The sequence below is a fragment of the Streptomyces sp. NPDC058525 genome (assembly GCF_042719495.1).
Classification (GTDB): Bacteria; Actinomycetota; Actinomycetes; order Streptomycetales; family Streptomycetaceae; genus Streptomyces.
The window spans coordinates 1-44,288 of sequence record NZ_JBHXNP010000079.1 but is presented as its reverse complement, the minus strand read 5'-3'; the positions used below and the strand labels follow the sequence as shown (position 1 = coordinate 44,288).

General features: G+C 67.2%; 44 protein-coding genes and 1 tRNA gene. 15 read left to right on the top strand and 30 right to left on the bottom strand.

Annotated elements, in window-relative coordinates; genetic code table 11:
- Positions 1 to 249 precede the first annotated feature (249 nt).
- The 10 genes from ACFWP3_RS30075 to ACFWP3_RS30030 all read right to left on the bottom strand — a co-directional run bounded on the left by ACFWP3_RS30075 (position 250) and on the right by ACFWP3_RS30030 (position 8,418).
- On the bottom strand, positions 250 to 1,500 hold the full coding sequence (locus tag ACFWP3_RS30075; RefSeq protein ID WP_384227219.1) for an MFS transporter: 1,251 nt from the start codon (positions 1,498 to 1,500) through the stop codon (positions 250 to 252).
- A 979-nt stretch (positions 1,501 to 2,479) separates the two neighbouring features.
- Positions 2,480 to 2,782, bottom strand: coding sequence for a hypothetical protein (locus ACFWP3_RS30070; protein WP_384227218.1), 303 nt, complete (start codon positions 2,780 to 2,782; stop codon positions 2,480 to 2,482).
- Positions 2,783 to 3,879: 1,097 nt separating this feature from the next.
- The gene (locus tag ACFWP3_RS30065; protein ID WP_384227216.1) at positions 3,880 to 4,374 is read right to left on the bottom strand and encodes a single-stranded DNA-binding protein; all 495 of its coding nucleotides are present in this window, start codon (positions 4,372 to 4,374) and stop codon (positions 3,880 to 3,882) included.
- A gap of 464 nt (positions 4,375 to 4,838) precedes the next feature.
- The gene (locus ACFWP3_RS30060) at positions 4,839 to 5,207 is read right to left on the bottom strand and encodes a hypothetical protein (RefSeq protein ID WP_384227213.1); all 369 of its coding nucleotides are present in this window, start codon (positions 5,205 to 5,207) and stop codon (positions 4,839 to 4,841) included.
- A 95-nt stretch (positions 5,208 to 5,302) separates the two neighbouring features.
- Positions 5,303 to 5,647, bottom strand: coding sequence for a hypothetical protein (locus ACFWP3_RS30055; RefSeq protein WP_384227211.1), 345 nt, complete (start codon positions 5,645 to 5,647; stop codon positions 5,303 to 5,305).
- Between the two features lie 86 nt (positions 5,648 to 5,733).
- Complete coding sequence (locus tag ACFWP3_RS30050; protein WP_384227209.1) at positions 5,734 to 6,183, bottom strand: hypothetical protein; 450 nt, start codon at positions 6,181 to 6,183, stop codon at positions 5,734 to 5,736.
- A gap of 69 nt (positions 6,184 to 6,252) precedes the next feature.
- Positions 6,253 to 6,855 (bottom strand): hypothetical protein, encoded by a 603-nt coding sequence (locus ACFWP3_RS30045; protein ID WP_384227207.1) that lies wholly within the window; start codon positions 6,853 to 6,855, stop codon positions 6,253 to 6,255.
- A gap of 131 nt (positions 6,856 to 6,986) precedes the next feature.
- On the bottom strand, positions 6,987 to 7,166 hold the full coding sequence (locus tag ACFWP3_RS30040; protein ID WP_384227204.1) for a hypothetical protein: 180 nt from the start codon (positions 7,164 to 7,166) through the stop codon (positions 6,987 to 6,989).
- Between the two features lie 78 nt (positions 7,167 to 7,244).
- Positions 7,245 to 7,454 carry a hypothetical protein gene (locus ACFWP3_RS30035; protein WP_384227202.1) on the bottom strand — a complete coding sequence of 70 codons (210 nt, stop codon included), beginning with the start codon at positions 7,452 to 7,454 and terminating at the stop codon, positions 7,245 to 7,247.
- Between the two features lie 259 nt (positions 7,455 to 7,713).
- Positions 7,714 to 8,418 carry a SpoIIE family protein phosphatase gene (locus ACFWP3_RS30030; RefSeq protein ID WP_384227199.1) on the bottom strand — a complete coding sequence of 235 codons (705 nt, stop codon included), beginning with the start codon at positions 8,416 to 8,418 and terminating at the stop codon, positions 7,714 to 7,716.
- Positions 8,419 to 8,587: 169 nt separating this feature from the next.
- Between ACFWP3_RS30030 and ACFWP3_RS30025 the strand changes: the two genes are divergently transcribed.
- Positions 8,588 to 8,664, top strand: a tRNA-Met gene (locus ACFWP3_RS30025).
- Between the two features lie 488 nt (positions 8,665 to 9,152).
- Positions 9,153 to 12,878, top strand: coding sequence for a hypothetical protein (locus ACFWP3_RS30020; protein ID WP_384227197.1), 3,726 nt, complete (start codon positions 9,153 to 9,155; stop codon positions 12,876 to 12,878).
- 255 nt (positions 12,879 to 13,133) lie between these two features.
- Here the strand turns inward: ACFWP3_RS30020 and ACFWP3_RS30015 are convergent, their stop codons facing one another.
- The 9 genes from ACFWP3_RS30015 to ACFWP3_RS29975 all read right to left on the bottom strand — a co-directional run bounded on the left by ACFWP3_RS30015 (position 13,134) and on the right by ACFWP3_RS29975 (position 17,948).
- Positions 13,134 to 13,805 (bottom strand): hypothetical protein, encoded by a 672-nt coding sequence (locus tag ACFWP3_RS30015; RefSeq protein WP_384227195.1) that lies wholly within the window; start codon positions 13,803 to 13,805, stop codon positions 13,134 to 13,136.
- Positions 13,802 to 13,972: a hypothetical protein gene (locus tag ACFWP3_RS30010; protein WP_384227192.1), complete on the bottom strand. Its 171-nt coding sequence runs from the start codon at positions 13,970 to 13,972 to the stop codon at positions 13,802 to 13,804. The genes ACFWP3_RS30015 and ACFWP3_RS30010 overlap by 4 nt, the downstream gene beginning before the upstream one ends.
- Before the next feature lie 118 nt (positions 13,973 to 14,090).
- Positions 14,091 to 14,690, bottom strand: coding sequence for a hypothetical protein (locus ACFWP3_RS30005; RefSeq protein WP_384227190.1), 600 nt, complete (start codon positions 14,688 to 14,690; stop codon positions 14,091 to 14,093).
- On the bottom strand, positions 14,690 to 15,121 hold the full coding sequence (locus ACFWP3_RS30000) for a hypothetical protein (protein WP_384227188.1): 432 nt from the start codon (positions 15,119 to 15,121) through the stop codon (positions 14,690 to 14,692). The genes ACFWP3_RS30005 and ACFWP3_RS30000 overlap by 1 nt, the downstream gene beginning before the upstream one ends.
- Before the next feature lie 3 nt (positions 15,122 to 15,124).
- Complete coding sequence (locus tag ACFWP3_RS29995) at positions 15,125 to 15,664, bottom strand: hypothetical protein (RefSeq protein ID WP_384227186.1); 540 nt, start codon at positions 15,662 to 15,664, stop codon at positions 15,125 to 15,127.
- 65 nt (positions 15,665 to 15,729) lie between these two features.
- Positions 15,730 to 16,194, bottom strand: a complete 465-nt coding sequence (locus ACFWP3_RS29990; protein ID WP_384227184.1) for a hypothetical protein — start codon at positions 16,192 to 16,194, stop codon at positions 15,730 to 15,732.
- Positions 16,195 to 16,269: 75 nt separating this feature from the next.
- The gene (locus tag ACFWP3_RS29985; protein WP_384227182.1) at positions 16,270 to 17,085 is read right to left on the bottom strand and encodes a hypothetical protein; all 816 of its coding nucleotides are present in this window, start codon (positions 17,083 to 17,085) and stop codon (positions 16,270 to 16,272) included.
- 80 nt (positions 17,086 to 17,165) lie between these two features.
- On the bottom strand, positions 17,166 to 17,690 hold the full coding sequence (locus tag ACFWP3_RS29980; protein ID WP_384227179.1) for a hypothetical protein: 525 nt from the start codon (positions 17,688 to 17,690) through the stop codon (positions 17,166 to 17,168).
- Between the two features lie 9 nt (positions 17,691 to 17,699).
- A complete protein-coding gene (locus tag ACFWP3_RS29975) occupies positions 17,700 to 17,948 on the bottom strand; it encodes a hypothetical protein (RefSeq protein ID WP_384227177.1) in 249 nt (82 codons plus the stop codon).
- Between the two features lie 489 nt (positions 17,949 to 18,437).
- On the opposite strand from ACFWP3_RS29975, the gene ACFWP3_RS29970 reads away from it, so the two are divergent.
- The gene (locus tag ACFWP3_RS29970; protein ID WP_384227175.1) at positions 18,438 to 18,863 is read left to right on the top strand and encodes a transposase; all 426 of its coding nucleotides are present in this window, start codon (positions 18,438 to 18,440) and stop codon (positions 18,861 to 18,863) included.
- 58 nt (positions 18,864 to 18,921) lie between these two features.
- Here ACFWP3_RS29970 and ACFWP3_RS29965 read toward each other — a convergent pair whose 3' ends face one another.
- From ACFWP3_RS29965 to ACFWP3_RS29945, 5 genes are all read right to left on the bottom strand, one after another.
- Entirely contained in the window at positions 18,922 to 19,347 is a 426-nt protein-coding gene (locus tag ACFWP3_RS29965) for a hypothetical protein (RefSeq protein ID WP_384227172.1), read from the bottom strand.
- A gap of 100 nt (positions 19,348 to 19,447) precedes the next feature.
- Positions 19,448 to 19,786: a hypothetical protein gene (locus ACFWP3_RS29960; protein WP_384227170.1), complete on the bottom strand. Its 339-nt coding sequence runs from the start codon at positions 19,784 to 19,786 to the stop codon at positions 19,448 to 19,450.
- Positions 19,787 to 19,989: 203 nt separating this feature from the next.
- Positions 19,990 to 20,499 carry a hypothetical protein gene (locus ACFWP3_RS29955; RefSeq protein ID WP_384227168.1) on the bottom strand — a complete coding sequence of 170 codons (510 nt, stop codon included), beginning with the start codon at positions 20,497 to 20,499 and terminating at the stop codon, positions 19,990 to 19,992.
- 61 nt (positions 20,500 to 20,560) lie between these two features.
- Positions 20,561 to 20,767 (bottom strand): hypothetical protein, encoded by a 207-nt coding sequence (locus ACFWP3_RS29950; RefSeq protein WP_384227166.1) that lies wholly within the window; start codon positions 20,765 to 20,767, stop codon positions 20,561 to 20,563.
- 62 nt (positions 20,768 to 20,829) lie between these two features.
- Entirely contained in the window at positions 20,830 to 21,279 is a 450-nt protein-coding gene (locus ACFWP3_RS29945; RefSeq protein ID WP_384227163.1) for a homing endonuclease associated repeat-containing protein, read from the bottom strand.
- Between the two features lie 668 nt (positions 21,280 to 21,947).
- On the opposite strand from ACFWP3_RS29945, the gene ACFWP3_RS29940 reads away from it, so the two are divergent.
- From ACFWP3_RS29940 to ACFWP3_RS29895, 10 genes are all read left to right on the top strand, one after another.
- Positions 21,948 to 22,745, top strand: a complete 798-nt coding sequence (locus tag ACFWP3_RS29940; RefSeq protein ID WP_384227161.1) for a hypothetical protein — start codon at positions 21,948 to 21,950, stop codon at positions 22,743 to 22,745.
- 289 nt (positions 22,746 to 23,034) lie between these two features.
- Complete coding sequence (locus tag ACFWP3_RS29935; protein WP_384227158.1) at positions 23,035 to 23,442, top strand: hypothetical protein; 408 nt, start codon at positions 23,035 to 23,037, stop codon at positions 23,440 to 23,442.
- Between the two features lie 17 nt (positions 23,443 to 23,459).
- The gene (locus ACFWP3_RS29930) at positions 23,460 to 24,608 is read left to right on the top strand and encodes a hypothetical protein (RefSeq protein ID WP_384227156.1); all 1,149 of its coding nucleotides are present in this window, start codon (positions 23,460 to 23,462) and stop codon (positions 24,606 to 24,608) included.
- 168 nt (positions 24,609 to 24,776) lie between these two features.
- Positions 24,777 to 25,088, top strand: a complete 312-nt coding sequence (locus ACFWP3_RS29925) for a hypothetical protein (protein WP_384227153.1) — start codon at positions 24,777 to 24,779, stop codon at positions 25,086 to 25,088.
- A gap of 305 nt (positions 25,089 to 25,393) precedes the next feature.
- On the top strand, positions 25,394 to 27,757 hold the full coding sequence (locus ACFWP3_RS29920) for a DNA topoisomerase (protein ID WP_384227151.1): 2,364 nt from the start codon (positions 25,394 to 25,396) through the stop codon (positions 27,755 to 27,757).
- Positions 27,758 to 27,927: 170 nt separating this feature from the next.
- The gene (locus ACFWP3_RS29915; RefSeq protein ID WP_384227149.1) at positions 27,928 to 28,917 is read left to right on the top strand and encodes a hypothetical protein; all 990 of its coding nucleotides are present in this window, start codon (positions 27,928 to 27,930) and stop codon (positions 28,915 to 28,917) included.
- A gap of 576 nt (positions 28,918 to 29,493) precedes the next feature.
- A complete protein-coding gene (locus ACFWP3_RS29910; protein WP_384227146.1) occupies positions 29,494 to 30,393 on the top strand; it encodes a hypothetical protein in 900 nt (299 codons plus the stop codon).
- A 172-nt stretch (positions 30,394 to 30,565) separates the two neighbouring features.
- A complete protein-coding gene (locus ACFWP3_RS29905; RefSeq protein WP_384227145.1) occupies positions 30,566 to 32,740 on the top strand; it encodes a hypothetical protein in 2,175 nt (724 codons plus the stop codon).
- A gap of 44 nt (positions 32,741 to 32,784) precedes the next feature.
- Positions 32,785 to 36,255 (top strand): hypothetical protein, encoded by a 3,471-nt coding sequence (locus ACFWP3_RS29900; protein ID WP_384227143.1) that lies wholly within the window; start codon positions 32,785 to 32,787, stop codon positions 36,253 to 36,255.
- A gap of 74 nt (positions 36,256 to 36,329) precedes the next feature.
- On the top strand, positions 36,330 to 36,626 hold the full coding sequence (locus ACFWP3_RS29895) for a hypothetical protein (protein ID WP_384227140.1): 297 nt from the start codon (positions 36,330 to 36,332) through the stop codon (positions 36,624 to 36,626).
- Between the two features lie 96 nt (positions 36,627 to 36,722).
- Here ACFWP3_RS29895 and ACFWP3_RS29890 read toward each other — a convergent pair whose 3' ends face one another.
- From ACFWP3_RS29890 to ACFWP3_RS29865, 6 genes are all read right to left on the bottom strand, one after another.
- Entirely contained in the window at positions 36,723 to 37,178 is a 456-nt protein-coding gene (locus tag ACFWP3_RS29890; protein ID WP_384227138.1) for a hypothetical protein, read from the bottom strand.
- A 98-nt stretch (positions 37,179 to 37,276) separates the two neighbouring features.
- Positions 37,277 to 37,840 carry a DNA-binding protein gene (locus tag ACFWP3_RS29885; RefSeq protein WP_384227136.1) on the bottom strand — a complete coding sequence of 188 codons (564 nt, stop codon included), beginning with the start codon at positions 37,838 to 37,840 and terminating at the stop codon, positions 37,277 to 37,279.
- A 492-nt stretch (positions 37,841 to 38,332) separates the two neighbouring features.
- Positions 38,333 to 38,551 carry a DUF397 domain-containing protein gene (locus tag ACFWP3_RS29880; protein ID WP_384227135.1) on the bottom strand — a complete coding sequence of 73 codons (219 nt, stop codon included), beginning with the start codon at positions 38,549 to 38,551 and terminating at the stop codon, positions 38,333 to 38,335.
- A 174-nt stretch (positions 38,552 to 38,725) separates the two neighbouring features.
- Positions 38,726 to 39,589, bottom strand: a complete 864-nt coding sequence (locus tag ACFWP3_RS29875) for a helix-turn-helix domain-containing protein (RefSeq protein WP_384227132.1) — start codon at positions 39,587 to 39,589, stop codon at positions 38,726 to 38,728.
- 445 nt (positions 39,590 to 40,034) lie between these two features.
- Entirely contained in the window at positions 40,035 to 40,529 is a 495-nt protein-coding gene (locus tag ACFWP3_RS29870; RefSeq protein WP_384227130.1) for a TrmO family methyltransferase, read from the bottom strand.
- 72 nt (positions 40,530 to 40,601) lie between these two features.
- Positions 40,602 to 41,987, bottom strand: a complete 1,386-nt coding sequence (locus tag ACFWP3_RS29865) for a Tat pathway signal protein (RefSeq protein WP_384227127.1) — start codon at positions 41,985 to 41,987, stop codon at positions 40,602 to 40,604.
- Positions 41,988 to 42,151: 164 nt separating this feature from the next.
- Here ACFWP3_RS29865 and ACFWP3_RS29860 point away from each other — a divergent pair, with 164 nt between their 5' ends.
- Together ACFWP3_RS29860 and ACFWP3_RS29855 are read left to right on the top strand one after the other, a co-directional pair.
- Positions 42,152 to 42,733 carry an ATP-binding protein gene (locus ACFWP3_RS29860; RefSeq protein WP_384227125.1) on the top strand — a complete coding sequence of 194 codons (582 nt, stop codon included), beginning with the start codon at positions 42,152 to 42,154 and terminating at the stop codon, positions 42,731 to 42,733.
- A 375-nt stretch (positions 42,734 to 43,108) separates the two neighbouring features.
- Positions 43,109 to 44,035, top strand: coding sequence for a Scr1 family TA system antitoxin-like transcriptional regulator (locus ACFWP3_RS29855; RefSeq protein WP_384227122.1), 927 nt, complete (start codon positions 43,109 to 43,111; stop codon positions 44,033 to 44,035).
- The last annotated feature ends 253 nt before the right edge of the window (positions 44,036 to 44,288 follow it).

Sequence of the window (44,288 nt, the reverse complement as noted above, 5' to 3'; positions counted from 1 at the left end):
CCGGGCGGGATTCAACCTGCTCCGCCGACAGATCCTCCTCGCGGACTGAGCACCGTGACGCTCCGCGATCGGACCACAAGAAGTGGATCAGAGCCAGATTCACTGGCCGCCAGTGGGGGGAATTACTGGCCGCCTCCGGGGAGAACTGAATGGCCGTTGACAGTGGAGGAAGGCAGCTTGGCCGACTGCTTTGCCCTGGCGAGTAAGCCCTGTTCTTTGCTGGGCTGTGCTGCCAGCCCGACCCGGTCGTTACGGAGAAGATGCGTCTGGCGTGCGGATGCTGGAGTGCAAGGGCCAGCACAGGACAGCCCCGAGCGCTCCGGCACCGCAGATAGCCCAAGTCGCGGTGACACCCCCGCCGTGGCTAAGCGACCACGCGGCTAGGAGAGGCGCGGTGACGACGGCCAGCGCGAGGTTGCTGCCCCACAGGCCGGCGTACCGTCCGTGTGCTCCAGGCGGGGCAAGACGGCTGACAAGATCCCCTGCTGCGATGAAGAGGATGATCTCCCCGGGTACAGCAGCGGCAGCGGCAAGGCAGTAGCCGCTCGTGGAGTCGGCCAAGCCGGCGAGTCCCATGCCGATGCCGAGAAGGAGGGAGCTGGCGGCGAGCAAGCCGGTCATGGGGCCGCCTTGTGCAGCGCGTCTGCTGAGCCAAGGGGTCAAGAAGGGCGAGAGAAGGAGTACGCCGGCTGCGTTTGCCACCTGTGTCCACCCATACGCGGTCGCGTCGAGGCCGTGCGAGCTCATGAGCATCGGCAGTGCCGTGAAGACACTGCCGGCGCAGGTGAGAGCGCAGAGGCTGGCCAGGGAGAGCAACCACAGGCGGCTGTCACGCAGGGCGTCGGAGTAGCTCGGACGGCTGCAGTCCAGGTCCGAGCCGGCTCTTCTGCTTCGGGGTGGGGGCGGGAGCAGAAGCACCGCGGCAATCCCGAACAATGCGAAGGCGCAGGCGTTGATCCAGAACAGCGTCGGTAGTCCCGCTGTGGCAGCTAGATACCCACCGAGTGATCCAGTGAGCGCGGCACCGATGTTGACGCAGAAGTGACGCCACCCGCTCACGAGTACCTGCTGCGCTTTGGTGGGAAGAGTGTCGTCGATGAGTGCCGTGATCACCGGCCGTGCTGCGTCATACACCACTCCGGTGAGGAATGCCGATACGAGGAGTGCCACTGGAGACTGCACTTCAGCAAGCACCGGCAGTGTCACGGTAGCTGCTCCCATGGCGTAGCCGAGCGTCGCGCGTGGGCCGAATCGGTCTGACAGCCATCCACACCCGACCTGTCCTACGAGCCAGCCGGCACCGAAGCTGGCCACAATCCAGCCGGTCATATGGGCGGAGAAGCCGAGACTATTGGCGTGGTAGGGGAGGAATGGGTAGGCGAAGCCGAAGGCGCGGATGGTGAAGGTGCCAATGAATGCCGCCCAGATAATGGGCGGCCAGCGTCGAGCCTTGGCATCGGGGTCGGGGGCGGTCTGCGGCGTAGCAACGGTAGAAGGCACGAGTGCTCCATCTGTGGTCAGGTTCCCTCTGGGGTTCTGGTCGCGCCAAGGCCGAGATCAGGTCTGCGGAAGGCGGATGGAGTTCGCGACCACGGCGACGGTGCCGGCGGCTGTCGCAGCACCGGGCTTGTCGGGTACCGCAGCAAGCACTGGACGATGGGTGAGTCGACGACGACGCCAGCCAAGAAAGGGGTGATCTGCTCGGTGCGATCGGCATGCGGGTCACGCACGGCGCCCCGGTCGCCGACGAGGCCCGGGCGCACGCCCTTGCTGCCGAACAGCAGGTGGCGTCCAGTGGCGCGGCAGAGGACATGGGTAGTTTCCGGGGGATGCGCCCTTGGTCGTCTCAGCGAAGAGCTCAGCCGGAGGGAAGGAGGAGCCGCTCAGCGTGTCTCGCTGTAGCCGCACTCGGAGCACGTGTGCGTGACCTTCCTGGCCTTCTTGCTGGCACGGACGCCGGGGGCGTTCGATTCCATGTCGATGGCGCAGTTCGGGCAGTTCATGGCTCGGCTCCTGACGCGACGAGGATGTTCTTCAACGCCAGATCCGGATCAGCTCCGCTGATCCCATGTGCTCACTGCCTTCACTGGGCTAGCGAGGCAAGCCATGCAGAAGAAAAAACAGCACCCCGGCGCCGCTGCTGCTCGAAGGCAGAGGGCGCACCGGGGTGCTGGGGAAGCCGGATCCGCGGAGATCGCCAGGGACGCGCGGCAGGGATCATCTGCAGCGCTCAGGAATCGAACCTGTTCCGCGGTCGGTCTGCACGGTGTGCCCACTGGTGCACGCTGAGGATCAGTCGGCGCGCTGCGGATTCGAACCGCTCCGTGCAGAAGTCTGTGGCGGATCTGTTGTCGACCGTCCGGATCAGCTGTGCTGATGGCTCAGGAACATTCGAGGTCTGGCCGCCAGTGCGGTCAGATCCGGTTGAGGGCGTCGAAGCACAGGCCGCGCCAGCGGGTATCCCCCGAAGGGGGTGGGTTTACGAGCGGTGGGCGGCGGTGTTCGGGCACGCGGCGTGGTCGAGCGTTCCGTTGCCCCGGCAGACGGAACAGTAGGTGTTGAGCATGTCCAGCAGCAGCGCGTTGAGGGCCTGGACGGTCGCGGCGTGGGTGCGCTGGTCGCGGTCGTGCCCAATCGCGGCAGCCGACAGCATCCTGCGGGCAAAGAGATTGATGGCCTCGCGGACGCCTCCGACGCTGCCCAGCTCCAGGGTAGCGATCTCGGTGTCTACGTGCCGCTGGTGGGGGCGGCGGGCGGAAACTGTCGGGGTGGAGATGCTCAACGCGTTGTCCTATCCAGGCGAGTTGGGTGGGTGGTGCCAGGGGCCGGCGGACCTGCGGCAGTCCCCGGCGAGGTCCCAGGTGATGGAACAGTCCTTAGGGCGATGACGATGGCGGCGGTCCCTCGGAATTCGGAGCCGGGGATCAAGCGGTCTCGGCCTCGATGCCGTGACAGGCAGCGCCGTTGACCTGCACCGTGTAGGTGCAAGGAACGGCGTCCGTATTGCGGACGCGGTCGCCGACCTCTACTGAGTGGTCGCGGTCCGTGCCGGAGGTTATCTCGCCTGCTTCGGAGGCGTCGTAGGCAGCGGGCTGGAGTGGTGGTGCAGGCGGCCCGCGAAACAGGTGCTGACGGCCCATACCCTCTGCCAGGCTGTCAGTCAGCCTCTTCGCCTCGGCTCCGGACTGCTGCTCCGGTGATTACGAAGCTCACGGACACGGCCGCGGGCAGCCAGATCCACTTGTCGGCGCTGCGCGCCCATTCCGTAAGCGTCAGGGCGGCTATGCCGAAGACGATGGAGCTGAGGTAGCCGGCGTTCAGCAGGTGCCGGCCCTGCCCATGTATAAGCCTGGCTCGGCGCCGGACGTGGGGACGGGGAACGTGTGGGTCGTCGGGTGGGATCACGGTGAGTGCTCCTGTTCGTGGGTCTCGCGTCCGACACGTTAACCTTCAAGACCACAACCAGGTGGTCTTGAAGGTTGACGCCACGCAGGCCCCCGAACTAGCCAACAGCATCGGCGCTGAGGAGGCAGGCCGGGGGGACCGATCGAGATCTTGGAGCGAGAGGCTGGGCCGTTGTCGGCATCGGCCAGTCCCACGGGGTGGGCTACTTGTCTCGCTTGCCAGTGAGGTTGATCCGGACGCGGGACTGCGGCTTGGTCTCGTCGGTCTTGCCGATGAGGTTGATACGTGTCGGCGGCGCTTGAATCGTGACCCGTCCTGGTCGCTTGGGTTCGCCAACGGCCCACTTTTCACCCGTCACCGACAGATACGGACTCAAGATTTGGGCATGTGCTACTCCTTCGTGTGGTGAAGGTTCTGGGGTCCGTTCTGTGAGCTCGACCAGGCTCGCCGGGAGGGTGAAGGCTCTACAGAGCATCAAGCGGTCGGGAAGGGCAGCTGCTCGTCCTGCACGGCGCTGGCGTACGCGACCGCGACGGGCGCTGCAGCGGAGACCGGGGCGGGAGCCTGGGCCCGCAGGTTCTGGTTCTGCCCCTCGGCCTTGGTGACGCGCTCTGCCAGGCGGGCCTGGGTGGTGGCGCGGGACTCCAGGAAGGAGATGTTCTGGATCTCGAGCTTGACCTCGAAGACCTCGGCACCGTTCTTGGTGTAGCGGTTCAGGCGGGGCTCGTAGCTGAGACCCACCAGGTCACCCTTGTGCACGTGGGCGAACGGCCCGGCGCCCTGCGTCTCGACACGGACGAAGGCCTCGAAGGGCAGCGCGTCCGAGATTCGGTTGCCCTGACGGTCGGTGTAGCCGCGGTCGACGAAGGCGGTGAGCATGACCTTCTTGGAGCCGTCCTTGTTCTCGAAGACCTTCGGGTCGTTCGCCAGGCGGCCGATGACGGATGCGGTGCTGTTCGGGTTCGACATGGTGGGTTCTCCTTGAATACAGCGCAGCGCCCGGATTGACGTTGTCATCCGGGCGCAGTTGGGTGGGTTGTTGAGATGTTCCGTTCTCTGTCATGCCACCATCCGGATCAGCTTCGCTGATCGAATGCTTTGTCATTCCGAGTCCCGAATCGGCTTCGCCGATCAGACTCGCGTTCTTCGCTGACGTACTGGCCGCTCCCGACCAGACCCCCGGCGTGCTGTCCCGCCGCTTGAACTTCACTTGGTCTGCTTAGCGTTGTCGCCCCTCTTGCAACTGCAGCAAGCCTTGTACCTGTCCGAGATCTGCGATCTTGACCCGGCGAAGCGTTGCGGTGATGAACCAGAACACCAGGGCCGTTGCGAAGACGAGGAGTGACGGACGGCACGACCCCAGGCCGGCGGATCAGGGCGAAAGACACGGGAAGCTGTGGCGGAACGGCCGAGTCCTCCCCGGCCGTGAGGGGTTACATCTGCTTGGCACGGTGCTTGCGGTTGGCCTCCTGCACGCGGACGCTCAGGCGGGTGACGATGTGACGGACGTCGTCGACGACCTCGGCAAGGATCCTGGCCAGGGCCTCCCTCATACTGTCGGCGTCACGCTCGTTCGCGAGGGCGCCGACCCTGGACACGTCGACGCCGCAAAGCGTCACGGTGCCTTCCATCACGACCTCGTCGGGGTCGTACTCGTGCTCGTAGTAGTCCTGGACGTCCTCGGGCGCGGCGCGGCGGACCTGGACGTCGACGGTGAAGCCCTCGTGCAGGAAACGAGCCCGGCCCTCGAGATCGAGCCGGAAGCCCGGATCGGCCGGCGCGCCAAGCTGACACAGGTCCATGCAGAATCCTCCGGTTGCGGTGCCGGTTGTGTCCCGACGGCATGAGGTCGGGCGCGGCAATCCCGTACAGGGAGCAGTCGATGGGCCGCAGGCGGTCAGTAGTCCCAGATCGGGCCGTAGTGGTGCTGATGAACGTCGATGGCTTCGTGGAGGTCGGCGTGGGTGAAGCCGCACATCTCGGCCGAGAGCGTCCCGCTGGAGAAATCGATGGAGATCTCCAACAGGACGCCCAGCAGCTCATTGAGCTCGCTCGGAGGCAGGGTCAGGGTGTGGCGCAGGCTGCCGGGGAAGAGCTGGGCGGTGACGAGGTGGGCCAGCGGGTGCCAGGCCGGATCCGGCCGGGCAAGGAGGTCAGCGCACAGATAACGGGCGATCGCGGTAGGTAGGGTGACGATCGGCGCGGCGAGCATCACGTTCGGCCTGTTACGGTAGCGGGCCACAGTGCGCTCCTTCGGTGGTCGTCCAGCCCGGCCAGGACGCCGGACGGTCATGAGAGCCCCTGCGAGAAAATCACGGGTGGGAGTCCTTACAGCGTCACCTGCACTTCGTAGGCCGTCGAGCGGTAGGGCCCAACGGTGAGCGCGTGCAGGGGCGTCACCAGACCTACTCGCGCCAGGCGAGCCGTCAGGCCAGAGTGCTCGGACCAGTCCTTGATGAAGACGTTCCCGGGCTCGGGCATGAGACCGTAGCCCTGCAGGCTGATCGAGATGGGCTCGGCGGGGCCCTCGGCGTTTTTGAGTTCCAGCACACGGGTCTCGTTGTCGTGCACGAGCGCTCCCGTCAGCTCGATGCAGCCGAAATCGACGGTGACGTCGTACTTCACGGTGGTCGTGGACTCAGTCATGGTGGTCTCGCTCTTCTCGTGACGTGGATTGTGGACGCCGACGGGCGCGATCAGCTGATGCCTCCGCTTTCGCATGTTCCGTGGGAACGAGCGGTAAGGCGGGGCGCCAGGCTGGTGGCGGTTCGCGGTCACGGCTGGTCCCTGGAGTACGGCGCGCAGCCGGGCGGCCAGGCCGGTGTCTTGACCGCGGAGCGACCGACGTCACGGATGGCTCCCGTCGTCGGCGGGCAGCTCGGCGAGCAGGGCAGCGCCGCCGCTTCCACCCGCGAGGCCGGTGCCCCGATAGTGCCCGCAGTAGCCGGTGCCGTCGGAATGGGCGGCGCGGAAGGTGTCTAGCTCGCCCCGTACCAGGGCGGTCACCCAGGCGAGCTGGCCCGGCTCAATCGAGACCGGGTGCTGCTCGCCGGTCACCGGATCGGTGACCCTGACGATCACGTGCGCGGTGCCCTCCGGGTCGGTCGGGTATCCGTCGGCCAGCTCGGCGAGCGCCTGGGCGAAGTCGGCGGCTGTGGTGGTCTCCGATGCGTCGGCTCCCGTTCGCTGGGCGATCTCTTCGTCGAGCAGGTACGCCTCGCCCCACGGGTTCGGCTCCTCGACGGGGCGGCCGTGCCTGATGTCACGCAGCCGTTCGCGGCGGCGGTCCTGGACATAGCCGCGGCAGAGCAGGGTGTCGTGCTGGGAGGTGGACCAGTTCGAGGCGGTCGCGCACCACCCGCAGTGCGGCGTGCGGGTCAGGTGGCGCCTGAGGGAGAGGACGAGCAGAGTGGCGGCGCAGCCGAGCAGCGCGCCGATCGCGAGCATCACGTGGTGTCTCCGTCCGTCGTGGTGGTGTTGGCGGCGAGGAAGATGCCAGCGGCAGCCGCGGCCTCTTCGCTCGTGTCGTACGGGAGGTCCTCGGGCGCCTTCTGGACCTTGCGGTTCGCGGTGGTGGCGATTCACCACCGGGACGGGCTCACAGCCTCGGTGCTGACCGGGTGGGGCCAGCGCTTGCTTGCGCCCTGGCGGGTCATGCCCCAGGTGACGCCAAGGTCGGGGTTCGCGCCGTGCATTCCGGCGGTGGCCGCGAAGTCGTCGGCGAGGCGCTCGGTCTCGACCTGACCAGCCGCAGGGCCCACGAAGCAATCGCACCCGTAGGCAAGGGGGATGCCGACGCCCCTCCAGATCTACTTCCGGATCGACTGCGTCGATCCAGATCAGTCACCGGTCAGCGCCCGCTCGCGATAGAAATCGCTGATCCGGGCAACGGCGCCAGCTGAACGTTCGCAGAACAGCTGCAGCTTGCTGATCGCGATGTTGAGGTCTTGGGCATCCGGCAACAACGCGGGCCGCGGCATCGCTGCTTCGCCGGCGGTGCTCAAGTGAAGCTCGATCGCGCGCTCGATACGCCTGTTTCGGGTCAGCACTCTGTTGATGCCGTTGACTGGCCGAGATCCAGGTAGCTACCGCCGCGGCCGCTGACTCGCAGGCCGCCAGGTCGCCAGGTCGCCGAATGGACCGTCGTGCCCTGCTGATTCCGCCGCGGTGGCTAGCTGGACGCCATTCTCGAGTTGGACGGCATCCTCGAACGGCGCTGGCCCGCGCCCGGCGAGGTCAGCCACGAGGACTGGAGGCCCTGACGCCGGCGCGCCGGGAATGCGGAGCGCCGGCGCGGGCCGCCGGATGTCAGGTCCGACGCAGGACTACCACGGTGGCATCGTCCCGGTACCCGATTGTGTCCGCCTCGGCGGCAGCCACAATCGCGTCCGCAAGGGCCTGCGGGTCCTGCCCGTGGTCGCGGCACAACCGCGCGAGCAGCTCCTCCTCAACCTGGTCGGACACCCCATCCGACACCAGCAGCACCAGGGGCACTTCCTCGGGGATCTGGACCTGCCGGCACGTCGCAGCGGACGCCTGGGCCAGCCCCAGCCTGGCCCAGTTGTCGTGCTGGGCCGCGTCGAACTCCACCGCCGCACCACCGTTGCGCCTCAACCAGTTGCCCATGGTCTGGTCGTCCGACCAGAGCGTCAGCTCCATCCCGTCGAAGCCGTACGACCTGCAGTCGCCGATCCAGTGCACGCTGGTCATCGCCCCGGGCTCCATGAACGCCACCACCGCGGACGCGTGCGGCGGGAGATCGTACGCGGCACCCATCTGGCCGGCCGTCATCAGACCGGGCAGCCCGCCCAGCACCACACCGAAGTGGGTGATCACCGCCGGGGCCAGCCCCGCGTACCGCACGACGTCCGGGTGGTGGCCGGCGCCGTCCACCACGGCCGCGCACACCGCTGTCCGGCGCCGCTGCACGTCCATCCCGTCCGCACACGGCGCCGCCGTCCCCGGTCGCTGCGCCCGGCCCACCACAATCGCCGAGTTACCCGCCTCGTTCACCGTGACCTCCTTCATCCCGGGGACCGCCGTGGCCCCTCACCCCTATAGGCGCCCCGAGGCAGAAGAGTGGGCTGGATGCCGAAAGTGAGGCTGGATGGACAGAAGTGGCGCCACTCGGCCAGAGTACGGTCGGAAGCTTGCGGCCCGTGGCGTAGGCTGGTCCTACCGACGCGGGGTGGAGCAGCTCGGTAGCTCGCTGGGCTCATAACCCAGAGGTCGCAGGTTCAAATCCTGTCCCCGCTACCAACGCGACAGCCCCCTCGACCAGCAGGTCGAGGGGGCTGTAAGCATTCCGGGCCCGCCGGTGGCTACACGGCTAAGGAAGCTGCCACCAAGAGTGCGACGGTGCACATCCGCGCCGTCGTACTCCACCGTCTCACCGTGCAGGATCAGCAACCCGGGCTCGCCGTCCCTGCCACTCAGGTCGCTCTGCCCCGCCAGGCCCGTGCCTACGCCGCTGCTTCCGGAAGTCGAGCGGCTGATTCGCATCCCCGAGGGCCGCCTGCCGGTTCATCCCGCCCCCGGCCGGAGTACGAAGCGGTCCGCGAGATTCTTGACCTGGCTCAGGAGCAGACGACGCTACCCGCCACTGGGGCTGGCCAGCGGGCAGTCGTCGAGCCGCCAGGAATCCGGAACGGCTGAAGAGGCGGCCCGACCGAACGGCCTCGACGGCCTCCCGGGGCATCCCCCGAAACTGATCGCCACGCAGGCAGGCGCGCCGGTACCGTGCCGCCGTGACCATCTTCGAGGCTGACCGGACCAGGCCATCGGCGGACGACGTAGCACTGCTGGCGGAAGGCTCCCTGTTCGCCCTGCGGCTGCAGGACTTCGGGCCAAAGGAGGAAGGCGCGGTCGCGCTTGGCCTGCTGCGTGACATCTGCGCCATGCTGTGTGAGCCGGACGGCCGCGAAGAGCCGTACGTCACCGCGCAGGCGATGTGCCGGGTTGCGATCGAGCGCCTGATGGAGATCGGGGGGAACAACTACAAGGGGCTGAAGGCCGCCCAGGCTGAGGTCTCCAAGTCCCTCGGCACGGTCTTCAACACGGACGGCTCGCGCAAGGCCGCGACTCCGGTAGACGGCCTGATCGAGGCCCTGGACTCCCTGCCGGCATTCCCTCAAAGGGTGGACGCAGACAGTGCTCTCGGGAAGGCCATCGTCAAGCTGCTCCGCTCCCGGACCGCGGCTACGGAAGCCGGGCACCCACTGATCTCGGCGCTCGGCGCAACCCAGAAGGTGCTGGACGCCGTCGACGGGTTCGGGACCACGGTGCCCCAGACGCTAACCGTCGGACACCCTCTGACAGTCGCGCTGCGCGAGCTCCACCAGATCCGGTCGGACGAGCAGTTCCGCCGTCGGGCGGTGCTCGACCGGCGGCTCGAAGCGGTCGGTGCGGCCTACGCGCGGCTGTGCGAGATGGAGGAGCAGCAGGGCTCCTACCGGGTCATGCAGCTGACCACGGTGGTCCACGACGCGACCGGCCAGCGGCCGGGCAAGGCAGAAATGGCGGCATTCAAGCTCTGGACGGAGCAGTACGGCATCGGGTCCGGGGTCGTACACCCTGGTGGCGAGGCGAGCGCGGTGACGGCGGTCGCGATGCTGCACGACTGCCTGGTGCTGATCCAAGAGCTCGTCGCCACGGTCGTCGACCAGGCCCCCGAGTGGGTGGCTCTCGGCGAGGTCGCTTCACCGACTCCGGAGCAGATCCAGAAGGTCAACAAGCTGCACAACCCCGCGGCCGCCCCCTACCTGTTCACGCGGTTCACCGGCTGGGAGTGGCTGGAGAATCTGGACTCTGTCCGACTTCTACCGGAGGAGGGCCGGTGGCCGGCCAGGCCCTACCTCGAGCGTCTCGCTGCCGAGAATCCCGCCCGCCTGGTGGAGTGGCTGAACAAGGGAAAGCGCCTGGAGACGATCTGGCGGTCCGGCCCCGAAGCCACCGCCGGTCTCGTCCTGCTGTGCGGGCACCTCGGCGGCCACGGCGCGGCCCTGGTCACCAGCGCGCTGAAGAAGCACTCCGTCGACGGCGTTCGGACCATGGCGGTTTACTGGGCGCAGGAGACCCTGCCGGCACACCGGGACACCGCGTGGGTGGAGGCGGCGGTCAAGGCACTGTCCGTCGGGTCGGACGGCTCCGCGGCCGACTCATGGAACATCCGTACCGTGCTGGCCCAGTTGCTGGAGACCGGCCGCACGGGTGGCACGCAACTGGCCCAGCGGGTCCGCACCGGACTCGTGGCCGTACTGGCCTCCCACCTCGCGGTCGAAGGCGTCCGAGGCCAGCTGCAGATCAGCGACGACCTGCGTGCGCCGAGCGTGGCCGGGGGGCGGGCGCTGACAGGGGCCCGGCTCGCGGCCGCGGCTTGCCTCGAGTTCGCTCGCATCGAGCTCAGCGAGGCCGACACCAGCCTGGCCGCACGGACCGGTGCCTGGACGGCCAAGACCCTGGGCGGCTGGGAGCGCGAGCGGCTGATCGCAGTCCACCTCGTGGACGCCGCCGAGGTCGCGCCGCCGGACGCCTCGTGGTGGAAGGCCGCCTTCGCGGTACTCGCCCGCCTGGGCGCCATGACCTACCTCACCCCGGACGTCGGCCGGTTCGTCCAGGTGGCCATCGGCACCCGCGAACCGGCGAACCAGGTCGACCTCGAGGCGGCCCTGACCGAAGGCTTCGGTCCGGTGCCCGGCCCGGAGGCACTGCGGGCCGCCCGCGCCGAGCTTGCCGACAACGACGGCCGTTACGCCCGCACGCTCGTCTCCGTGCTCGGCGGCACGGAAGCGCTGGCCGAGCTCCTCGGCGAGGATGCGGCCGACATGCCGGAGCAGGAGTGGGAGTCCGCTCTCCAGCCCGTCTGGCGGACCGTCTACTGTCTCTCGGAGGTGGCGCCCGCGTCGGTGCTGGCACCTTGGGGCCCGGTGCTGGACCTGCTGGCCGAGTTCACCGGGCCACCCCCGGCCCTCACCGAACCGCTGATCAAAATCGGGCCGTACCCCGACCACGGCGAAAGCACGGTGGCGGACTTCGTAACCCGCTGCAAGGAGCACGGTGTCCTTGAGGGCGCCTCCGAGCTCTCGGCACGCACTCCCTCGCAGGGGGACTACTACAAGCGCACGGACCTGCGGATGCTGGAAGCCGCCATCCACGCGGACCCCGCGGCCTGGGCGGCAGACATCTCGGCCGTCGCAGCCACCCTCAGCTCGTTCGACCTCCGCACGGTCTACCTGCAGACCCTTCACACCGACCAGCAGCAGGCAGGCCTCGCCGAAGACGACGGACGACTGCTTACCAACGCATGCACCGCCGCCTGGGACCTGAAGAACCAGCTCGAAGCAGGTGAAGGCAGCGCCGACCCGGACATCGACGAACGGGCCCGCTACCTCTTGGCCCAGCTGCTGCGCCAGGCCTGGGCGCTCGGAGCCGACCCCGGCATGGACGAGGCCACGGCCGTCACTTGGCTGATGGCCGCCGTCCGCGCCTGGACCGCGCCCGCCTCGGTCCCGGACAACCCCTACGTCACCGCAAGCGCCACCTCCGGCGGCCTCGCCCTGGTCGCCTTCCTCCAGTGGTCCGTCCGCCGCGCAGCCGACCACGGCGAGCTGCCCGCCGAAGCCGCCACCCAACTGACCGAGCTCGTCACCGACGGCCGCGACGACCGTGCCCTGGCCGCCATCGGCGCGGCCCTGACCCCGCTGCGCCACTACGCCCTGCCCTGGTACACCGACCACCAGGCCACCCTGCTCGACCTCGCCGCGCCGTTCGCCCCTATTCACACCTGGCTGCGCTCGCTGCGCCGCCTCGGCGCCGACGAGTTCGCGGTGCTCGGCGACCTCGGCCCCGGCAAGGTCATGGACTACCTGCGCGCCGGTGCACCCGAGGAGGTGTTCGACCGGTTCGCCGCCACCCTGCTCCACTCCCCTGGCACCTTCGGCTCCGACTTCCTTGCCACGTTGATCAGCGGTGACGGCGGCCCGGCGGCCGTCTCGACGCTCCTCGGCGACATCGCCCGGGTACTGCCCATCGAAGATGTCGCCGGCCCCCTCCCACTGCACCAGCGCGCCTTGCAGTTCTGGGACCAGGCCCTGGACCTCGTCGACGGAGTCCCCGCCCTCGCACCTGCCCTCGTAGGTATCGGCCACTTCGCCTTCGCCAGAGGAACCGACCAGGGCCAGTGGCTGACCCGGACTCTGCGCACCGTCACCGCAACCCCAGACATCAAGTACCCCGACCGGGTCGCGCAGCGAGCCGCCCGCAGTGCCCAGAACCCGGATGCCCTACGGATCCTGACCACGCTGGTGGCCGGCACCGGCGGGAGCCAAGGCCAGATCGACTACCGGGCCCACGCCGTGATCCAAGCCGCGCAGGACGCCGTCGACGCCTCCGAACCCGGGACCGAGGGCCGGTCCGACCTCGGACAGGCCCTTGGCCGCTACGCCAACGACGTGGAACGTTCCACGGCCTGGTAGCGACCACCACCTGCGGCGGGCACCAGGCGTCGCAGCCCTACCGCTGGCGGCGCTGCCGCGAATGCTTCGTGGCAGTGAGCCGATAACGTGCTCCTCGCCGCCCAGGACTAGCTGCCGGGTTCCTCGCCCAGGCCAACCCCACCACCGGCAGCCACCAGATCCACAGGCCCACCCTGACCAGCCCCACCCGTGTTGGGATGGTTGGCTGGGCGGGCGCCGGCACGCCTCCCGAAGGCGCGGATGGAAGCGGTCCGGTCAGCGTGAGGCCAGGAGGACGGGGATGACGAATGACCCGGAGGGACCACGGTTGGAGCTGTTGGCGGCCGGATGGCAGATGAACCGGTAGTCCTTGATCACGAAGGGCACGTGGTCGACGCAGACGGTCGTGCGAGAGGCGCTGAGCAGTTTCCCGAAGGCGTAGGTCGTACCGTGCGGGGCCTGAACCTCCATCCACCGCCCGACGAAGGGCGTGAGCTTCGTCTGCGTCGCACCCTCGACCCGGATAAGCGTTTCGGCGTACGTCTTCCGCTTGGATTCCAGCTCGTCGTGGAGTCGGCACAGCTCGGCCTCGTCGGATACGGCTGTGTTCTCGCAGTCCTCGCAGAACCAGTCGCAGCGGGTGAACTCGCTCGTCGCGCCGCCCGTGCCACAGCCCAGGCAGTTCGCCCAGCCGCGCACGCTGAGCCGGAACGTGGTGGCCAGGCAGCGGTGGCAGCGCATCCCGTGCTCGGGGTCGACGTCGCCGGCGTGGATGAGGTCGATCAACTCCGGCAGCAGACGCGCAGCTGTCTGTCCGAAGTCGGAGTAGAAGCGCTCCGCCATCGCGGTGGTGTAGCCGGGCTTGAGCTGCCACGCGTCGTCGAAAATGGTGTTGCGGCGGCTACGGAACTCCTTAACGGCCGCGACCGCCTTCTCCAGAGTGCTCACGCGGGGATCTCCTTGGTGTTGGTGATCAGCGGGCAGGGCTCGCCGAGGCAGTTCTCGCAGGAATCGCACAGCTCGGCCTTGCAGTCGTGGCCGCTGGTCTCGATGGCGTCGGTGAACTTGGTGCGGACCCCAGGGGGGATGCCCCCGTTGTCCGCGGAGTCGTACATCGAGCAGGCCCAGGCGTGGTCGCCGCCCGAGCTGCCAGGGTCGATCGTGTGCTCGTGGATGCCGTGGACGATGAGGGAGATGACCTCCCGGCCATCGACGAAGTGCTCGGTGCCGGGGTTACCGACGGATGCGCCGCCCGACCGGCCCCCATGCTCCGGCGAGTTCCTGCACCGAGTTCGAGGACACCAGTCGGCGCGGCTTCCACGCCAGCACGTCGCGGAACGCGGCCTCCGGGGACCACAGCCGCACGAAGTGCTCGCCACGCGTCCACGTGACAAAGGACAGGCTGCCCGAGTCGGTCACCAGGTTGTGGAAGTGCCACGCGACCGTGCCCTCGTCCTTCCCCTCGGTGTTGTCGATCTCCTCGATCTGCGGCAGGTCCGGCTGCTGCTGCCGCCAGTACTTGCCGCAGGAGCGGGCCTGCTCCAGAACCTCGCCAGCCAGCACCGTGCCGGCCGGCGTCAGCGAGTACGTGCACGGGCCGCGGTCCGGGTCGTCAGGCTCAGGGACGATGTTCAGCAGGTCACGACGCTTGAGGCTCCAGGTCACGTCGACCAGCTCGGCGATCTGGTTCGTGGTCTCGCGGTGAAGGATCGTGCGTAGGCGGTCGGACTCGACCCCGGTCCAAGGGTGAGCCAGCGCAAGCAGAAGGACCTGGCGCTCCAGCTTCCGCTCGGGCGTCAGGTCCTCGAACCAGTCGAAGTAGGGCTCGGTCATCAGCGGATGTTCTCTTCGTTCTCGTTGCTGGGCTTGCGCCACTCGAAGACGCCGGGGCTGACGTAGGTCTCCACCAGCTCCCCGTTCTTGATCAGGTCGATCTCGGCCCGCTCCTCGTCGATGAACTCGCGGTACCGCCAGTGCTCGTCCGAGAGCGGCAGCCGGGTCGTATCGAAGGACTGGTCGTGGATGCGCACGCCCTGCTCGCGGGCCGCGTCGACCTCCACCGCGGGCGCGATGCGCCGCTCCGGGCAGTTCTCGCAGTACGCGCCCCATCGCTCCGGGTTGCCCTCGCGCGGGACGAACTCCAAGACGTGCGTCGCCTCGTTGTCGCAGAACGCGGCGCTGCACGTGACGAGCGTTCCACGGCTGCTGAATCGGGGGCCCGACCCGGTCGTCATGCCGCAGGGGAGCTTCACTCGGTTCTGCATGGCTCACCGGTTCCAGTTCTCGCCGTTGGTGACGGCGTCGACGAAGGTCCCGGTCGTGTGCTGCGGCGCCTCGGTCGCGGCGGGCTCGTCCTCGCCGTCCTCCTCGGGCTCGGCGGCGGGCGTGTAGAGCCGGAGGTCCCGCAGGAGATTGCCCATGTCCATGGCCGACTCGGCGATGTCGTCCTCCGCCTGGAGGCGGACGTGGGTCTCGCAGCTGTCGGTACCGATGGCCTCCTCGAAGTTGTCGTGCGGCTTCGCCAGGCCCGTCGCCGACGCCTGCACCTGCTCGATCTGCTCGGCGGTGATCACCACGGACCCCGCCGGGGCGACGATGAGGCCCAGGCCCTCCACCGTGCGGCGCGCGTAGTCCCCCCACGCCTCCTTGGCGTCGGTGAAGTACTTGCCGCACTGCTCGCCGAGGAAGCTAGCCGCCCAGGGCTCCACGCCGTGGCCGTACGCAAGGCGCAGCATCCGGCCGTCGGGCATCGGGGTGCGATCGACGATCGGGCGTCCGGAGTAGAGGTAAGTGTTGTTGGTCTGCATTCCGTTCCAATCACGATGGGGCCCCCGCACCTCGTGTACGGGGGCTCGGACTTTCAGGGGGTGGCTCACGCCCCCGAGGGCTCGATCGAGACCTGCTCCGCGGAGACGCGGCGGCGCACGCCACCCATGTCGCGGATGAGGACGTAGCCGGTGTGCTTGATGCCGTGGTCGTACGGCTCGGTCTCGGTCTCGACCACGGTGCAGGGGGTCATGGGCCGGCCCCAGAGGGCCTTCCCCCCGGCCGGCGCTTCGAGCGTGGCGCCCCACATGTCGGAGGCCCAGAACCGGGTCTTCTCGTCGGCGATCTCCTCGAAGTGCGGGTACTCGCCCACGGCATCCGGGGGGACCATGAAGTTGATCTTTTCGGCCTTGCGGACCCAGACACCGTCGTCGCGCCGTTTCTCCAGCCCGATGGCGGCCAGCACCATGCGGCCCTCGCGGATTGCGGCGGCGTCCTTGTCGTCCAGGTCTTCCAGCCGGTACCCGAGAAACGTGCTGTGGTGCTGCTCGGTGACCACGATGCGGTACATCACACCTCCGCTGGGTAACGAGAAGGGGCCCGGCGAAACTCGCCGACCCCCGTCTGAACTGCTGCTGCTTCTGCCTCACGCGGCGGCGGACGCCCGAGCCTGCTCCTTCCAGGCGGCGTACAGCTCGGCGGCCTTGACCGGGACCATCCACGGGAAGGCGTCCGCCCACTCCCGGTACACCTCGCCGTCGGACTTCTCGTAGTAGGAGTCGCAGGCCGCTTCGGTGATCAGCTCGGGGTTCTCGGCCAGCTCGGTGATGGTCTGCCTGCTGTTGCGCTCGTAGAACATGACCTCGTGCCCGAGCCGCCCGAGCTCGTCGTCGGTGAAGCACTCCTCACACAGGCGGACGCGCTGGCCGCTGAACCTGTGGACAGCCATGACCCGGGCGTTCTTGTAGGAGAACGATCCGCAGCGCCGGCACTTGTAGCCGGAGTCCCCCGACAGGCACCCCTGGTGGATCTCCGACCACTCTCGGGTGACCTCGAAGTCGTCAAGCACCGGGGTAACTTCCGTCAGGGGGCCCAGCCAGCCGCGGGTGTGGTGGTCCAGCTCGACGTACGCGGAGTGCGGCTTGACCGGTCGGCCGCGGTAGATGCCTCCGTTGGCCTTCCGGAACTGAGAGATCTTGCCGTAGTGCATCTCTGTGTGCCCGCTCTTCGCGCTGACCGCGACGCGCACCAGGTCACCGCGCCCGAACGGGCGGCGGTGCTTGTCGACGGCGGACCGCCAGACCTCGGCGTCCAGTGCGGCGCTGTACCCACCGTCGCTCCGCGCGGTGAAGGCGTCCCGCGCGATCCCGGCGATGTTGTAGGCGCTCGGCTCACGCCCCTCCGCCGTCAGGGTCTCCACGATGATGTTGCGCACCGCGCGAATGCTTCCGTACCCGCTCATGCTTCTCCTTCCGAAACAGGGATGGTCTGCTGCGCGCCCGGCGCGGGAATCGAACCCGCGCCTGCACCGTGCCGGGCTGGTCAGGCCGAAACCGGCTCCGCTCGCTCGAAGACCTTGCCGGCGGGCGTGACGACCATGTCGAAGTCCCCGTAGGTCTCGAAGAGCGTCTTGATCGCGTCGCTGAGCTTCGGGGCCTCGAAGGTGTCGCACCAGGACCGGTGGCCCGGCTGGTCATCGATGTACTGCTTGATCTCGTCCTCAGGCATGTCTGCGGTCGTGAGGTCGAGCCTCAGCACGTCGCAGTCCTCGATGTCGATCTCGCCGCCGAGCGTCCAGTTCTGCGCCATCTCGCACTCCTCGTTGTCCATTTCCGTGCCGTAGACCTCATCCGAGATCCCCGGCATATCCCGCATTCCTTCGGCCTTGTCCTGGTAGAGGAACCGGACCGCTTCCTCGTGGTCGTCCGTGGTCGAGTAGTGCATCACGAAGAAGTCCTTCGGGAACTTCTCGTCGTCGTCCCATTCGTAGTCATCCGGGGCCGGTTCGCCCCGGGTCACGACGATGCGGTTGTTGTCGGCGTAGCGACCGGCAAGCAGATAGCCCATGACGGCCGCCTAGAAGTTCGTGTGCGTGTACTCCAGTGCCCCGTCCGGCTTCCGCCGGGCGCGCCACTGGCCGCCGTCTATCTCGGCGATGAACGTCCACTCGTCCGACGCCGCGAGGCCGATCCGTTCCTCGGCCCATTCGTCGACCCAGCACGGCCGCGAGCCGGTGGGCCAGCAGCCGCAGAGGGTGCGGTGCGTCGTCTGAGATCCCGCCCGCAGGACCCAGGCGGCGGCCGTTGCGACGGTGCCCTTGCTCATTAGAGGACCATCCCTTCTGCAGCCCTCACGGGTAGGGTTGTGACCTCTCGGTTCCGGTGGGTGCACGGCCGTTTTTGCGAGCCGCTCGACGGCCAGCATGAGTTCCGCCGGCCCCGCCGGACCGAGGCCGTCTGATCGGCTTCAGGGACACGCCCCGCAGAGGGCCGATTAATGAGCTCCCGGCAGACGACCTCACCACCGGGCAGGTGCTCCGCGAACGGCACAGGAGTACTTCTTTCGTGTTCATCGAATGGGACTGGGCGACCGACACCCACGACGTGACGGTCATGGACGCCTGGGGCAAGCGCATCGACAGGTGAGAACTGGCTCATACCGAGGAAGGGTTCGCCAAGACTCTGGTCCGGCTGGGCAAGCACGGCGCCCCGACGGATCTGCCGGTGGCGATCGAGACGACACGCGGCCTGGCCGTGGACCGGCTGCTGGCCGCCGGGCATCCCGTCGTGCCAGTCCACCCGAGCCTTCCACGCGATGCGCCCGCGCTGGGGCGCTTCCAAAGCCAAGACCGACGCGGGCGACAGCATGAAGCTCGCCGACTACCTGCGCACCGACGGGCACCTGCTGCCCCGCCTGGGGCCCACCGAGCAGGCGACCATGGACCTGCAGGCCCTCACCCGGACCCGCGCCGATCACCTCGAGGCCCGGGTGTCCGCCGTCAACCGCCTCGCCGCTCTCCTCGATGAGCACTGGCCTGGCGGCAAGGCGATGTTCGCCAGCCTCGACAGCGATATCGCGCTGGCCTTCCTGGAGCGATACCCCACCCCTGACTCCGCCGCGGGGCTCACCCCCGGACGGCTCGGAGCCTGGTGCAGGCGCCGCGGCTACTCGGGGAGGAAGTCCGGCAGCACTCAGATGAGGTATGCCGAAAATTCGAATCCCGGCGTACGGGCCGCGTGAGGCACCAGTCCACCGGGCTTCGCCCGTCAGCCAGTTGACGGCCTGTGCGGAGATGCAGTTACGGGGTGCTCGGCGGCCGTCCGAACTCACCGGCCAGCACCGCCATGACGAGCCCGAGCATCTCCACGGTCTCCTCGGCGTGCCGGTCGGTGACCGCGTCGTTGCCGAGTAGTGCTCCGTCGGCGTCTTTGTGCGGCGCGAGCTCGGCTTCGTGGCGGGCCAGCATGACTGCATGCGCGTCGATCAGAGCGTGGAGCACGGCCTGGCCGTCCCCTTCGGGGATGTCGGCGGCTTCGGTGAGGTTTTGGCCCTGCCACATCGCGGCGCAGTGGAGCCATCCGGCCAACTTCTGGATGCGCGCGCTGTATGCGCGGTCCCACAGGTGGAAAGGGATGGCCTGGGCCTCGGTGAGCTGGGTGAGTACTTCGGCGATATCGGCGGGGGCCGCGTCGCGCGGGAGCGCAGCCAATGGAGTTTTGAACACGGCGTTCCTTGTCATGGTGAGTACAGGCGGACGAGACACCGCCGGGGAGGACAGGCAGCGTGGGCTAGCAGAGGCCGGGCGCGGATGTCGGAGGGTGGGGCTACTCCCAGATGCCGGTCACGCACAGGTCGGTGACACTGGGCAGCTCGGACAGGATCGAGTGGAACTCCTGCGGCTCGTACTTCCCCTGGCGCGTAGCCTTGGCCAGTCGCAGCGAGAGATCGATCTTCACGGGAGATTCCTCGTGGTCGCGCGTGGCGATGTATCCGGCGTCCATACACGAGTACTGGACTCTGTCGACGACCGTGATCAATTCACCGAAGGCGATCCGGTCTCTTCGCCGGGGAACGGGGAGCTCGCCCAACTCCCAGGCGAATTCGGCGGTGTGCTCGACCCCCTCGTGTTTGAAGCCGAGGCCGAAAGCCGCGTAGACGCGCACCTCTGCTCTCCTTCTCTGACTGGTCCGGGTAGCGCCCTGTGCACAGCCCGGCGGGGTGGAACGGAATGAAGCAGCGGGAGCCGGCGGACAGGGACTGGTGCATCCGCATCCGTCTCGCCGTCTGCCCTACGGCCGCTCTTCCGCTGGGACTACAGGATCTGGGGAGGCAGCGGGTCTACGCTCCCTCGCTAGCTCAGTACGTGCTACGCCCAGTCGTCGGCGGTGAGCTCAGTTCCGACCTTGACCGTGTAGGACGACCAGCGCACCACCGTGTCCTGGTCGCCGACGATGTTGTAGAGGATCTGCTTGTGGTGCCCGCCGTCGGGATACTCGTGGTATTCCTCGGCATACTCGCGGGCCAGGTCGATAGTCGGGAACGGGATCTCGACTGGCTCTCCATGCCAGAAGTGCGTGGTCAGGGTGCCCTTGACCGGCATGATCCGGAACCGCTCGCCCTCCGGCGGCACCTCACCCTCGTACAGCCATCCATCCGTCGACCCCCAGCCGCGCGCCTTGCCCTGGTACTCGGCTTCGGCTCCCTCAAGCGTCTCGTACTCCGTGATCGTCGCCCTACGCCGCTCGCTGCGCAGGTGGTTGCACGAGTCCGACCAGCCCGGGGTGCGCACGTAGTACGGCTTCGATCTCGGCGTGTAACCCGGCTCCGACTTCTCGCAGCACGGCTCCAGAATGCAGACGGTGAATACGTCCGTCATGAATCCCCTTCCCAGGAAAACAGGACGCGGACCGAACCGCCCGCGCCCAAGGAGTGCACGGTCAGTCGTTCAGCTTCGTGCGCTTGTCCTCGTGCTGCGCAGCGGAACTGTCGAGGTCGGCTGCGGGCTCCGCGTCGTGTCCGTCTGCTGGGTGCTCGGCGTGCGCCCACCAACCGCCGGTCGGGCAGGCGATCCACTGGATCATGGTGCAGCAGGCGCGGCAGGTGGTGTCGGGGTGGGTGATCTCAGGGGCGTACTCGGTGTCCATGGGGGTCCTTCCGGGCGCGGGGTATCCGAGGGGCGGCGTCGACGTGACTGCCGGTGATGACTTCAGTTGCAGGACAGTTCTGTGGCTCGGGACCAACTGCCCATACGGAAACGGATGGTGGTAGCCGGCGGAACATCAGACTTCGGATTCGCCGGATCCGTACGCCAGGCCTCGTAGGCCGCCAGCGTCGTGGATCCCGTTACCAGCAGACACCGGCGAATCGCGGCGATGAGCTGTTCCTGGGTCCACTTCGTCGTCGCATCCTGCAGTTGTTCGGGCTGTGCGACCGTGTCGAGGCCCGCGAGTTCTAGTGCGCGGTTCCAGCTGCCGAAGCGGCGCTCGTAGAGCGGAGCAGACGGGTCTGCGTCCCCACGGCGCTGCTCGAACGTCCGACGTCCGAGGATGCTCTCCCCCTGCGCCAGGCGGATGAGCACTCGGAGAAGCTGTTGGTCGGTATAGACGACCGGACCTGGCTTCATGGGCGCGGGGACGTGCGCAGCATGCATAGTCATGTCCGGTGCTCTCCTTCCGGAATCGGGCGTGCGTCAGAGCAAGGCCACCTGCATGAGCTGTTGTCCGCGGGCGATGGACGCGAGCACCGCGTTGAAGGTCCGAGGGAGCCGACCGCAGCAGGTCGAGTCGTCCATCTCGGCGGCGCGGCACGGCAGTTCCCTGAGCCAGGCTGCGGCCTGCTTGTCGGCGTAGACCGGGTTCTCGCCCTCGAAGACGGTCGCCAGCAGGCCTTCCGGCCATCACTCACGTGCAGCGTGAGCGTCAGCAGATCGACGTCGGCGGTGGCCCGATCAAAAGCAAGGGCAGTCATGGCGAGCAGTCCTTCGTGGGAGGAGATGAGAAGCCCACGAACAGCCGCCCACCAGGGGGCCACCCGTAGCCGACACGCACACGACGTATCGCAGAGCCTTCCGGATCAACTCCGTTGATCCCCAAGCGCCAAACAGACCCGCAGGCACTCTGCGCGCCCGAGTCCCGCTCTGCGCATCCTCTGCATCCTCTATCTCGCGACATCCTGACTCATCACAGGCCATCATTCAATAGGCATTCGCATAAGATGCACTCAGAGACCAGTCGATCCAATCAGACTGGCCGGGCAACAGGAGAGGCGAGGGGAGAAGCGATGAGGACCTGGAGGACGAGGAAGGCTGGACTCTCTGCTGCGGCATTGGCTGCGGCCGCGGGCGTTGCGCTCGCTGGATGTTCCAACGGCAACAGCAGCACGACCAAGGAGACACAGCCGGCGCCTACACCAAGGCCGACCACGATCACTACCAAGGTCACCGACAAGGCTCTCGGCGAGGCGCTGGACAAGCTCGCCCTCCAGGGCGCCGGAAGTTCCAGAAAGGACCGCGGAGCCTGCCTAGCCAGCGCAGCACGGAAGGCGGGAATGCCAGAGGAGGCGCTGGCCTACATCGTCAAGGCTGACGGCGACGACATGGGCGCAGTCATCGACGGACTGAACAAGGTGAGCGAGGACGACGCCGCACTGCTGGCCTCGCGGTCGCTGCGCGAGGACATAGACGCATGTATCGACAAGGCTGCACTTCCGGACAGCAGCAGCCTCAAGGCTCAGGGCTACGCGCCCCCGAAGGCAGCCGCGAAGCCCATACCTGGCAAGCCGAACCTGAAACCGGCTTACCCGGTACGCGCGGATCAGCCGGTCAACTCATCCATCGAGCTCACCAAGGGCCTGGTCTCGATGTTCTCCTCCTACGCCCGGGACGAGAGCCAGAAGAAGACCTACGCGGCGGCCGGCCAGTGCCTGTCGACCGTGGTGCACAACGCGGGCTTCGGCCAGGAGGCGCTGCACTTCTTCGCCGGCGGCGCACCCCTCAGCACCGGGTCGATCGTCGAACACCTGCCGAACGACAAGGACAAGGCGATCTGGCAGTCCCCGAGGTTTACCCAGGAGCTTGTCGACTGCACGACGAACGCGACGCCAACTCCCGCGCCCGGCTCCTGAGCGGGCATCCATCAGACAGACGAAGGACCCGGTGCGACATATCGCACCGGGTCCTTTCTCCTCTCGCCGTCATGCGAAGGTGGGTGGGTTCCACAGCAGATACCCCCGCCCGAGGGGAAAGGAATCGAGCAGGGCCGGCTACTGCGACGATGCCCGCCGGGGTCAGACTGGGCGCGACTGCGACCTTACTGATTATCGAACCCTAACGCAAAGAGCGTAGGCGACTTATCAAGTAGCATTGATAGGGTCGACTGATAGATCAGTCAAATGAGGCAGGGAGAGGCCGCGCATGACCGTCTCACAGGAGTTGGAGAAGACAACGCAGCCCGTGCGCAGCACGAAGAAGAAGCCGCCGGGCGCAACGCAGAGCAGCAGTGGTGGCCGCCAGGGCATGTTCGTCCGGCTGAGCTCGGACGACAAGCAGCGCGCGGAGTACTGGGCCGACAAGCGTGGGTTCTCTTCGGTGAACGAGTACGTGGCCGAGGCGGTGATCGAGAAGATCCGTCGCGAGAACCTCGACTATGACCTCCCGACCCTGGAGATCGCGCGGCTCAACGAGCTCGTCGACCAGGTCGCGGCACTGGCAAAGAACTCGGCGAACCTCGAACGCCTCGTCACCACGGGCTTCGACTCGCTGATCGGGCTCACCCGCGGCGACAACTACCTCTTGGATGACGAAAACGGTGAGCTCACATGAGCCGGGATTTCGCAGAGATGCTGGAGGCGACCACTCCTACCGACGAGGTGATGGAGGTGGACACGTCCTTTCTTGACGCCTACAGGCGCGGCGGGAGCGAGGAGCTCAAGCGTGTCCAGGCCCAGGCGGCACAGCCTGAACCTGAGGCGGCAACGCCCGAGCCGGATGTGCAGTTCGATGAGGCTGGCGACGTCGACTCTCAACTCAAGGTTGAAATCCCACAGGCTGATCTCGACGTGGAAGCCGGAGCGGATCGCCCGAACCTGGAGCCGGACCACGAGCCCGACGCCGGCGACTCCGAGCGGGCCAGCGGATCCGATCAGCGCGGTGGTGCCGGCGGCGGACAGAACACCGCTGACGGGGTGCTCCCGGGCGGTGCACCGGCGAGCCCTGCGGTTGATGCCGTTCCGCCCCCCGGGGCGCAACCGGACGTCGAGGACGCCACCACAGCAGAAGTCGCTGCTCATGACGTCGTCGCCGCACCGGATGAACCCGAGCATGTATCGCCTGGATCACTGCAGCTCACCGACCACCAGGACGCCGTGCAGAGCGCGGCCTCGAAGGGGGGCTCGGGCAGCACAGCCGAGACCTCCACGCTCCCCCAGTCGGGCTTCCGGCTCGCCGGTGTGCAGAGCCAGCCGCACATCAAGGCGCTGCCCGAGAGCATCATGAACGCGCTGCGGGAGCAGCTGCGAGCAGCCGCGGTCCGCGAGCTGGGCGTGAACGACAACGCTGCTCGGGAGTTCAGCCGGCGGCTGAGCCAGGGCACGCTGGTGACGGCGTTCCTGCTGGCGCAGCTCGACCTGCACCTTGATGCCGATCCTGCCACCGAGCGTGCCGTCGAGCTGTTCCGCTCCCGCGACCCGCTGTTGGGCAGCGTGGTGGCACGCCTGGCGAACATCGAGGCCGCTGAACGCGAGCGGGACGGGTTGCTGCGCAAGCTGTGCGCCGAGTTGGGCGAGGTGCGCCAGACCAGCGCGGTGGTCGAGCAGGCGCTGGCGTACTCCATCGCCGACCGTACGGAGAACTTCCTGCGGGGCTCGCACAACCTCCACGACGCGCCGATCACGCACAAGGAGGCGATCTACTTCCGGGACAAGGCCCGGGAGGCGACCAGGAAGCAGTTGAAGCTTGAACGCGAGCGGGAAGGACGGCCGATTCGATGACCGCGACGAGCAAGGAGAAGCTCTTTCCCGCCCGGCAGCGCTGCAAGACGTGCGGTCAGGGTCTGGGCCTCCACACCCAGGAGACCCGGTGCACCTCGGCCTGTACTGCATTCCGCGGTGTGCGGGTATGGCCGCGCCAGCCTCGCAGCCCGAGGACGCGCCGCGCGGATGCCGGACACAGCGCGAAAGGCGTGGGCCTTCAGGCGCCGCTACCGGAGCGAGCAGGAGATCCCCGCGAAGCTCCGGGAAGACGCGTCGATGAGCTGGTACTGGTGCGAAGAGAGCTGTGGCGCGATCCACGTCGGCCACACGCGCATGGGCGAGCGGGAGAAGTTCCGGATGTTCGAGGACCTGACCGCGGACCTGCCGGATCTGCTGATCAAGCTCAAGGGTCAGGCCACGCGCAAGCACGTCGCCGAGGTGGCCGGTGTGCGGCCCATCCGACCGAAGGAGCTGGAGGAAGGTCTTAAGCACCCGTAAGGACTCGAGACTCTCGGCAAGGTGCTGCGGGTGTACTGCGTCCGGCTTGGCGTGGCGTTGCCGACTGGGCGGTTACAGCGCTCGACAGATGGCGACCCCGAGAGGCACAGCATCTCGGGCCTTCTCCTTTTACGACGAGCGGCGATTGCTCGAACAGCGCGCCGGGGCCCGGCACTCTCTACATGCCCTTCGCGCCATTCAAAGTCTTTTCGGACTCCTTTCGACTCTCATTCGCCCATCCTCTTCGAGTAGGCTCGTACTCGTTTCCAAGTGAACGACGAGAAGGAGTCAACATGGTCGCGATCGTGGTCGCCGAGAAGCCGAGTGCAGCAAGGAACATGGCCAGCGCCCTCGGCGGGACGAAGGGCAGCTACAAGGGCACGCCCTACGAGGTGGCGAGCCTGAGGGGTCATCTCTACGAGTTCGCCCAGCCGCACGCGATGGTGGACGCCTCGCTCGCGGACGCCTATCAGAAGTGGGACCTGAGCAATCTTCCGTGGAACCCCCAGGATCTTTCGTGGAAGCGCGAGCCGCAGAAGAACGTCGCGGACGTTATCAAGGCGCTGCGCAGCGCGCTCGGCCGCGGCGACGAAATCGTCATCGCCACGGACCTGGATCCGTCCGGCGAGGGAGATCTACTTTTCTGGGAGGCGATCGACGAACTTGGCTTCCATGGCGCGCGGTTCAGCCGCATGGAGTTCACCGACGAATCGAAGGCCTCGATCCAGAAGGCCTTCGAGCAGCGCCGACCTGTGAATTCCATGCAGGACGAGGGCGACTACCGCAAGGCGATGTACCGCTCGCAGTGGGACTTCCTCTCGATGCAGTTCACCCGTATCGCCACGGCGATGGGCCGCCAGTCCGGCCAGGACCTCGTGCTGCGCCAGGGCCGGCTGAAGTCGGCGATGGTCTCTCTCGTCGGCGACCAGCAGAAGGCCTACGACGCGTACGTCAGGAAGCCGTTCTTCCAGAACCGCTTCCGCGACGAGAACGACGTCATGTACACGAACCCGGACGAGCCGCGGTGCGACCAGAAGGGCCAGGTGTCGCAGCAGTACGGCTCTTCCGCTGTCGTCCTGGACAGTAAGGCGGACAAGAAGGCCGCGCCGCCGAAGCTGCTCGACCTTGCCTCCCTGTCTTCGATGCTCGTTGGCAAGGACGTGAAGGCGAACCTGACGCTCTCGACCTACCAGAAGATGTACGAGGACCAGGTTGTCTCGTACCCGCGTACGGAAGACAAGACGATCACGCCTGAGCAGTTCAAGGACCTCGCGCCGCTGGTCGACAAGATCGCCGCTGTGGTCGGCGTAGACGCTGGACTTCTGACGCACCGCCAGCCTCGGCCCACGCACGTGAAACCCCAGGGCGCGCACGGCGCGAACCGTCCGGGTCCGAAGGTGCCCTCGTCGCTGGACGAGGTCGAGCGCAAGTACGGCAAGGCCGGGCGGCTCATCTACGAGATGCTCGCGAAAAACTACCTGGCCATGCTCGCCGAGGACTACCTCTACGAGCAGCAGAAGGGCCACGTGGAAAAGTACCCGGACTTCGTCGGCATCGCCAACGTGCCCAAGATCCCCGGCTGGAGGGCCGTGTTCGACCCGGACGCCGGCGACGACACGGACGAGGGCGACGGGAACGAGTCCGGCAAGGGCCTGGGCCAGAACGCTAAGCCGTTCATCTTCGAGGGCGCGAACAAGCGCTCCGAGCACCCGACGATGAAGTGGCTCATGAAGCAGCTTGAGAAGCGCGACGTGGGTACAGGTGCGACCCGCACCTCGACGTACTCGGAGGTCACCAACGATAAGGCGAAGTACCCGCTGCTGACCGAGAAGGGCCGGAAGCTCAGGCTGGCGCAGGCCGGCGAGTTGAGCTGGAGGCTCCTGCCGGGCACGCGCATCGGCGATCTCGGGCTTACTGAGAAGGTCTACGCCGACATGCGCGACATCGCCGCTGGGACGGCGACCGCCCAGGAGCGCCTGGCCGTCGTCGCCGACTGGGTGCGCGAGGACATCGCCACGATGACGAAGAACGCCGCGTCCATGCGCGCTGAGCTGGGCCTGAAGGAGCAGGTCGGCGCCGCCCACGCCGAGGGCGTGTGGCAGGCCGCTCCAGGTGGCTCGAAGAAGGTCGCCTTCAAAAGGGTCTGGTCGGGCCACATGTTCAGCGATGACGAGGTGACGAAGCTGCTCGCGGGCGAGACGATCTCGTTCGAGGCGAGGTCTAGGGCGGACAAGCCCTTCACGGCCACCGGCGCGCTCGGCGTCGGCGACTTCAAGGGCCGCAAGTTCGTCGGGTTCCAGCTGGAAGGGCTGGACACGCCGACGAAGTGGTCTGGTCGGACGTTCACGCCGGCGGAGGTCACCGAGCTTCTGGCGGGCCAGGCGCTGGAGATCGACGACTTCGTGAGCGCGAGGACAGGCAAGGCCTTCGGCTGCAAGGTGAGATGGGACGCGAAGGCTAAGAAGATCGTCCCGGACTTCGGCTCTGGCGACGAGCCGCCTCGGTCCTGGTGCCAGGTGACCTTCACCGATGCGCAGCGCAGGGACCTGGCGGCAGGTAAGACCATCCGGGGCACGGGCTTCGTTTCGGCCAAGGGCAAGACCTTCGACGCGGAGGTCGCCTGGAAGGAAGAGGGTGGCAAGAAGAAGATCGTCCCGTCGTTCGGTTGATGCCGGACGGGCACTGACGAGTAGCAGCGGGCCCGGGATCTCGGGGCCCGCTGCTGCCTTTTTGCGACAGCGGCAGCGACCGCATGAGGATGCGATGGGGACGATGACCGGAGTCGTTCGATCCATGCAGGTAGGTCCGTTACCACACTTAGGATCGCTAGGGTTCTGGGGTGACGAATGCCCCGCACCGCCACTCGACCTGCTGTGGACACGAGCGCCTGGCCCCGTGCGACGATGCCCACGACGCCTACCGGCAGCTCGCCGCCTGGACCGCCGAGGGGTCCCCGTACAAGCTGGCCTCCGGCGGTTTCTCCGCCGAGGCTCGCCGTCACTACCGTGCCTACACCACCGCCTGGCTCAACTGGTGCGACCTCAGAGACAGACTCGACCCCTACGCCTGCGCACGGGCAAACATCGGGGTGTGGATCTCTGACGAGCACGAGAGCGCCGTCCTTGCCACCCGGGCCGTGATGGTCTCCGCCGTCACGAGCTTCTACCAGCACCTGCTCGCTCTGGGCGTCACCGACGGGGTCGACACCGAACTCACCCGGGCCCGCCTCGCCGGGGCCCCCGTGCCGGCCGACCCCAAGCGCACCGGCTTGAGGGGAGACGGCCCGAGGTGGATGATGCACGCCGCCGACCGTCTGACCGGCCGCGACGCCCTGCGCGACCGGGCCCTGATCTACCTACTGCTCAACAGCTACTTCGGGCACGAGAAGCTACGCCCCGGCACGATCCTCGCCCTCGATTTGGAGGACCGGGTCAACGAGGGCTTCCGAACCAGCTGGAAGGTGCGGCCCAAGAACGCCGAGGACACCGCCCTGACCACCGTCACCGTCAACCGGGACGCCGCCCGCGCGTTGGACGTCTACGTCGGGTGCACCGTCGCCGGGACGTACGAGCCCGACCCGCTCACCGGCCGTGTCATCAGCCCAGCCCGCGGCACCTACCTCTCTCGGGGCGCGCTGCTGACCGGGTCTTCCAACCGGGCTCGGGGCGCTCGCCTGGCCCGCTCCGACACGATCAACCGGATCGTGCGCGCCGTGGTGGCCTCCCACGAGGAGTTGGCCCCCTACGCGGACGTGCTAAGCGCCGACTTTATCGCCGCGACCCCGCCACCGGGCAAACGCCCCAGGGACGGCGAGGGAGGCAAAGGGTAGGGAGGCCTGGGCCATCTGAAGCTGAGGGCGCCGACGGCGTGCTGGGCGTCGAAGTCGCGCTAGGCGATCAGCCGCCCCATGGTCATCTTCGATCGGACCGGGGCTTCGGAGTTCGGCGGGGTGAGCCGCTTCGCCCACGGCTAGAACCTGCGGCCGTCATGGCCGGGCGGGGCGGACCTCTCCACCACTGCCCCCGGGGATGCGCGACACCCCTAACAGGTGCCCCTGCCGGCCTCACCCCCCTTGACACCGACCCGCCAAAAGACCCTCGCCCAGGACGGCTCAGCCGATGCGCTGGCCGAGCTCGACCTGGGCGACGACGTTCCGCGCTTCGAGGCGGTAGCGATGGGCTGAGCGCCTCCGCTCCCGCGGCCCGACCGATCTGCCGGCCGATCAGATGACACCCAACGACTCGGACTCACTAGTCCGAGTCGTCCGACGTTACCATTGAAGCCCCTTTCACATCGACCCGAATAGCCTATCTAGGATAGGATGCCATCCGCACACCTCATACATGAAGGCTTTTCGACGGGTTAAGCAATGGCCATTGCAGCCACAGGGGGAGATGAGAGATTCATGGCGAAACTGTCCTATAAGGTGCCGAGTTCGCTGAACAGGAGCTTCCTCGACCACGAGATCACGCTGGCCAAGGGAGGCTGGGCGGCGAAGCCCTCCCCGATCAAGCAGCTGCTCTTCTTCGGCGGCGGCATCCTCGCCCTGCTGTGGTTCAGCACGTCGACGTTCGTCGCAAGCTCGGGCCCAGTCGCCATCACGTTCTTCGTCCTCTGGGGACTGGCTGCGATCGCCTATTTCGGCGGGCTGATGAAGACGAAGGAACTGCGCATCATGCGGGTGCCGGCCTTCCTGGCGTATCTGCCCCGCAAGGCCCGCCACGTCTTCACCCGTCGTACCTCGAACCCCACCGACTTCTACTCGATCGTCGGCATCGACGGGATCGACGAGGACGGGCTGATCCACTTCTCCGACGGCGGCGAAGGTCGGGTCTACCTGGTCGTCGGCTCGGCGAGCTATCTGCTCTTCGACGAGGACCGGATCGGGATCCTCGACCGGGTCGACTCCTTCTGGCGCAAGGTCGAGACGACCTGTGAGCAGACCTTCATCACGACGAAGGAGCCGCAGCGGATCTACCACCAGGTAGCGAACCTGGAGAAGCGCAACCAGGCTCTGCAGGTCCGTGACCCCGATCTGATCGAGCTGCAGAACGAGCAGTACGACATCCTCACGCAGCACGTGGGCGGGAAGTTCCCCTCGATTCACCAGTACCTGCTGCTCAAGGGCAAGAACGCCGACGCGCTGCGCAAGGGGCACCAGGTCCTCCAGGCCGAGGTCGGCGGCTCCACTCTCATGATCAAGGAAGCCACGATGCTCGATCGCGAGGAGGCCGAGCCGATGCTGCGGGTCTTCTACCGGGGCATCGACGACGAACTGCTCAATCTCAAGGCGTCGCTGAACTGATCAGCGCCAGGCCGACCCACATGACGAGGAACGAACGAAGGACACCATGGTGCTGATGACGAAAGTCCGGGCACAGCTCGGCATCCCGGGAAAGAAGCCTGACGAGACGAATGAGACCGCGGAGCTTGTGGTTGCTGATCCGCGCCCGGACGGCGCTGCTCAGGCTGAGGGCGTGCAGGACACTGCGGCAGCTGACGGCGTGGCCGATGAGGCCGCCGAGCCGAAGAGGAACTGGTGGCAGCGTCGCCGGGAGGTGAAGCACCTCCAGGGCACGTTCGACGCCTATCCGCATCTGCTCGCGCTGAAGCCGAGGGAGAAGTACCTCTTCCGCTCGGACTACTTCCAGGTCGACGGCTCGGTCGCCTGCATCATGGCGTACTTCCACGACGACGCCGCGCACGACAACTTCGCCGCCTTCTGGGGCATCGATCGGATCCCGGACGGCCTGGACGAGCGGGTCACCGCGGTCGTGCTTGAGCAGGTCAAGCGGATGGACGACAAGCGGATCGATTCCTATACGAAGCAGTCGGAGAAGCTGGAACGGCTCGATGCCAACGAGCAGGAGGAGACGGGCACGACTTCCTCCAAGCGCAAGGCCGCGAAGATCTCCGGTGACCTCGGGGTCACGATCGGAGAGCTCCAGGACGGCGCGAGCTACCTCTCCGTGCACAACCGGCTCTTTCTCAAGGCCCCCGACCTGGCGACCCTGGATGACACGATCGACCGGGTCACGCGCCTGTACATCGACCGCTTCGGCACGCTGAAGGCTGCGCCCTATGCCGGCGAGCAGCGCCAGGAACTCTCGGGCCTGTGGAAGAACAACGAGAAGAAGAAGGGCAAGGGCTTCCACTTCACCTCGACCGAGCTGGCCGGCTCGTACTCGCTGGTGACCAACGGCCTCAACGACAAGGGCGGCGAGTACGTCGGCTACATGGTCGGCGACGTCAACAACAGCGCCGTGCTCATGGACGTCAACGCCTACGACCATCACGTGATCGTCGCTGACGCCACGCTCAGCGAGTACCTCGACCGCCAGCGGGTGGCCAACATGTGGTGCTCGAAGATCTCGCAGGGAACGCTGCTGAACAACGGCCAGGTCGTCCACCTCGTCCTTGACGGAGCGAACCTCGACAAGCTCGGCCCGAAGTTCGAACGGCTTACTTCGCGCGTGGACCTGAACCAGGGCGACGTGAACATGTTCGAGATGTTCGGCGAGGAGGAGGACGAACTGACGGTCTTCTCCGCCCAGATGGAGAAGCTCAAGCTGATGTTCGAGCAGCTCTACGAGACCACCGACGGTGCCGTCGGCTCGATCATCCGCAGTGCCCTCGAAGACACCGCCACGGACTTCTACATCGAGCAGGGTATGTGGCGGCACAACGCCAAGGAGCAACGGCACCGCCTGCGTGTGGTGAACATCCCGCACACCCAGGTGCCGCGCCTGCAGATGTTCGTCTCCTACCTCGCGACCGCTCACAAGGCGCTGCTGAACTCCAGCAAGACCGACGCGGACCAGCTGCGGGCGTACAACGTGCTCAAGGGCATCGCCAACGCGATGCTGAGCACCAACGGTGACCTCTTCAACAACCACACGGCCTCGGCTGTGGACGGGGTCCGGGACTCCCGGCGCGTGTTCTACGACTTCTCACGGCTCATGCGCCGCGGCAAGGGCGTGGCGATGGCGCAGCTGGTGAACATCGTCGGCTTCGCCGTCGGCAAGCTGGGGCTCGGCGACACGGTGATCATCCACGGCACCGAGCACATCGACGACCGGGTGAAGAAGTACATCCAGGACCAGTTCGACCACATGCACGAGCGTGGCGGCCGAGTGGTCTACAGCTACAACGACGTCGACAAGATGCTGGCCGACAGCGACTTCAACAAGTTCGACGCTGCGGACTACACGCTCTTCGGCCCGATGCGCGACGGAACGGTGGCGGCGTACCAGAAGCAGCTGCACCAGCGGATCCCGCCGGATCTCGCCCAGCTCATCACGACCAAGGGCGAGAACCTCACGTACTTGCGCCGGGGCGTCTCCAACGTGGTCTTCCACCTGGATTTGGCACTGGGAATCAACCCCTACCGCGAGGCCCAGCGCAGGCAGGTCCGTCTGGAGGCGGCCAGGGCCGAAGAGGCGGCGCGGATGGACGCGATCATGCACGACAAGCCAGCACCGGGCGCGAACCTCACCAGCATCCGGAAGCACAGCGAGGGCGGCGACGGTGAGGCTGACGCGGGCCAGGGCGACGCGAGCAATCACAACGACGGCAAGAGCCTGCCGCAGCCCGAGAACGGCGCAAGGCGGCCGGCAGAGAGGCCCAGGTCGAAGAAGCTGGTCAAGGCATGAGCGGGGTCAGCCCTGAAACGAGGGCGAGGAGTAGAGGAGAGACGATGAACGGGACGATCACGGCGGTGGCGAGGCTGCGTGCCTGGGCCGGTCACAGCGGTGGTGTAGCCCACCCGGGCAGGCTCGCGCGCGGGCTCGCCCTCGTGCTCCTGGCGGCGCTGCTCGTGCCGGTCTTCTTGATGGCGACCTCTTCGCCGGCGTCCGCGGACGACAAGAAGGAGCGCGACAACTACAGCCTCTACCAGCTGGCCTCGAACGCGAGCTCGTACTTCAGCGAGAAGAACTCGCCGCAGAACGACAAGGGCATGCACGAGAACTGGAAGCCGGTCACGTCCAGCCCGGCCTCGGGCGGTTCCATACTCGGCTACGCCGACCCGGAGTTCAGCCTGGGAAACATCGTGGGCTGGTTCTTCGCCGAGGTGTCGGGGTCCTCGCAGACCGTTACCTACAAGACCCTGGCCGCGAAGGATGACAAGGGCAACGCGAAGTACTCGGGCATGCTCGACTACGCGCACTTCGGGGCGGCCAACAACGACCTTGGCCTGGACACGATGTCCTCGGGCATCGGCGGCCAGATCGTGAGCGTAATCGGAGGGTCGATCATCTGGACCCTCTACGCCCTGGCGCTGGCGGTCGGCACGCTGTTCTACGTCATCATCCAGTTCCTGAAGCTCATCAACCCCTTCACGTGGTTCTACAGCGCGGTCGCGGCGGTCAATCCGACACTTGCCGAGGGTATGACCGGAGGTGATACCGGAGGCGGCGCGCTCTCGGGTCTACAGCACTGGATCAGCGGCTGGTACGGCCTGCTCGTCGATATCTCGTGGCAGGCGCTCGTACCGATCTTCATCGGCGTCCTGCTCATCGGCCTGGTCATGTTCAAGAAGATGGACCGGGGCTCGGCGATCAAGAAACTCATCGTGCGCGTCGTCTTCATCGGCGTCGGCCTGCCGCTCGTCGGGTCGATGTACTCAAGCGTGCTCGGAAAGTTCGACGACTCCGTTCTTGGTCAACACGCCGGCCCGACGCGCGTCGTGCTGAGCACCTACGTCGACTTCGAGGCGTGGATGATGAACGACCGTCTGGGGATCCCGGACCAGGCCACGGTCTCCTGGAACGGCGACCAGGCGAGCCCGGACGCGATGATGTCGGTGCGCACGAGTGCGCTGGCGATCAACAAGCAGTCCCACGGGGCGACGTTCAACGGCATCAATATCGGAACGAAGGCCAACGACGCCGAGTCGGCGTGGAAGGACGGCACCGTCTCCGTCACCGACGGCAGTGCCTCGGACGACTTCAAGGCGGTGTTTTCGACCTTCGGGATCATCGGCAAGTACATCTCCAGCAGCGAGGTAGCGGCCTCCGACTTCGAGTCGGGGATCAAGAGCTCGATCACGCAGCTGGACGAGAGCTCGGATGTCAAGAAGAGGTGGTTCGTCGACAAGAGCAGCTACGGCGACGTGAAGGAGTTCGGTGAGGAGAAGGGGCCGAAGCCGGTCGATCACCCGGTAATTTCGACCGACGGCACGGGCCTGACCTCCTCTCATCCTGGTACGGACTCGACAGTCTTTACGACGACGGGGACGAAGGCCGGCTGTGGCTTTACGGTGGGCAAGACGCCCTCCTCGTGCAACCTGTCCCCGCTGACGGCGTACAACTACCTCAACACCGGGTTCAGCCCCAGTTCGCTGACCATGTACTCGTCGAACAACGCCACCAGCGGGTTCACCCGCGAGAGCCACATGGCCGTCAGCCAGGTGGGTACGGGGCCGGCGAAGTTCATGTACTGGAGCAACGCAGCCACGGTCCTGGGCTCCATCGTCCTGCTCGGCTTCTGGTACGCCATCGGCATGCTGGCTGGCTCGGTTAAGCGAATCTTCGGCTTGGTGGCCGCCGTGCCCTTCGCGACGCTGGGCGCGATGCAGGCGATCGCCAAAGTGATCGTCTACTCCATGGCGCTGATACTGGAGGTCCTCCTCACGCTGTTCGTCTACCAGTTCGTCTCGGAGTTCCTGATCTCGGTCCCGGACATCATGGCTGGCCCTGTGTCGAGCTTCATGAGCCCGGGCGGCTTGTGGGGCAGCGCTGCGCTCGGCGGGATCATCGTGGTGATCCTGACCCTGATCTCCTCGCTGGTGATCATGGGCATCACCTTCGCCCTGCTCCGGGTGCGCAAGACTGTGCTGCAGGCGATGGACGAGGTGGTCACCAAGCTCGTGGACAAGTTCCTCGAGACGAACACCACGCCGAAGCCGGACAAGGGCGGGCTGATGCCTGCTCTGGCCGCGGGTGCGGGGACCGGAGCGGGTATGGCCATGGGCAACAAGCTCGCCAACGGGTTCAACAGCAAGACCAGCGGTCCGGCGTCCCCGAGCACGGGCAAGCCCGCGGGCAAGACGGCGTCGACGAACGCCGGCGGTACGAACGGTGACGCCATGACACTGACCGCTGGTCAGCAGCCGCTGGCCCTCGGGGATGACGGCCAGGATGGACCGGATGGCCCGGACAGCCCGGCGCTGGATGGTGGTCCTGGTGGTGGGGGCTCCGGCGGCGGCAGTGACGACGTCAAGGCTCTGCCGGTCGGCAGTGGTCCCGCCGGTGCTCAGGGCGCGCCCGGTAGCGAAGGACCCGACGACAAGGGTAGTCCGCTGCAGCTGACGAGTGGTGGAGCGGGCAGCTCGCGCTCGGACAAGCAGACTGCGCAGGGGCTGAGCAACCAGGGCGGCCTGTCGATCCTCGGGTACACCTCGGACGGCAACAAGGTCATCGCCGGTGAGGTTCTGGCCTCGTCCACGGATCCGTCAAGCTCTCGCCGTGGGGCTCAGGGCCAGAACAGTGTGGGTAGCACCGACGCTGTGACCACCAGCGGCGACCGTAAGACTGTCGCCGGTCAGACGGGACCGACCCAGTTCGGCACGGGCTCCCAGGGTGCGCAGAGCCAACGGGGCAGCAACCAGCAGGCTGCACCACAGCGCTTCAGCGGCGACGCTGTGCCTGCTCCGGCTCCTGCTCCGACGCAGTCGGGTGCTCCGAACACGAGTCCGACGCGCTCCGCTCAGGGCACCCCTGCCCCGGCTCAGGCCCAGACCCCCATCCGGTCCCGGGCACGGCAGGAGCAGGCCGAGGCGCAGGCGAACCGTGACCGGCTGCTGTCCGTCATCAACGCCCGCCGCGACGGCGCCTCGGCTCCGAGGCAGCCAGGGGCCGGCGCTCCGGCTGTGGGTCAGACTCCGGCTGCGCCTGGTGCGCGGACTCCGGCTCGGACGCAGGCAGCGCGTCAGCCGGGTTCGATCCAGGCGTCGACGTCGACGCCGCGCCAGACGCCTGCCCCGCAGCCTCAGGCTCAGGCTCAGGCTCCGCGGCCGTCGGCTACTGCACCGGCTCCTTCGCCAGGGCGGGCTCCGGTTCCGCGCCAGGTTGCCGATCCGGTGCCTCAGAGGGCGGAGACCCCGGAGCCGCAGCAGCGGCCGGCGGGTGGTCTTCGCCGTGGCCGACGCGAGAAGCCGCAGAACTGATCGGGCGAGTGTGGAGGGCTGACGCACCCGGTGAGGATGATCGCGATGGTCGTTCTCACCGGGTGCGTCCCCCTTTGAGCAACGCGAGGAGAAGGGAGGAGCATGAGGCTCGGTTCGAGGCTTCGCGGCGAGTTTCCGCGTGGCTGGTGGCGCTCGGCGCGATGGTGCCTGTGGTGCTGATGGTGCTGCTGACTGGGTGGTGTCTGTCCAACATCGGCGTCAGCGCCGTGGTGTTCGTCGTGGTGGCCCAGTCGAGGATTCGGAGGCCAGCAACGTGGGCCGAGCCCGGTTTCGTCGAGCAGCATGCCCCGAAGTACGGCCGACCGCCGGAGACGATCGAGGAGTACCGGGCGCAGCAGCTTCAGGAGTAGGCGTCAGAGGCTTGATCAGCCAGGAATGACAGAACCCCGTGAACGCGATGTCCACGGGGATCTGTCTTGTTGAGGCGGCCGAGCGGGACGTCGACGCTACTTCCCGCACTTGGTCTTGAAGCCGTCCAGCAGAGCCTTGCCAGCATCGGAGTTGTCACGTACGTACGCGCTACCGCTGATGCTGATCGAGGTGTCGCTGGTTGAGATGGACTCGCTGCCGGTCCGCTTGTTACGGCTGTCCTCTCCGGCGACCGTCCAAATGATCTGGGACTGATCCTTGTTGAACTCGCCGGTGCTGGTCACGCCCGGCTTCTCGTAGACACCATCGCAGGTGTACTCATGATGCGAGACACTGTTGCCCTTGACGACCAGCTGGCCGAGTTCGGACGTGCCGTTGACGTCCTTGACGTAGTAGGTACCGTCGAGCTTGCTGCCGCTGCCGCTGTCGCTGCTTCCGCTGCAGGCGGTGAGTATGAGTGAGCCCGCGGCCAGGGCCGCGATGGACACGGCGATCTTGGCCCGCGTCCTACGTGCGGTCCTGGTGATGCTCATGAGGTTCCCCCTTCGTTCGTTCTGGATAGTCGGTTTGAGATAGAAGACCAGTCAAAATAACCTACGGATAGGTGACTTTGGCTGACCGGGACCGCCTGTCAGGCGCCTTCTCGGAGGCTGTCGAGCCGATGCTCAGTCAGCGCCAGCGCGACCTCTGACTGGTTGAGCGCGTGTTCGCCGTCCTGAATGCGCCACTGCAGAAGCTGCACGGGCGGGGCGTCTGCTTCTTGGTCTGCCAGGTCGCCAAGCTCGCGCAGTTCTGCGTACGCACCCTGCAGTTGCTCTTCGTGGTGTGCTGCACGGACCCGGAGACGGGCGAGTCGCTCTTTCAACCAGCTCACCCGCGACTGGTGGTCGAGCGTCGTCTTCCCCTCGAGCCAGGCACGGAGCTCGGTCTGGTCGACGTCGCTCGGGAGCCCGGTGGCAAAAGGCCCCTCGGGTTCCGGCATGTCGATGGGGATGTGAGACAGCAGCACGGCGGGGGTCGTGTCGAGCACATAGGCGATCGCGACGAGATCGTCGACGGTCACGGAGCGAGTACATCGCTCCATCTCCGCGAGTGCGTCGGCCGAGATCGGGTGACCGAGCATCAAGAGCACGTAGGCCAGCTCGTCGATGGTCAGCTCGCGCAGCTGGCGGTAGTGCGTGATGGCGTCGGACACGGCAAGAGATGTGGGAAGGGGCGACGGCATGCATCGATCATAGGCGTGCTCGGCGGGGCCCCAGGTGGGTTGTCGCGTACTCCCTAGCCGTCGTCACATAGACACTCATAGAGGCCCGGGAGCAGTGCTCGATGCAGCGAGATCAGCGGGCTTGCGGATGCCTGTGGCGATTACTGGCTCGGCCATGACCGGCAGCGCACGGCGGACGCCGGGCACGACAGCAGCGAGAAGCGGTCAATGCCGGATCTCGAAGGCTCACGCAGGGCGCCGCGCTCCCAGGACCCAGGTGCCGTTGCTGGGGCTGTGGGGCAGCCTCGCCAGCTCAAGGGCCGTACCCGGTTCGGCAGTCGGGCTGTGGGGTCGCCGAGGCTCGGGGCCGCCCTGTTGCCACAAGGGTCAGCAGAGGTAGAAGGTAGAACAGAAAGCGTCCCTCCTCATCTGGGTTGAGGAGGGACGCTGTCGTGTTGTCAGTTCATGCCTCTGCCAGGTGGGTTAGACGGCGGGACCGAAAGAGTTCGCGGTCGCTGCCCCGACGAAGTCCGTCCACGTCTGCGCTGTGAAGCCAAGGTGTGGCCCGTCAGCGTTCTTCGAGTCACGGACGAGGACCTCCCGAGAGACCCGGACGGCGCACTCGATGCAGTCACCTCCGTTCTGACCGCTGTAGCTGCTCTTCCACCAGATCAGCTCATTCTCCAAGGGGGACGCTCCCATCAACTTGTTTCACATCCGCCAGGACGGCGGCTACCAGGCATCGGACCTGGAGGTCTTACAGTCAGAGTCTCCCCTAGGCCTATGCAGGGCCATAGCCGAGGCGGTCAGGGCCGGCGGGCCTGCGACCCTGCTGTGCTCGCCTCCGGCACGCCCCGTCTGATGATCGCTTCGGACTTATAGGTTCGATATGGCCGACTGGATCATCTGCTCAGACTCCTCCGCGGAAGCGGCAATCTCGCGGAGCTTCTGGAACGCGGCGCTAAACGGAGCGACGGCTGAGATGTCCGACAGCACGCCGCCATCTACGAGGTTCTCCAGGTAGGCAAGGTCCCCAACCGTCTCGTCCTCGAAATCGAGGAGGGTGAAGGGGCCATGCATCGCGGGGTGGGCTCCAACGCCGAACGGCAGGACGTGCACGCTGACATGATCAGTGGCCCCGAGCTTGAGCAGTCGCCTGAGCTGTCCCTGCATGATCTCCGAGCTGCCCACCGGCCGTCGGATCACTGCTTCATTCAGGACGATCGTTACGGAAGGAGGCTGCGGTCGACCGAGGATGCTCTGACGCTTGAGCCTGACTTCAGCCTGAACTTCCTGGGTCTTCTCATCGGCATCCGAGAGGCCCAAGATCACCCGAGCGTACTCGGGATCCTGGGCAAGTCCTGGAACGAACTCCGACTGGTAGATGCCGATGGTCTTAGCGGCGGCCTCCAGACCCAGGTATGCCTGGAACCAGGCAGGGATCGTGCCCTTGAAAGGCTTGAGATCCCACCAGTCCTTCCGCGTCTTCGTGATCTTGGCGTAGTTCTCCAGCTCCTCACGCAGCTCAAGTGGAGCCTCGTACAAGTCGCAGAGCAGCCGGACATCGCCGATCTCGACTGCAGTGTCCTTGGTCTCCAACCGCGTCATTCGGGCCGTCGACCAACCGAACTGCTTGGCTACCGACGACGCTGTCAGGCCCCTGGCATCCCGCAGCTTGCGAAGCTGCAGCCTGAGCAGGATGCGGCACAAGGCGACCGATCTGTCGTCCGTCCCAGCCATCTTGTCTCCCTCATCCGTGACTTGTCGTCAGTCTGACGGTTCATGAGGCGTCCATCAACGCCCGGCGGTTCGAAGTGACGATAGTCGCCACCCTGAGCGCCAGACACCAAGAAGAAGCGCTCTGCGAAATTTTCGCAGAGTTGCTTTACGGAGCGAAGAGACCGCTGCAATACTCCAGAGGTCGCAACAGTTGGCAGTTGATCGCTCACGGTTGGTAGGCGCTGACGTGCGCCGACCGTGCCATCTCGACGCGAGGACTCCCCTCATGCCCCTCAGCTCGCATGCCCCCGCTCAGTGCGGGGAGCGGACGTCGCCCACTGAGTTAGTCCGCCTCACGGACTCGGCAATCGGACATGGGCGTTCCATGCGCTTGGCCCCGGAGGCGCCCGGCGTCGTGAGTATGGGTGCTGGCCTTTTGGATCCGCTGGCGCCAACGCCCTCGGGGCTACGGGCGGGTACGATCCTCCGCACTCCGCCAGTAGTCCTGAAGCATGTCGGTGGGCCAGGCCGGCTGATGGACCGGGCCGCGGGGCAGCATCTCGCGGAAGACGGGCGCCAGGTCGATCACAGGAGTGCCGTCGTCGGCGTCCAAGTCTGTGACGTGCAGATCTCGCCCTACGACTCGGTGCAGTCGCGGGTAGGAGATGCCGATCCGGGCCGGGCGCCGGTGGTTGCGGTGGACGAGGCCCCCGGTGGCCGGCCAGTCCGGATTTCCCCGGGGGCTTCGCGGCTCGAGCTCGATGTCCTGGTCCGATCCAAGGCTGAAGTGCCACACCACTTCCAGGTGGCTGAACTCCGTAATGCCCTGCAGGGCACTCTCCGGGATGCTCGACGCCAGGCGGATGATCGACTCGACTCCGCCCTTGAAATCGTCAAGACGCCCGGTCTGGCTTCCTACGACTATGGCGATCACCGGCAGCTGGATGTGCTGGTCGAACACGCGTCACCTCTCCTGGGGCCTCCCCGGCGTCAGCGAAGTCACCCTCCGCTCCGGGCTTCCTTACCGTACGGGTCACCTGTCTGCGAGGACCGCCCGGGCTCGTGCGTCGAGGTCGACAGCGGGGCCGCCTCCTCGGCGGAGTACAGGGCTCAGCGCGCGGCGCATCTGGACCACGGTCTCTCGGGCTCGCCCGGACTGGACACCGGTCATCGTGTCGAGTGCCTGATGCCACGTAGCGCAAGCCGCGTCGAGCTGCCCCTGCCGGACCTGGACCTCGCCGAGGTACCCGAGGGTGACGGAGTGGGTCCGCTTGAACGGCGTCTTGCGGGTGCGGACGCTCCGTTTGAACTGCTCCTCAGCACCCTTCAGGTCACCCATGTCCCGCAGCGCGGCGGCGGTCTCATGCGCGAGGCTCGCCTCGGCGAAGAACCACACCCGGCCGGGCTCGTCACCGTCCCCGCTAGCGCGGGCAAGATCGGCCTCGGCACGGTTGAGCGCTTGCGCGGCCTGCTTCTTGTAGCCGGCGGCAGCCAGCCCGCGGGCGTGGACGACGCCGAGGAGGGCCTTCTCCCGCCAGCAGGCTTCGGCGTAGCGGCGGCTGGAGAGGGATCCCTCGGCCAGGCGTACGGCTTCTGCCGGCTGGTGCAGGTCCACGGCCTGGTGGGCCATGGCCCTCAGCACGTGCCCGGCGAGCGGCGCGTCTCCGGCTTCCTCGGCCAGTTGGGTCGCGAGGGTCAGCCATTGCAGCGCGATCGGGTGCTCGCCGGCGTCGAAGCTCGTCCAGCCCGCGAGGTAGGCAAGTTCGGCAGCGGCCGACGTCATGTCCCGGCGCAGCACGTCGGACGGGAAGCGTCCGCCCAGGAGTTCGGCGACGTCGGTTCGCAGGTAGGCGACCAGGGCGGCGCGCCCCACGCCGCGACCGCCGCGCTGCTGATCTCGCTGGGACAGGAAGGCAGTCATCTCGCGCACGCTCGTGACGTCCTCGTGCGTGACCGTGTGCTTCGACAGGGGCTTGCGGGTGCGGGCACGTTCGGCGGCGTCTTGCCACCAGCCTTCGGTGGGCAGGACCAGGCCGGCGACCGAGTAGGCCGACCGTGCCAACACCTGGCGCCGAGCTATGTCCATGTCCGTGCTCCCGAGGGTCGCCAGCGTCGCGAGGGTGTCGACGCTCCACGCCGGCGTCTGCGGGTCTGCGGCGTCGTCCGGTGCCAGCCCGATGTCGGTCAGCGTGATGGTGCGACCGAGGCCGCGAGAGAGCGTCTCGGCCAAGATATGCGCTGCGCGGCCTTCCGGTGTGGCGCCGCCGATCCAGCGGGCGATGCGGGATTGGTCGTAGCGCAGGAGTTCGGTGGCGCCGTTTTCAGCGGCGACGGCGCGGAACCGAGCAGCGAGTTGCCGCTGCGACAGGCCCCATTCCTGGATGACGGCTTCCAGCCGGGTGTTGCGTGTGCGCGCCATGGGTGTGCGCCCCTGTCCCTGAAACGATCTCGCATCACGTGCATCACATCGCTGCGCCTGCCGGCATTCCCGTCGGTCCTCGCACGCGGTTGTCTCCTACGGACGATATTCCTCCAACCCCAGGTCTTGTAGCGGAATCGGGCGTGTCATGCCCACGAGCTCGGATGGTGACCGGAATTGGCTCCCTCGGGGGCCGGGAAGGGCAGCTGATGAACATGCAGTACCCGATGGCCGGCCTTCGGGGGGCGTGCACAGTGCCGTTGGTTCGCCGTGACCGAGGACCGGGCGGTCGTCCGTCCGGAGAGGGCGCCGTTCCGGTCTGTCGTCCGCGTGACTTCCAGATGGCGGCGGAGGTGTCCGCTCGGCCGGAGGCAGTTGCTGGAGCCCGCCGTCAGCTCGTCTGCCTGCTCGAGAGCTCGGGGCTGTCCGAGTGCGCAGACAGGGTCATGCTCGTCGCGCAGGAGCTGATGGTGAACGCCATGACGCATGGGTGCGAGAACAGGCCGGAGGGCTTCTTCTCCGTCAGGGCCATGCACGCGTGGGGGCGCCTGCGGGTGGAGGTGGAGGACCCGTCGACCAGGCAGCCTCTTCCCCGGTCGGCGAGCGCGGATGAGGAGGGCGGCCGAGGGCTGCACCTGGTCGACGCCCTGGCCACGCGCTGGGGAACGGACCTGCCGGCACCGGGCATGACGGGCAAGACGGTGTGGTTCGAGCTGGACCTGCTCGGAGGGGCGGTGTCGTCGTGAGTCTCGTCCGTGTCCGCTCCGGCCGACGCCGGGCCCCCTCCGCTGTTGCTGCCCGGTCTGTCATCTTCTCCGCGCAGGAAACCGTGTCGATGGTGCTGACTGACGGCGCCCCCACCCCCGAATCCGATCAGGACATCCGAGTTCCGACGTTCGTCCCCGCGGTGATCACCATCCTTTGTGGCGGATCCGTGCTGAGGCAGTGGTGACCGCCACCGGACTGGTCATCGCCGTCCTGATCGTGCTGACCATGGCCGCCCTGGTGCTCCTCGGCCCCCGGCTGACCGGTCGGCTGTCCCCGCCGGCGACGGATGACCCGGCTCCGTCCCCACTCACAACCTGCCCTGACCACCCGTACACACGCGAGGACCTTTCCCCATGCTTCACACTGTTCCGTCGCCGCTGGCCGAGGTGCCGCAGGCACCTGCCCGGATCGTGACGGGCCTCTACCTGCGGTGCCTGCGCGAGGCGCAGTACATGGGACTGGAGCACGCCGCCCGCGCCGTCCGGGTGTCCGCATCGGCCGTCAGCCGGTGGGAGCGGGCTGAGTCCCCCATCCGGCCGGACGCGCTTGGCACGCTGCTCCGGCTCTACGGCGTGGCAGACGACCATGCTTGCTTCCTGGTGGGGAGTTTGCCGCCGCAGGGCTACGACCGCAGGGAGTACGAGGAGCGGGGTGAGGGCCGGCTCGCCCCGCACGACTGCTGGGTGGACGTGGCCTGCGACGAGGCGACGGCCCGCCATATCGCTGTGATGCGCTTGGCGAGCGAGGTCGTCCAGTACTGCCTGCTGGTGCCTGCCGGTCTGCGCACCCAGGCCTACCAGCGGGTCGTGCTGGACCCGGGTGTGTGCGGCGACCCTGATGAGCCGGTGCTCGGGCTGCCGTCGTGGGTGCACGACTTGGACTGGGCCGAGCGGCAGCGGCGGACCGTGCTGCTGGACGAGACCGTACTGACCCGGGGCCGGGGCGATCACCCCGCGACGATGGCTGGCCAGCTGCGGCATCTGGCCGATCTCGTGAGGAGCCGGGAGAGCTCCGACGGGTCGGGCCTGACCATCCGCATCCTGCCGCTAGGCGAGGTGCTGTTCGTCCACACGGTGGGTGCAGCCGCCGAGGTGAATCTCCACGGGCACCGCATGGTGGTGCGGGTCGGCCTCTTCCCTTGCTACGAGACCGGCTCCGGCGCCGCCCGGGTCATCAGCGCCGGACTACGCGAGGCCGCCGACGCCGCGTGGAGCCGTGAAGCGACGTACGAGGCGCTCGTGAGCGCGGCCGAGGGCATGGAGCAGAGGGCCGCCTCGTGATCGCCGTGTTGCTCGCGCTCCTGCCCGGTGCCACACCGCCGGAGCAGCCCATGACCCGGCTCCTCGCTCTCGACGCAGCGGCCTTCACCCGCCGCGCCCGGGTCAAGCGGCAGCCTGGCGGCACGGGCCACGCGGTCTCGGACGCCGGACACGACTGCGTGTTTGTAAGCACTTCTTTTGGGACCAGAGTTCCGAGTTCTTTTGGCTCCAGTGAGCGGGTGCTGGGGGCGTGCGGGAGGTGGGTTCACGCCCC

What these genes read in the sequence shown, in the direction of transcription:
- ACFWP3_RS29980 (WP_384227179.1), bottom strand. Translation starts at nt 17,690, where the DNA reads ATGGGCTATCTGCTTGCCGGTCGCTACGCCGACAACAACCGCATCGTC.
- ACFWP3_RS29880 (WP_384227135.1), bottom strand. Translation starts at nt 38,551, where the DNA reads ATGGGAGCGTCCCCCTTGGAGAATGAGCTGATCTGGTGGAAGAGCAGC.
- ACFWP3_RS29985 (WP_384227182.1), bottom strand. Translation starts at nt 17,085, where the DNA reads ATGAGCGGGTACGGAAGCATTCGCGCGGTGCGCAACATCATCGTGGAG.
- ACFWP3_RS29910 (WP_384227146.1), top strand. Translation starts at nt 29,494, where the DNA reads ATGGCGAAACTGTCCTATAAGGTGCCGAGTTCGCTGAACAGGAGCTTC.
- ACFWP3_RS29865 (WP_384227127.1), bottom strand. Translation starts at nt 41,987, where the DNA reads ATGGCGCGCACACGCAACACCCGGCTGGAAGCCGTCATCCAGGAATGG.
- ACFWP3_RS29875 (WP_384227132.1), bottom strand. Translation starts at nt 39,589, where the DNA reads ATGGCTGGGACGGACGACAGATCGGTCGCCTTGTGCCGCATCCTGCTC.
- ACFWP3_RS29925 (WP_384227153.1), top strand. Translation starts at nt 24,777, where the DNA reads ATGCCGGACACAGCGCGAAAGGCGTGGGCCTTCAGGCGCCGCTACCGG.
- ACFWP3_RS30010 (WP_384227192.1), bottom strand. Translation starts at nt 13,972, where the DNA reads ATGTACGACTCCGCGGACAACGGGGGCATCCCCCCTGGGGTCCGCACC.
- ACFWP3_RS30005 (WP_384227190.1), bottom strand. Translation starts at nt 14,690, where the DNA reads ATGACCGAGCCCTACTTCGACTGGTTCGAGGACCTGACGCCCGAGCGG.
- ACFWP3_RS29995 (WP_384227186.1), bottom strand. Translation starts at nt 15,664, where the DNA reads ATGCAGACCAACAACACTTACCTCTACTCCGGACGCCCGATCGTCGAT.
- ACFWP3_RS29930 (WP_384227156.1), top strand. Translation starts at nt 23,460, where the DNA reads ATGCTGGAGGCGACCACTCCTACCGACGAGGTGATGGAGGTGGACACG.
- ACFWP3_RS30060 (WP_384227213.1), bottom strand. Translation starts at nt 5,207, where the DNA reads ATGGACCTGTGTCAGCTTGGCGCGCCGGCCGATCCGGGCTTCCGGCTC.
- ACFWP3_RS29900 (WP_384227143.1), top strand. Translation starts at nt 32,785, where the DNA reads ATGAACGGGACGATCACGGCGGTGGCGAGGCTGCGTGCCTGGGCCGGT.
- ACFWP3_RS29855 (WP_384227122.1), top strand. Translation starts at nt 43,109, where the DNA reads ATGCTTCACACTGTTCCGTCGCCGCTGGCCGAGGTGCCGCAGGCACCT.
- ACFWP3_RS29970 (WP_384227175.1), top strand. Translation starts at nt 18,438, where the DNA reads ATGCGCCCGCGCTGGGGCGCTTCCAAAGCCAAGACCGACGCGGGCGAC.
- ACFWP3_RS29945 (WP_384227163.1), bottom strand. Translation starts at nt 21,279, where the DNA reads ATGACTATGCATGCTGCGCACGTCCCCGCGCCCATGAAGCCAGGTCCG.
- ACFWP3_RS29950 (WP_384227166.1), bottom strand. Translation starts at nt 20,767, where the DNA reads ATGGACACCGAGTACGCCCCTGAGATCACCCACCCCGACACCACCTGC.
- ACFWP3_RS29935 (WP_384227158.1), top strand. Translation starts at nt 23,035, where the DNA reads ATGACCGTCTCACAGGAGTTGGAGAAGACAACGCAGCCCGTGCGCAGC.
- ACFWP3_RS29990 (WP_384227184.1), bottom strand. Translation starts at nt 16,194, where the DNA reads ATGTACCGCATCGTGGTCACCGAGCAGCACCACAGCACGTTTCTCGGG.
- ACFWP3_RS30000 (WP_384227188.1), bottom strand. Translation starts at nt 15,121, where the DNA reads ATGCAGAACCGAGTGAAGCTCCCCTGCGGCATGACGACCGGGTCGGGC.
- ACFWP3_RS29890 (WP_384227138.1), bottom strand. Translation starts at nt 37,178, where the DNA reads ATGAGCATCACCAGGACCGCACGTAGGACGCGGGCCAAGATCGCCGTG.
- ACFWP3_RS29860 (WP_384227125.1), top strand. Translation starts at nt 42,152, where the DNA reads ATGGTGACCGGAATTGGCTCCCTCGGGGGCCGGGAAGGGCAGCTGATG.
- ACFWP3_RS29975 (WP_384227177.1), bottom strand. Translation starts at nt 17,948, where the DNA reads ATGAGCAAGGGCACCGTCGCAACGGCCGCCGCCTGGGTCCTGCGGGCG.
- ACFWP3_RS29955 (WP_384227168.1), bottom strand. Translation starts at nt 20,499, where the DNA reads ATGACGGACGTATTCACCGTCTGCATTCTGGAGCCGTGCTGCGAGAAG.
- ACFWP3_RS30065 (WP_384227216.1), bottom strand. Translation starts at nt 4,374, where the DNA reads ATGTCGAACCCGAACAGCACCGCATCCGTCATCGGCCGCCTGGCGAAC.